This is a genomic window from Cytobacillus sp. QJM3NY_8 (assembly GCF_056173585.1).
The window spans coordinates 290,344-332,500 of record NZ_CM149681.1; the positions used below are offsets into that span (position 1 = coordinate 290,344).

At 41.7% G+C, this 42,157-nt stretch carries 33 protein-coding genes, 2 rRNA genes, 1 pseudogene and 2 riboswitches (2 of these 38 running past the window's edge); of the genes and pseudogenes, 33 read left to right on the forward strand and 3 right to left on the reverse strand.

Features of this window, described 5'->3' with window-relative positions:
• On the forward strand, positions 1-624 hold the 3' end of the coding sequence (locus tag AC0VZ9_RS01615; protein WP_475396979.1) for a pyridoxal phosphate-dependent decarboxylase family protein. Its footprint begins 1,026 nt before the window's first position; only the last 624 of its 1,650 coding nucleotides appear in the window; its start codon lies beyond the left edge, outside the window; it ends in the stop codon at positions 622-624.
• Positions 625-715: 91 nt separating this feature from the next.
• Here AC0VZ9_RS01615 and AC0VZ9_RS01620 read toward each other — a convergent pair whose 3' ends face one another.
• Positions 716-1,012, reverse strand: a complete 297-nt coding sequence (locus AC0VZ9_RS01620) for a YwqI/YxiC family protein (RefSeq protein WP_019382372.1) — start codon at positions 1,010-1,012, stop codon at positions 716-718.
• A gap of 16 nt (positions 1,013-1,028) precedes the next feature.
• Positions 1,029-1,385, reverse strand: coding sequence for a YwqH-like family protein (locus AC0VZ9_RS01625; protein WP_192908038.1), 357 nt, complete (start codon positions 1,383-1,385; stop codon positions 1,029-1,031).
• Between the two features lie 210 nt (positions 1,386-1,595).
• On the opposite strand from AC0VZ9_RS01625, the gene AC0VZ9_RS01630 reads away from it, so the two are divergent.
• From AC0VZ9_RS01630 to AC0VZ9_RS01650, 5 genes and pseudogenes are all read left to right on the forward strand, one after another.
• Entirely contained in the window at positions 1,596-1,973 is a 378-nt protein-coding gene (locus AC0VZ9_RS01630; protein WP_475396980.1) for a T7SS effector LXG polymorphic toxin, read from the forward strand.
• Positions 1,924-3,377, forward strand: a pseudogene (locus AC0VZ9_RS01635) (T7SS effector LXG polymorphic toxin). The gene AC0VZ9_RS01630 and the pseudogene AC0VZ9_RS01635 overlap by 50 nt, the downstream one beginning before the upstream one ends.
• 12 nt (positions 3,378-3,389) lie before the next feature.
• Positions 3,390-3,764 (forward strand): immunity 22 family protein, encoded by a 375-nt coding sequence (locus tag AC0VZ9_RS01640; protein WP_009336205.1) that lies wholly within the window; start codon positions 3,390-3,392, stop codon positions 3,762-3,764.
• A gap of 356 nt (positions 3,765-4,120) precedes the next feature.
• Entirely contained in the window at positions 4,121-4,321 is a 201-nt protein-coding gene (locus AC0VZ9_RS01645; protein ID WP_009336204.1) for a hypothetical protein, read from the forward strand.
• A 372-nt stretch (positions 4,322-4,693) separates the two neighbouring features.
• Positions 4,694-5,884: a M14 family zinc carboxypeptidase gene (locus AC0VZ9_RS01650; protein ID WP_009336203.1), complete on the forward strand. Its 1,191-nt coding sequence runs from the start codon at positions 4,694-4,696 to the stop codon at positions 5,882-5,884.
• Positions 5,885-5,928: 44 nt separating this feature from the next.
• On the opposite strand, the gene AC0VZ9_RS01655 is transcribed toward AC0VZ9_RS01650, so the two are convergent.
• Positions 5,929-6,552, reverse strand: coding sequence for a DUF421 domain-containing protein (locus AC0VZ9_RS01655; protein ID WP_475396981.1), 624 nt, complete (start codon positions 6,550-6,552; stop codon positions 5,929-5,931).
• A 177-nt stretch (positions 6,553-6,729) separates the two neighbouring features.
• Here AC0VZ9_RS01655 and AC0VZ9_RS01660 point away from each other — a divergent pair, with 177 nt between their 5' ends.
• The 27 genes from AC0VZ9_RS01660 to AC0VZ9_RS01790 all read left to right on the forward strand — a co-directional run.
• The gene (locus tag AC0VZ9_RS01660; RefSeq protein WP_019382380.1) at positions 6,730-7,728 is read left to right on the forward strand and encodes an ABC transporter substrate-binding protein; all 999 of its coding nucleotides are present in this window, start codon (positions 6,730-6,732) and stop codon (positions 7,726-7,728) included.
• 490 nt (positions 7,729-8,218) lie between these two features.
• Positions 8,219-8,512: a WXG100 family type VII secretion target gene (locus AC0VZ9_RS01665; RefSeq protein WP_009336200.1), complete on the forward strand. Its 294-nt coding sequence runs from the start codon at positions 8,219-8,221 to the stop codon at positions 8,510-8,512.
• 177 nt (positions 8,513-8,689) lie between these two features.
• Positions 8,690-8,929 carry an ESX secretion system protein YukD gene (gene yukD / locus AC0VZ9_RS01670; protein ID WP_019382382.1) on the forward strand — a complete coding sequence of 80 codons (240 nt, stop codon included), beginning with the start codon at positions 8,690-8,692 and terminating at the stop codon, positions 8,927-8,929.
• Positions 8,930-8,943: 14 nt separating this feature from the next.
• Entirely contained in the window at positions 8,944-10,287 is a 1,344-nt protein-coding gene (gene essB, locus AC0VZ9_RS01675) for a type VII secretion protein EssB (protein WP_475396982.1), read from the forward strand.
• Between the two features lie 20 nt (positions 10,288-10,307).
• Positions 10,308-14,780, forward strand: coding sequence for a type VII secretion protein EssC (essC, locus tag AC0VZ9_RS01680; RefSeq protein WP_251265057.1), 4,473 nt, complete (start codon positions 10,308-10,310; stop codon positions 14,778-14,780).
• The gene (gene esaA / locus AC0VZ9_RS01685) at positions 14,777-17,608 is read left to right on the forward strand and encodes a type VII secretion protein EsaA (protein ID WP_475396983.1); all 2,832 of its coding nucleotides are present in this window, start codon (positions 14,777-14,779) and stop codon (positions 17,606-17,608) included. Before essC ends, esaA begins: the two co-directional genes overlap by 4 nt.
• On the forward strand, positions 17,598-18,077 hold the full coding sequence (gene essA / locus AC0VZ9_RS01690) for a type VII secretion protein EssA (RefSeq protein WP_217027747.1): 480 nt from the start codon (positions 17,598-17,600) through the stop codon (positions 18,075-18,077). Before esaA ends, essA begins: the two co-directional genes overlap by 11 nt.
• A 195-nt stretch (positions 18,078-18,272) precedes the next feature.
• On the forward strand, positions 18,273-18,575 hold the full coding sequence (locus AC0VZ9_RS01695; RefSeq protein ID WP_009336194.1) for a WXG100 family type VII secretion target: 303 nt from the start codon (positions 18,273-18,275) through the stop codon (positions 18,573-18,575).
• Between the two features lie 34 nt (positions 18,576-18,609).
• Positions 18,610-18,753: a hypothetical protein gene (locus tag AC0VZ9_RS01700; RefSeq protein WP_019382387.1), complete on the forward strand. Its 144-nt coding sequence runs from the start codon at positions 18,610-18,612 to the stop codon at positions 18,751-18,753.
• A 139-nt stretch (positions 18,754-18,892) separates the two neighbouring features.
• Positions 18,893-20,041, forward strand: coding sequence for a glycine zipper domain-containing protein (locus tag AC0VZ9_RS01705; protein ID WP_232292567.1), 1,149 nt, complete (start codon positions 18,893-18,895; stop codon positions 20,039-20,041).
• A 9-nt stretch (positions 20,042-20,050) separates the two neighbouring features.
• Positions 20,051-20,863, forward strand: coding sequence for a hypothetical protein (locus AC0VZ9_RS01710; protein ID WP_009336192.1), 813 nt, complete (start codon positions 20,051-20,053; stop codon positions 20,861-20,863).
• On the forward strand, positions 20,856-21,407 hold the full coding sequence (locus AC0VZ9_RS01715; protein ID WP_026041748.1) for a DUF5381 family protein: 552 nt from the start codon (positions 20,856-20,858) through the stop codon (positions 21,405-21,407). The genes AC0VZ9_RS01710 and AC0VZ9_RS01715 overlap by 8 nt, the downstream gene beginning before the upstream one ends.
• A 114-nt stretch (positions 21,408-21,521) precedes the next feature.
• A complete protein-coding gene (locus tag AC0VZ9_RS01720; RefSeq protein WP_009336190.1) occupies positions 21,522-22,070 on the forward strand; it encodes a DUF5381 family protein in 549 nt (182 codons plus the stop codon).
• A 70-nt stretch (positions 22,071-22,140) separates the two neighbouring features.
• A complete protein-coding gene (locus AC0VZ9_RS01725) occupies positions 22,141-22,692 on the forward strand; it encodes a DUF5381 family protein (RefSeq protein ID WP_026041749.1) in 552 nt (183 codons plus the stop codon).
• A gap of 246 nt (positions 22,693-22,938) precedes the next feature.
• The gene (locus tag AC0VZ9_RS01730; RefSeq protein ID WP_019382391.1) at positions 22,939-23,301 is read left to right on the forward strand and encodes a DUF5381 family protein; all 363 of its coding nucleotides are present in this window, start codon (positions 22,939-22,941) and stop codon (positions 23,299-23,301) included.
• Positions 23,302-23,490: 189 nt separating this feature from the next.
• A complete protein-coding gene (locus tag AC0VZ9_RS01735; RefSeq protein ID WP_026041750.1) occupies positions 23,491-24,042 on the forward strand; it encodes a DUF5381 family protein in 552 nt (183 codons plus the stop codon).
• Between the two features lie 175 nt (positions 24,043-24,217).
• Complete coding sequence (locus tag AC0VZ9_RS01740; RefSeq protein WP_019382393.1) at positions 24,218-25,909, forward strand: transglutaminase domain-containing protein; 1,692 nt, start codon at positions 24,218-24,220, stop codon at positions 25,907-25,909.
• A 168-nt stretch (positions 25,910-26,077) separates the two neighbouring features.
• Complete coding sequence (locus tag AC0VZ9_RS01745; protein ID WP_019382395.1) at positions 26,078-27,535, forward strand: esterase/lipase family protein; 1,458 nt, start codon at positions 26,078-26,080, stop codon at positions 27,533-27,535.
• A gap of 181 nt (positions 27,536-27,716) precedes the next feature.
• Complete coding sequence (locus AC0VZ9_RS01750; RefSeq protein ID WP_071158498.1) at positions 27,717-28,673, forward strand: AAA family ATPase; 957 nt, start codon at positions 27,717-27,719, stop codon at positions 28,671-28,673.
• Between the two features lies 1 nt (position 28,674).
• Entirely contained in the window at positions 28,675-29,889 is a 1,215-nt protein-coding gene (locus AC0VZ9_RS01755) for a DUF58 domain-containing protein (RefSeq protein ID WP_071158500.1), read from the forward strand.
• Positions 29,889-32,093 carry a transglutaminase TgpA family protein gene (locus AC0VZ9_RS01760; RefSeq protein ID WP_192908049.1) on the forward strand — a complete coding sequence of 735 codons (2,205 nt, stop codon included), beginning with the start codon at positions 29,889-29,891 and terminating at the stop codon, positions 32,091-32,093. The genes AC0VZ9_RS01755 and AC0VZ9_RS01760 overlap by 1 nt, the downstream gene beginning before the upstream one ends.
• A gap of 71 nt (positions 32,094-32,164) precedes the next feature.
• A riboswitch (purine riboswitch) is annotated at positions 32,165-32,266 on the forward strand.
• Positions 32,267-32,487: 221 nt separating this feature from the next.
• Positions 32,488-34,008, forward strand: coding sequence for a glutamine-hydrolyzing GMP synthase (gene guaA / locus AC0VZ9_RS01765; protein WP_175502204.1), 1,521 nt, complete (start codon positions 32,488-32,490; stop codon positions 34,006-34,008).
• Positions 34,009-34,093: 85 nt separating this feature from the next.
• Positions 34,094-34,195, forward strand: a riboswitch (purine riboswitch).
• Between the two features lie 127 nt (positions 34,196-34,322).
• Positions 34,323-35,651, forward strand: a complete 1,329-nt coding sequence (locus tag AC0VZ9_RS01770) for an NCS2 family permease (RefSeq protein WP_009336181.1) — start codon at positions 34,323-34,325, stop codon at positions 35,649-35,651.
• A 119-nt stretch (positions 35,652-35,770) separates the two neighbouring features.
• Entirely contained in the window at positions 35,771-36,613 is an 843-nt protein-coding gene (gene glcT, locus AC0VZ9_RS01775) for a glucose PTS transporter transcription antiterminator GlcT (RefSeq protein WP_019382399.1), read from the forward strand.
• Between the two features lie 218 nt (positions 36,614-36,831).
• The gene (ptsG, locus tag AC0VZ9_RS01780; RefSeq protein WP_475396984.1) at positions 36,832-38,889 is read left to right on the forward strand and encodes a glucose-specific PTS transporter subunit IIBC; all 2,058 of its coding nucleotides are present in this window, start codon (positions 36,832-36,834) and stop codon (positions 38,887-38,889) included.
• A gap of 322 nt (positions 38,890-39,211) precedes the next feature.
• Positions 39,212-40,761 (forward strand): 16S ribosomal RNA (locus AC0VZ9_RS01785).
• 307 nt (positions 40,762-41,068) lie between these two features.
• A 23S ribosomal RNA gene (locus tag AC0VZ9_RS01790) occupies positions 41,069-42,157 on the forward strand; it runs 1,847 nt beyond the window's last position.
• Together the 16S and 23S rRNA genes form the textbook arrangement of a ribosomal RNA operon.

Genomic DNA, 42,157 nt, shown 5'->3' on the forward strand with positions numbered 1-42,157 from the left:
AGTTTATTTTTAATTAAAAACAGAGAATATCTTAAGTATGTAGACTTAGATGCAGCGGAAACGCCTTATGTTGGGAATCGTGGGTATGGCAGCTATCATACAGGCTTCACACTGGAATGCTCGCGGATGGGAAGTGCTTTGGCGATTTATGCATCGTTATTAGCATTTGGAATGGAAGGCTATCAAGAGCTTTTGGCCAATTATATCCGTGTCAATATTGCATTTAGAGAGATGTTAACAAGAGAAGTTTCGAATGTGGCAGTAACGAATGAAATTTCTCCTATTACAACATTCCGCTTTTACCCTGAAAAGACTGAATGGGATAATGAATTGAACGGACATTTACCTGTGGAAGAAATAATGGAAATTAATCAATTTAATGACGAGTTTGCAGAGGTAATTGGTGCTGAACGAGATACTGTCTTTTTTGGAAATACGAAAAAGCAGAGACTTGTGGAAGCGGCAGACTCAAACAAGCAGCTGCCGGTGTACGCACATAAATTCTTCTCGATCTCTCCCTACTCTACGATAGAAGAGGTCGACCGTTATGTCGGATTCTTAAAAGAACACTTGGAGATTTTCCTGAAAATGAGAAATCACAAGTATAGTATTATAGGTTCCTAATGAAGTAAATCCAGCAATTGGCTTGAAAATATTAATGGAGGCTTCCCATAAACTGATTGTGGGAAGCTTCTTCTTTGTTTAATAGTAATGGCTACGGAATTCTTCTGCCAGTTTCTCCATGTATTCCCCTGGATAGCAGCCGATCCGATTCATCTAAGAATTGCACGGATTGTCGCGTTGTTTCTTCGTTTTGCAGCAATACAGATTTATACGCCTCTGTCACCTGCTGAAGCTGCCTATTTAAAGCATTCAATTTATTGATGAAATCAAGGACATTATTCTCCCCAATAGTGGATGGAAGGGATGGCTGGAGTCCGTTAGCGGAGGTTTGAAGGTTGGTGAGTGCCTGTTCTATATCACTTATCCTTAGCTTAATCTCGGTATCCATTCTCAGTACCTCCTTATTATTTCTTCGACCTCTCCGCTGCAAGCTGCGCTTCCAGGGAAGCAATCGTTTGTTTGATAGAATCGATTTCTTGCTGGATCTGCTGGAACTTCCGGTTTATGGCTGAAAACACCTCATGAAACTGATTTGATTCAATGTCAGTGTAACTCGCAAGCATTTGTTCAAACCGGATGTCCTCAAATTCACCTGCCAGCTTTCCCTGCCAGGTGAAAGGAGAAAGATCCGGTCTTGTGACGGTATGCCGATAGTGGGTAAACTCCTGCTGTTTTCCTTGAAGCTCTCCCTTACAGGCCAGCAGTCGCTGAAGCTCGTTTTGTTTCTTCGCCAATAAACTGTAGTAATATCCTAAAGACATGAAAAATCACCTCTATATACTGCAATTTTCATATTATACATCCATAAAAGAGAATCCATTTTACTATATCACAGGGAAATAATGTAATAATGATACGATTTTCTCATTTTGATTATTGTGTCGATGGGTAATTATTACTGTATTATACAAAAGTGTAAAAATAATCCTATTCGTGATAAAATTACTCTTTTTTGGTGTAAAGTATAAATTATGGAAAATGCTAGTGAGGGGCTCTTAGAAGTACCTCTATTGCGGTTGTCGAATGGCAGGAGGCGATTTATACTGAAGGTATTAGATGAACGGGAGTTGCACAGCGGATTGAAGGAGCTTCATTCCAGTCTGTACTCCTTAGAAGAGCAGATAACAAACATTGCACGTGATGTAGAAGGAATCACTTCGCTTGAGGACTCCTTTCGGGGAGAGGGAGCAGCCGCTATTCAGGCTTTTTTTCGTGAATGTCATTCTCCTTTTCTCTTATTTTTTGAAGGATTTCTTGCAGACTATCAAAATACTTTAAAAAGAATAGCTTTCACTTCAGATGCTCGAGCCTGCAAGCAATGGATTCATCCGACAGAGCTTTTTGGATGAAGAAGCGGCACAGGGCCTGGTAAAAACAGAATCTATCACCACTAGCCTAACAGAACCAATGCGGTAATGCAGAAAGTTTCTGATATTGTCAGCCTCCCTCACCTGCAGGATGAGGAGTTTTCGGCACATGTAAGGAGAGCGGAACTTCACCGGCGAAATACGGTTGATGATCTTATTACCTTTGATGGCCAGCAAACACTGGCACTTGATCGAATTGAGCAGGATCTTCATTTGATGCAGACATACATCGATGAAATTTCCAGCCTCTTTCAGAGTGGAAGTCTTAGTATTTCAGGCTATTCCGTTAAGCAGCTTCACACCAGCCCAATCTATGGAGAGCTATTAGAAGGGATCAGGCATAAAGCAGGAAATTCCATGCGCTCACCGGAATTCCTTAAAGAACTGGGCATAACTGCCCTGAGTCAGATGCTGCCGCCTGGTGCTTATTCCATTTGGGCTATCTGGCAGAGTAACTACGAAAACAAGACCCTCCAATATCAGTTAAGAGCCTTGAAATCTTTGGCAAAGCTAAACGATAAAGAAATCAGCCCAGAGGAATTCACCTCTTTGAGCGGCAGAGAGATCCTGACTGTAGAAGTCATAGATGAGCATGGCATCGGCAGCCAGAATCAGGGCGGCAAGTTCCATCTGTATGATGACGGCCGGATTGTCCGGGAATACTATGCTGAAAAAGGAAAAGCTTACGAGTTCGTTGACTCCATTCCAGAAGACCGAGTGGGAGGAGCTCGGGAACTGGACTCCATAGCTGACGGAACCCCGCTTGAAATACTCGAATACCTGTCGCTGGCGGCTGTTGTCCGAAAACAAGGAACCAAGGTTATACGGAAAAGCATCAATAAGGCCGACTTTGATGCCCTTGTCAGGATATTGAAAGAGGAAAAGGGCCATGTGGTTTTGCCGGGGAAGAAGGATGGAAAGAGAATTGATAATGCTGAAAATATAAAGGACAGAACCAAATTAACTGTCGATGATATACCTACTGCAAAGAGTGGGAACTTCAATAGATTCTTCAATTCCCTAACAAGTAGTGAACTAAATGAACTTTGGAAAGATAAAAAGATTAGAAAGAAAATTGAACGTCAGCTTAGAGAGCCTGGAGGTTTACACGAGTGGCACTTAGTTTCAAGAGCTCCGCAATTTAAGCATTGGAACATTAGTGCTGAAGAGATTAAAGATTTACGAACAGCTATATCTGATGTTAAGTTTGTCAATCCAAACGGTGTTCATGGAGGGTTAGGTTCAACTAAAGCACATAATGAATTATTGGCAATAATAGATACATCTAACGATTATAATACATTTGTTAGACGACTTAATAATTGGGCTAATTATAGACTTGAGGGTGGGGTTTCGTCTTTACCGGATGATCTGAGATTAAAATAGGAGGATACTATAATGGAAAAACAAGGATGGGTTTCTATTTGGTTAGGTAATATTAAAGAAGAAGACTCTATAGAAAAGTATGTAGATTTAACCTATGATGAGGAAGGTGAGTCTGTCCCATCCAAATTTTTTATCGATTTTAATATTGATATGGATGAAACAGATGAGGATACTATAGAGAAAGTAGTTTATAAGAATAGCAGTAGTGATATTTCGACATTATTAGATGGGTGTTCGTATGAAGAAATTATTATCCCAAAAATCAAGAAAAGTATAGACCTTAAAAATTCATATAATGCCGTAATCCTGATATATAATTTTGAGTATAACAATGAAATTACTTCAACTGATGCTTTTGACTTTATTGCCGCTACAAATTATGAGTAAAACAAAGCTTAATAAGTATTAAGAATGAAGAATAGACGAAGTTGATGGATAAGACACAGATATTACTATTCTTTAAGTAATGCTTTATTATACGGAAAAAGAATATATTCAGTAAGGCATTGTAGGCAATCCAATAAAGAAGCATTATTAATAAATCACCAGGTGAAGTAGTTGGGATTTCTAAAAATATAATATATTTTTTTGAACCTTGAATCGGCTATGCCTTTCAAGGTTTTTCGTTTAATATGTCCCAAACATTCCCCCTCCATATGTAATGAATTTGCCCAAGCCAAACCCATTTTCACGCATATAAAAATAGTGTAAGCCATATATAGAGGAAATGGAGGTATGAACGGATGTACCCTTACAGAGGCCCCTATCAGCCGCAGGATCAGCGGTTTTTTGGATTCTTTGGTCTGCCCTTTTTAGGCGGGTTAGCAGGAGGTTTATTGGGCACTGCTTTATTCTACCCGCGTCCATATTATTGGTATCCTCCACCGCCGCCGCTTTATTACCCGCGACCTTGCTGTGGACCAGGATTTGGATACCCTTATTAATAAATATCAGGGGAAGCTCATAAAGGGGCTTTCCCTTTTTGAATTCGGCAATGATTTACCTGCTGAATTCAGGAGGAATAATAGGTTTATTATGAAAATGAGGATGGCCGGCGGCATGCCGTGGCTGAGATGCTTGATAAGGCAGAAAATGAATCAGATTAATAACACAAGTTTGTGTAACGGCTAATGAATTTTCCTAAGAATATATTTGAGTGACTCTTCATATATGATGAAAGTCATAACTAATAAGGAAAATGTAGGATATTTATTATTCAGAATATTAATTCTTTTAGCAGATTTACATCCTCCTATTAAAAAGGCATGATAGAAATAATTCGGATATCGAATTAATAGATCAGAGGAGGCTTAAAAATGAAGAAGAAATCATTATGGAAAGTACTTAGTTCAGCAGCACTGGCAGCAGCGATTCTCGTACCCCAAGTCGGCTTTGCTGAGGGCGCAAAGCCTGTGACAGAAGAAAATGTATCAATTAATGGTTTTGTTGATTATGAAGAATTAAAGAGAAAGTTAACTCAAATTGAAAAATCATCGAACGGCCTGGTTCAGGTTGAATCTGCGGGAAAAACGAATCAGGGGAGAGATATCTTTACAGCACGTGTAGGCCATGGAGATAAAGTGGTACTAGTGCAGAGCGAAATTCATGGCAATGAAAAGACCGGCACTGTCGCGTTGCTGAATATTCTTCAATATTTGGGGTCAAGTCAATCAGCAGATGCGAAAAGGATTAGAGAAGAATTAACGATTGTCGCAATCCCGATGATGAATGCCGATGGTTCCGAATTGGACAGGCGCGGCAATGTAATGACCTGGGAAGAGGTTCAGGAACAGTTTCCTCAATTACATAATGCACAGCCCACCTGGAATTATTACACACGCAGCCTTCAGGGGGACGACTATTCTGCAGCACCAGGATTCGATGTAAACCGTGACTTTAACCCGGATTTAAATTATGTTCCGAAGGCGGAGGACTTCCCTGGCAATTCAAGCACTCCAGGCTGGTATATTACGCCTGAATCGCAAACAGTCCGGGATGTTTATAAGAGTCTTCAAGAGGAATTTGGTCATGTTGAAGTCTTTTTAGATCTTCATCACCAGAATTTCTATAAGATTGAAGGAACAGATGAAGATGTAACAATGTCCATTTCAGCAGACTTTGTTCCGGATCCAAGTTCTGCGGAGGGTGCAAAATATAGCCAATATGCGGAGAATTACCGCTTTGATTTTTCACGCCAGTTAAACGTCGCCCTTTATGATGCACTTCAGGAAAAAGGAAATTCAGTGTTTACCAATATTTCTTTATATGACCAGGAGTTAGACTTGCCTGGAACTGCCTTGGGCTCCTTTGCCTTGAACGGCAGCGGGGTTGTCCTATTTGAGGTAAAAGGGCAGACACATAACTATGGACAAAAGATGAAAGGTCAGCTGGTTAAGACAGTAGAAACAGGTGTCATGGGGATTATCAATGGTGTGGCAGATGGCAGTGTGTATGATTTGAATCCGGATGAATATAATGAAATCCCTAACAGGGTGCCAATTCGTTAACATAGTCAAAAGAAGCTGAGTCCCAATGGGAATCAGCTTCATTCTTACTGCAGTCGATCTGGTACACTATCAGTCGTTTCTTCTGCGACTTCTGTAAAAATATCCTCTTCGTTTTCAGGAACCATATGGACAGAGAAGCCCTTGGCTAAGGCGGGTTCCAGTAAATGAATCAGCTGCTGGACATCAGCCTGCAGCTGAAGGAATTCCTTTTTCGTTACAGGCTGGGCGTCTTCTTTTAATTCATAGCCCACTTGTCCGTTCGCCTCCAGGGTTGCCCATCTTACATCGCTGATAACTGCAACATTATGCTGACGCAGCTTCATTTCAAGCTGGTCCACAGTAAACCGGAGTTTTCTCAGATTCTGTTCATTTAATTTTCCATCTTCTATGATAATTTTGGATTGCCCAGTGATAAACTTCTCAAATTTGTCTGATTTCATTTGTGCATATTCCATGACAACTAGGGTGAGTACAAGGATGAGTCCTACTGCAAGAGTAGTCCAAATGCTTTCCCCTGAAACCGGTTCAATTAATAGTGAACCGATGCCAATCATGATTACTACCTGAGCTAATGTCATCTGTGAAATAGACTTTCTGCCAGCGATTCTTAATAACAGGGTGCCCCCGATGACGACAAGGATTGAGTTCCAAATCCAATCGAATTCCAATCTCATCCCTCCCTATATTTTATTATAGTCTTTCGCAAATAGAGCCTTCTAAAACTGTTAATGTCAATTTATCTAACAAAAAGTGGGATTAGCTATTGTTACCTACTTATTAAACGTGTTAATATCAAAATATTATAAAAATTTTAAAAACTGAATGACTGTCGGGGGGATATTTGGATGAAGAAAATGTTAGCCATCCTAGCAAGCAGCGCATTATTAATGCTGGCTGCCTGTGGATCAGGAAATGAGGAAACCAGCGGGGAATCGTCAGAAAAGAAAACCGTAAAAATCGGGATCACGCAAATTGTGGAGCACCCATCATTGGATTCTGCGAGAGAGGGATTTATTGCCGCATTGAAAGATGCTGGTTATGAAGAAGGAAAAAATCTTAAAATCGACTTCCAAAACGCCCAGGGGGATATGAACAATAATATGTCCATTGCCCAGAACCTGGTAGCGGACAAGAATGATTTGATTCTTGCTATCGCGACTGCCAGTGCACAATCAGTTGTGCAATCCACAAAGGATATTCCAATCCTTTTTACAGCCATCACTGATCCTGTTGGTGCTGAGCTTGTGGAAAGCATGGAAAAGCCAGGAGGGAATGCAACGGGTACATCTGATACACATCCGGATGCCATCAAAAAAACGATTGACTCCATTAATACATTTGTACCGGAAGCCAAGAAGGTCGGCATCATCTACAATGATGGGGAGCCAAACTCAGTAGTAAATGTTAAGCATGCGAAAGAAGCCATCGAGGCAGCAGGACTTGAAGCGGTTGAAACGACTATTTCAACAAGCTCCGAGGTAAAGCAGGCTGCAGAATCCTTAGTAGGCCGTGCTGACGTGTTCTACATCCCTAAGGACAATACAGTTGTATCTGCCCTTGAATCTGTGCTGAACGTAGCCAATGAGAAAGACATTCCAGCATTTGTTGGAGAAAGCGATTCGGTTAAACGGGGCGGATTTGCTTCCTATGGTTTTGAGTATCATGATCTTGGATACTCTACCGGCCAAATGGCCGTTGATATCCTTGAAGGCAAAAAGCCTGGTGAGATTCCTGTTGGCTACCCTGAAAGTCTTGAGCTGGTGATTAACAAAAAAGCAGCTGAGGAGCAGGGAGTCGCTTTAACGGATGAAATGCTGAAGGATGCTAAGGTGGTTGAGGAATAAATAGGTTGTTAAAAGATACAGCGATTCAGCTGTATCTTTTTTTTGCTTTAAGAACACGGAAATTTTTTCTTGAAAATGATTCAAAAGAACTACAAAAGCCGGAAGGGTGATTTTAGGAAAAAAAAGGGCTCAACAAAGTTTAATTAAAATATAAATAATAAGGTAATTCTGCCTATAAAATACAATTGGGGGTTTATAGATTAATAGGAATAAAACCACAGACATAATTCGACAAGGCCACTCAAGCGATTTGACGAGTTTTGACTGCCATGATAGTAATAAAAAGGTAGAAAATTTGAATTTTAAAATGAGTGAATAACAAAAAATTAGAAAAAACCTATGAAAAAAATACCAATTTTGGTTTAAGTATCTCGAAATTGGGTATTGGTGGGTATAAATAACTGTTTTGTTATTTTTTGCAAGTAAGTAATTGACCTTTTAATTGTGTATTTTTACAATAATAGTAACCTATTGAAAAGGAGAGATTTGAATGTCAGGAGTTATTCGCGTTACACCAGCAGAATTAGTAGGCATGTCTAACCGTTATAATGGAGAAAGCAGCCAGGTTGGGGATCAGATTGTCCGTTTGGATAATATGATTCGTGAACTGGAAGGTGCATGGGAAGGGGAAGCAAGCAGAGCGTTTGCTGAACAATACCAATCTTTAAGACCTTCATTTGTTCAAATGCAGCAATTATTAGAGGATATCTCTGTTCAGCTTAATAATACTGCAAGAGCTCTTGAGGATGCTGATAACCAGATTGCTGGCCAAATCCGCGGCTAATTTCATCTGAATCAATAAAGTGGAGAAGGAGCGCTACATTCATCAGATGAAAAGCGCTCTTTTTTTGTACTAAATTAGCAAATTTTCACTTTGGTAATTTGTCTAGCTCCAGCGCCTACCCCCTCGAGGTGTCGAGGGTGATCGAGGCGCTTGCGCTTTTCTAGTGGGGTGTTGAATATGTACATAGAATTAACAATTGATCTGAAAAATTATGAAGTTGAACCTTTTGATCTCCGTCTATCTAACTATCACTCTGTTAAAAAAGTAGTTGATATTGTTTGGCAAGCTAAGTCGATTCCTCAGCCGCCCCGGGAAGGCTATTGGGTCAGAATTCCTAACAAGCAAATGATTCTGTCAGGAAACGATAAGCTGGCAGAAAAGGGGATTACCACTGGGGACCGTTTCGAAATTTTATAAAGGAGCATTAAAAAATGTCAGAAAAGAGTCAAACCTACCTTGAAGAGCAGCTTGAAGCGGTTGTCGAAACAGATCATCAATCCCTTACCATTCTTTTTCAAAGAGAGAAAATAAAAGCTGATGCTGCTGCGGAATTGGAATTGCTCAAAGCTATGGATTCAGCTATAAAAAGGGATGTCCATTTAACAGAGGATGAACTGCGCCTCGTCCTGCAAATTCCCTCAAATTATTTAACCTTTTCCAAATTAAAAAAGAAAGACCAAAGAAGCAGATGGATCTTTTCTTCACAGCTCCTCAAGCTTGTGAAAAGTCATCCATATACCAGACTGCATCTCATTGTTTGTCCGGAAAATTTAGTGGCAGATGAAAGCCTGTCGCCGCATTTGCTTCACTATGGTGTGAAAGAAAGCCTTCCGCCTTATGAAGCCAATCATGAAAAACTCTGGATGGAATTGAAAGCGACCGTTGCAGCTGCTGTAGATGGAAAGCATTCCTTCCGGGATTACCTTAGACTCCATGAAACCATTGAACTGTCGCCTGCAGCGGCTAGTGTGATCAAAGCCAAGGATGAAAATGAATTGTCAGAAGTCATCCGGACTAATATTGAAATGCTTGAAAAGAAAGATAAGGAATATGTTAAGGTTCCGCAGAAAAAATGGAAAGCCACAAGGTATTCTGCTTGGGGTCTGCTGATTGCTTTATTGCCTTTCCTTGCTTTCAGTCTATATTCCCTTTTCTTTACACAGCCTAAACAGGCAGCATTTATTAATAGCCAGGAACACTTCTTGAAAAGCCAATATAGTGAAGTCGTTTCTGAATTATCCAATTATGATATTGATCAGATGCCGCGAGTCGTGCAATACGAACTTGCGCAGTCTTACATAATAAATGAAGCATTGACGGAAGACCAGAAAGAGAATGTCCAAAATACCATCACCCTGCAGACAGATCCTCTTTACTATCATTACTGGATTCATATTGGGAGGGGAGATGCTAAGGGAGCTCTCGATATCTCACGGGATCTTGAGGATAGAGAATTAATTCTATTTGCATTGATTAAATACCGGGAAGTTATCAAAGCAGATGATAGTCTTGAATCTGATGAAAAACAGCAGAAAATTGACGAAATTCAAGCTGAGATTGATGAGTATATAGAGGAACAGAAAGCTCAGGAGGAAGAGGAGAAGCGTCTTCAGGAAGAGCAAAGTAACAGCAGTGATAATGAGCAGGCTGTAAAACAAGAGCCTGAACAGAAGGCCGCAGAAGAGCAAAAGCCTGCAGATTCAAAGGCAGCTGAAACATCTGCTGAAAAGCCAGCCGAAAAGCAGGAAGAGGCAGCAAAGACAAAACCAAATTAAGATAGACAGGAGGTGGAGAGATGGAACAGTTATGGTTGTTTTACAGCGATTACTGCCAGCAGCTGTCTATGCCATTTGAAAATAGCAGCACGATCACCATAGGCCCAGAGCTTGAACAGCTGGTGACAATAAGGGATTTCCCTTTCACAAAAGGGGCTGTGTCAATAGAAAGGCACGACAGCTCCTATGAAGTGAGGCAAAATGAGTCAGTTCTCGGAAAGCTAAATGACGGGGAACCCTTCCAGCTGAATGATGAAGGGAAGACCCTGACGATAATCGTAACCTCTGAAAATATGAATAGCCAGACCTACTATTCTGGCTATCAAAAGCAAATAGAATTTTCCTCGGAAAACCCAGAAGCATCGATTTATAAAAAGAACGGCATTTTAATGGATGCAAGCCATTCCTTCGAACTGATTAAAACAAATAACGGCTGGATGGCAGAACCACAGTCAGGACAGCTCTATGTAAACGGAAAAAGAGCCGTAGAGAGAATTTTTCTTGAAATCGGGGATGTGCTGTTCTTCCCATTTATGTCTATTCGAATACAAGAAGAGGATCTATTCCAGATCGACAGCATTGAAAGCTATGAATCTAAGCTTCCGATTACCATCAGGCCGCAATCAGAGATGGCAAAGAAATATCCGCTCTATCGCCGAACGCCCAGAATGATCTATGAGATGCCGGATGAGAAAGTTTCTCTATCCTTCCCGTCACAGGAGCCTGATGATTCCAATCGGGGGTTATGGATGATCATTATGCCGCCGCTGATTATGCTAATCGTGATGGGCATCGTGGCTCTGATTCAGCCAAGAGGAATTTTTATTATCATTTCAATGGTCATGTTCATGACCACGTTAGTCACATCTACCGTTCAGTACTTTAAGGATAAAAGCAATCAAAAGAAGCGGAAAGAGCGCAGACATCGAGTGTATACTGCCTATCTGGAAGAGAAGAGGAAAGAGCTGCAGGCACTGTCTGACCAGCAGAGGCATGTTCTGGAATTCCACTTTCCCTCTTTTGAGAAAATGAAATACTTCACAAGCCATATATCCGACCGGATTTGGGAAAGACCCCTTGCGAGTTTTGATTTTCTGCAGTTCAGGCTTGGAACCGGTAATGTGCCAGCGAGTTATGAAGTTAAGGTCAGCTCTGGGGATATGGCTAACCGTGAAATTGATGACCTGCTTGAACAGTCACAGCAGATGGAAAAAGTTTATAAGGAAGTTAGAAATGTGCCAGTCGTGGCTGACCTTGCTAAGGGGCCAATCGGACTGATCGGAAAAGAGTCGGTTGTTAAGAATGAGATACACCAGATCATTGGACAGCTGGCGTTTTTCCACAGCTATCATGATGTACGGTTTGTATTTATTTTTAATGAAAAGGAATATAAGAAATGGGAATGGCTGAAATGGCTTCCGCATTTCCAGATGCCGCATGCACATGCAAAAGGGCTGATATATAACGAACAAACGAGGGATCAGCTGTTATCTTCCATTTATGAAATCCTGCGGGAAAGGGATTTGGATGAAAATAAGGAAAAGCAGGTGTATTCTCCGCATCTGGTGTTTATCATTACTAACCAGCAGCTGATTGCAGATCATGTGATTCTGGAGTATTTGGAGGGCGACCACTCCAACATGGGGATCTCCGTTATTACTGCAGCTGATTCAAAGGAAAGCCTGCATGATAATATTCAAACACTTGTCAGATATGTCAATCAGGAAGAAGGAGACATTCTGATTCAGGACAAAAAGGCCGTGAGCATCCCATTTAGGCTCGATGCTCATCAGAAGAAGGGAAATGAGGAATTTTCCCGTCTGTTAAGAACGCTTGATCATCAGGTTGGAATGACCAATTCCATTCCAAATAGCGTTTCGTTCCTGGAAATGATGAAAGTAAAGGAAGTGGGAAAACTTCCAATCAAGCAGAATTGGCTTACAAAAGAGTCTTCCAGATCATTGGCGGTACCAATTGGCTTAAAAGGAAAGGAAGATCTGTCGCTTTTGAATCTTCATGAAAAGGCGCATGGCCCGCACGGACTGCTGGCTGGGACAACGGGATCGGGTAAGAGTGAATTCCTGCAGACCTATATTCTTTCACTTGCAGTTCACTTCCATCCCCATGAGGTCGCTTTCCTGCTGATTGACTACAAAGGCGGGGGAATGGCTCAGCCGTTTAAGAACATGCCGCATCTTCTTGGAACCATTACGAATATTGAAGGAAGCAAAAACTTCAGTTCAAGAGCGCTAGCCTCAATCAAAAGTGAATTGAAAAGACGGCAGAGGCTTTTTGATCAATACCAGGTGAATCACATCAATGATTACACAGACCTTTATAAAAACAAGATGGCAAAGGAACCGCTGCCGCATTTGTTTTTAATTTCCGATGAGTTTGCAGAGCTTAAGAGTGAAGAGCCAGAATTCATCAGGGAGCTTGTCAGTGCTGCACGAATTGGGCGAAGCCTGGGGGTGCATTTAATTCTGGCAACCCAAAAGCCAGGCGGTGTCATTGATGAACAGATCTGGAGCAATGCCCGTTTCCGGGTAGCTTTAAAGGTTCAGGACACAGATGACAGTCGGGAGATCATCAAAAACGGAGATGCAGCAGCTATTACCGTAACCGGACGCGGCTACCTGCAAGTCGGCAATAATGAAGTCTATGAGCTCTTCCAATCTGCATGGAGCGGGGCGCCTTATTTGGATGACTCCTCAGAGACAGAGGATGAAATTGCAATCGTAACCGACTTGGGCCTTGTGCCATTATCGGATGTTAATTCACGCCAAGGAAAGAAAAAAGGCGGAAAAACAGAAATTGAAGCAGTGGTGGAGGAAATTGAAGCAGCACAGTCTTCGATGGGCATTAAAAAGCTTAGAAGTCCGTGGCTTCCGCCTCTTGAAGGGCGTTTAAGCAGGAAGCTCCACCGCGCTGAAGAGAATCATGAGATTCATTTAGGGATGGTGGATGAGCCTGAGAAGCAGAGCCAGTATCCATTGAGCTATCAAATCATAGAGGATGGTAATGTGGGGGTATTTGGCTCCTCAGGTTATGGAAAATCCCATACGATTATGACAATGCTTCTTAGCATTGCCGAAAAGCGAACTCCGGAAGAAGCCCATTATTATATTTTTGATTTTGGAAATGGCTCACTTCTTCCGCTAAGACAGCTGCCGCATACGGCCGACTTCTTCCTGATGGATGAAGAACGTAAAATTGAAAAGTTCATGAATCTGATCAAGGATGAAATTGCCCGCAGAAAGCTATTGTTTCAGCAGCAGGAAGTCAGCGGAATTAAGATGTACAATTCGATGAGCAGCGAGAAATTGCCGCTCGTATATATCACATTTGATAACTTTGATTTAGTAAAAGAAGAAATGCAGGAGCTTGAAACACAAATCAATCAGATTGCCAGGGACGGACAGTCACTCGGCATTTATATGATTTTTGCTGCGACGCGGATCAATTCGATCAGACAGTCGCTTATGAACAACCTTAAAACGAAGGTTGTCCATTATTTGATGGACAGCAGCGAGGCATACTCCGTACTGGGAAGGGTTCCGTTCGCACCTGAGCCTATACCGGGAAGAGCCATTATTAAAATGGAAGAGGCATATTTCTCACAGGTATTCTTGCCGGCAGATGGCAAGGATGATTTTGAGATTATAGAAGCCATCCGGGAAGACATCCAGGAACTGAAAGAGAAATACAAGGACTGCAGGCAGCCTGAAGAGGTGCCGATGCTTCCAGCAGAGCTTAATACGATTAACTTTACCCGCTACACTAATGGAGCTGTTCAGCCGGGACTTGTGCCTGTTGGCCTTGATGAGGAATCTGTAAAACCTGTATATGCGAACTTCAATAAAACGAAACACTGCATCATCCTGGGGCAGGCCCAAAAAGGAAAGACAAATGTTCTTAAGCTCATGATCAATCACATGCTTGTTCAGGATGCAGAGTCCGTCGGTATTTTCGATTCCTTTGACAGAGGATTATCATCCTATGCCAGCGAGGAAAAGTCGGTTTATATCGAGACAAAGGAACAGATCAGCGATTGGGCAGCACAGGTGGAAGAACAATTATCCCTCAGGGAAAAAGAATATCTAAACGCAATCCAGCATGGCAAGACCGATATAGAGTTTTCGCCAATCGTACTGGCTGTGGATGGATACTCCCGTTTTGCGCAGACATTAGATAACAGTCTGCAGGAAAGAATGGCAAGGCTGATGAAAAACGGCAGCCATCTGGGCTTTAGTGTCATCGTTACGGGCAGCAATAATGAACTGACAAAAGGATACGATTCCTTAACAGCAGAAATCAAACAGATCCGCCAGGCGATCGTTCTGATGAAGAAATCGGAGCAGACGCTGTTTACCCTTCCATACGACCGGAAAGAGGCAGAGATCCAGCCGGGATATGGTTATTACGTTATAAACGGAAAGGAATTAAAAATTCAAATTCCTTTATGTGCCACTGAAAGGAAGGTCTTAGCATGACAGCCAAAACAAAATACATCGTGAAAATGGTTTTGGTGATGCTTCTGATTATCGCCGCGCCAGCCATCTTTTTTGGCTCCATTGGCGATAATCCTCTGCTAGTCAGGGAGAATGCCACAAGAACCATAGCTGTTGTTAATGAAGATACAGGCGCTGACAAGGAAGAGAAGTCACTTGATTTTGGAGAGGAAATTACATCGATTCTGCAGGACGGTTCACAGTATGAATGGACCGTCATTGGCAGGAGTGCTGCAGAGAATGGATTGAAAAATACCAAGTATGACGCAGTCGTTTATATTCCATCCAACTTTTCAAAGAACATCATGTCCTATGAAAGCAAGCAGCCTGAAAAAGCAAATTTTGAATATACGGTGCAGAACCAGCTGAACTCACTGAACCGGGAAAAGGTTCTGCGTGAAATCCAGACTGCCACCAACCGTGTCAATGGAAAGATTTCAACATTGTATTGGACCTATGTATCCCAGGACCTTGAAAATGTGAAATCCCAGTTCGATACCATTTTACAAAAAGAAATAGACTTCCAGAGTGCAATGCTCGCTTTCTATAAGCCTAGTTCAAAGAACCTGGCAGAGGAAATTGAACAGCAGCGCAATATGCTGGAGAGCATTCAATCGACAGTGAAGACTACTGCCGAAAGCACTACTGAGGGTGAAAACAACCTCAGCCAATTTGAAGAGAACCTTGGCTCGTTTGTAAAGTTTGTAGATCAGTATAAAGAATACCAGGATAATCAGCAAAATATCCTTCAAAAAATGCAGGATGAAAATGTAGTCAATATTCAAGCTGTTGCGGGAAAACAGCAGCCAACTTATTCTGAGGCACTTAGTGTATTGAATAAGGGGAATCAGGAATTGGCTGGCGGGATTGATAGTGTGGAAAAGCAGCTTGAGGAGAATAGTGAAGTGTTTGGTGATTTATCGGCTATCCGTAACGATCAGGTAGGTCGACAAATGAATGCTTTAAAAACATATTTTCAAGAACAAGAAGCAGCTTCATTCAATAAAGCAGCTGAAAATATCGGGTTATTGAAAGGGGAGCTATCCAATGGACAACAACCGGGAAATCCAGGTGCAGGATCAGGAACAGCATCTAACAAAAATCCTGGGGGAGCCAAAGCTAATTCTATAACAGCGGCCAGTTTAGAAGCCCCATCTTTACCTGGTATGGAAGAGGAAAGAAATGAAATTTTAAGCGTTGAAAAAGAGATTACAAATTTGAAAACATCTTTAGAGACGATAGAAGGTACCAAGCCGGAACAAGTTGTTTCTGCTTTGACTGTGTTACCTGCTTTATCCCAGCGCCTAATAGCAGTAGAGCAAAAACTGGCAGCGAAGGATTCTGGAGAAAACCCGCTGCAAAAAATAGTTGAGGAACTTCAGAAAGTAAATGCCAAATTAATTGAAGACCTTACCAACCTGGATGCAGCTTATAAAAGTTTAGAGGAAGAAAAGAATAGCCTCTTAGATCAGCTTGGGGCTTCAATGAGTTTCTCTTCTATGATCAATCTTATAGAGGAGAAAGAACAGCAAATCATAGAACTCGGTTTTAACTTAGCTGCTTTTAATAATGAAATTACGAATACTAAACCTGTAAAAATGATGGAGTATTATGCCTCACTTATTCAGTATGAAGATTTAATAAAAAATTCGTACAGTCAAAATCCTGAAAAGGTGGAAGAGCTTGTACAGAAATTAAATTCTATAGTAGCTGTGAATGAGGAAGAACAAAAGGTGTGGGATAACCTGAACACAGCAATACCATCATCTCAGCAAAAGCTGACAGACCTCGAAGGTCAGTTTACTGCATTCTTCACAGATTACAATAAAAAAATTAAAGAACAGCAAGCAGCAATCGAGACAGATTTAAACGCTCTCCAAGAGAATGCCAATTCAGTAAGAGAGCAAATTCAAACATCATCAACGAATACACCAGTTCCTGTAGATAGCATCGACGGTACTTCTGTGATGGTCAAACAGGAAGGAATCAGCCAAAGAATGCTGATGATTAATGATCTTGTTGGGTCCATCGGGGAGAACCAAAGCAATATCGTGTCCTATACAAGCGAGCTTGAGCAAAAGGTGCAAAGTGTCCAGCAGGATGCAGATACACTGAATTCCAAGTGGGGCTCGAATGTAGAGACGACTCAGATGTTCCGGGATGATATTTACAACCTTCTTGGTAATACCTATGTGAATGGCCAAAAGAATGGCCCGGTATACGAACAATTATCCAATCCGCTTCAAATCAGCGGAGAAACAGCTGCAAAGAAAGAAGAAAGCAAGCTGCCGCCGGTTGTTGTGTTGGCCATTGTTCTGCTCAGCAGCTTAATGATCGGATACTTCAGCCATTATTTCAAAAATGCGCCGATGCTTGTCCATGCTTCCATGTTTGTACTGCTGAATCTTATTGTTGGTCTGATTATCAGCATATTTGGCCTTAATATTTACTCAATGGAACAGGATCGGGCTATTGAGTGGACGATATTCACCATATTGCTGCTGACTGCGGCCTCAGCCATTGTGCTGGCAGGATTCAAGATCGGCAATCTGGCAGGATGGATTTTGAGCGTTGGTCTCATTGCCTTCTTCATTAGTCCGTTCCTGGCTCTTACAGCACCGAATATTAACTATGAAGATCCAATGTCCAAGGTATATATGTCCATCCAGTATGATTCGCAATCACTGTTTGTTCCGGCTATTCTCATACTGCTTGGCATCATAGCCTTCCTTGCCATCATTCCATTTGCAGTCCGGTCGATAAAAGACCTGCGTACAAAAAGGGATGAGGATCAGGCTTATGAAGCTTAAAAGATTTATTAAAATCATTCTGTTGATCCCGGCGATTTGGCTGATAGCTGGCCAATCAGCCGGGGCGACCCCTGATTTTGATAACTTAACTCCGAATACCTATGAAAAAAAGGAATTCAAAGAGAATACCGATTACTTGCATGAAAAATCGCTTTATGAAAATAAAAAAGAGATCCCCGAAGAACAAAAGGATCTTACTTTTACAAAAAAGAACCTGGATCCTTTGAAGGAAGTGAAGGATCAGCTTTTTGATGGCGGTGAAACCACTAATAATACCATCACCGCAAAAGCAGACCAGCTTCAGCTTTTTTCCGATTCTAAACAGGAAAGCTTTTTGAAGGCGGAGGATCAAACTCCAACTGAACAAGATAACAAATTAATCTATCTTTATATTATTCTGCTTATCATTGCCATAGGTGTGATTATGGGATTCCTCATACCGAGGATGGCAAAGCAGGCCGACAATTGAATAATTCCCGTACATGTCTCCGGTTTGGAGACATGTACATAAATACTGCAACCAAATTCTTCAGCAAACTCTCCTCAAATAATTGGCCTCTAAAAAATAGAATAAAGAATTAGGGATGAAAAAGTCTGGCCAAATAGCCAGCTGACGAGACTTTTAAATTATTGGATAGAATAACTTTTAAAATGAGGTGTCAAAATGAACTCATCACATGTAAGAGCCCTGGCAAGGGTATTTCAGACAGCTTCAGATGATATCAAAACAGAGGAATTCAAACTAAAGCAAAGTGTCCAAAACCATGCAGATGAATGGAAAGGCAAAGCCCGGGACAAATTTGATTCCGCATTGGAAGAAGCAGGTGTCCTCTTCCAAAGGCACTCTGATAACCTTTATAACATCAGCCGAGAACTGGAAAGCGCTGCGAATGAAGTTGACAGAGTCAGAGAAGAAATTGAAAGACAAAGAGAATTAGAGAGATTGGCAAGGCTTAAGGAAAAATAATAATTGAAGAATGTAAAGATTGGATGGGTTTTTTATGTCTAATAATGAAGAGAAGAAAAAAGGTTCTTATGACAAGAATAAAAGATATGATGGCGAAGCGGTGCCGGGATGTGCAGACCTTTTTATATTGCCAATTCAAGTATTAATAGTTGGGTATCAAATAATTAATTTAATTTAGTTAGAAGAACTAATCCGAAAAGAAACGAGGTATTGAAATGGGAAATGAAATATCTGTCAATCCAGATCGCCTGGAAGACCTGGCAAATGACTTGGTTACTCGTTTGTCCAGAGTTGAAGACGAATACAGAAACCTCCATATGGAGCTTGCAGATTTGATTAACAGCGCTCCGGCGGAATATAGGCATTGCTTCTATCATGTAGGGGATCCTTGGGGTACTGGTAATCAGCTGGTTGGGCAGCTCAGTGAAATGGAGATTGACCTGAGAATGGTCGCGAATAAATTTGCTGACGCAGATAATCTGGTCGGTAAGTTGTATAAGCTATATGAGCAATATGGTGCCGTAACAGCCCTCGGAGCATTGATGACAAAACAGCTTGCTTTTTACGGGTTGGGCTTTACTCAATTTATAAAGGATGCTGATGGTGTATTTACCTATAAACATATGGCGGCCCTTCAGAAGGTAACAGATAAAATTGATGAATCTAAAAAGTTGGGAACGATGGCAAGAGCGTTCCTGGGTCCATTATATTTGAGAAGTAAGTATAAAGATGTACCACTTGCGGATTTAATTCATAGAAAAATTGCTAAATATCTACCGGATGATGTGGCGAAGTTTGCGGGTAGCTCCAGAGCCTTTTTTGATGAAATTAAATATAAAACTTTTAATCCAACTACGTTTAAATCTTTTGTTAGTACTGGTGCCAAATTCGCTAAAACAAATGCATTAAGTACAGTTGTTTTAACCGGTGCAATGGAAGTCGGAGGAATGGGGCTTAAAATTTCAGAGAACTATGCTAAGTACGGAAATAACCCGGATGTTTTGAAGCGTGAAAATGCTAAAGCGATTGGTAATGCTGTAAATAATACAGTAGCTATCTCAGGAGGAGCAATTACAGGTGCAGTAATAGGAGGAGCTTTAGGTAGTTTAGTTGGACCGGTTGGAACAGTTGTGGGTGCAGCTGCAGGTTCATTCGTTGGTGGAATTATTGGAGAGAAAGCTGCTAAATTAACTGCTGGAATTGCTGAAAAGGGTGCTATCCTTATTAAGGAACCTTTACACCATGGAGTCGAGTTTTTTAAAGGTGGGTTTGAGAAAGCTGGAAAAGCTGTTGAAGCAGCAAATAAGGGTATTGATATTGTCAATAAACAAATTAAAGAAACAATGTCTGATCCGGTAGGGAAAATTAAAGATATTGGAAAAGGGCTGTCAAAGGCTAAGGAGACAGCTGGATCTTTATTAGATGGAGCAAAAGGGTTTTTAGATAAAAAATTATCGTTTTTTTAAGGAGGCAATATGAGTACCATTCAATTAAGTATTGAGGAACTAATTTTTGCATTTTATAGTGAAGGATTATATGAAGAAGGAATATCTATGAAAGAAACGTATTTTCCTTCACTTCAAGATTCCGAATTGAAGTTAATGCTGGAATTTGCGGCTCGCTCTTTGCTGGCAAAAGATATGGCCGTAGAGGTTAATAATCAATATAGATTAAAAGAGAACTACAAGTCTTATATTAATATTCTGAGTAATGCGGAGAAGACGGTTAAAGCTTCTAGATTTGATTTAAAGTTCGGAGGGGAAGAAAACATATCTTTTCATTTTGGAAATGGGGAAGTTTATCTTCATAAGTTATTGCATGACCATCAAGTACATTATATTACCAAATCCACACCAGAAAATATAATAACAAGTATTAAAGGTTTCTTCAATATTAGCAAGCTGCCTTTACAGGATGAAGTGCTTTTTAGTTTGAAGAATGAAGAATTTGAAGAATTCCTAGGTGATATGAGTGAATCGGATTCGTTGTCTGAATCTACTGCTCAAAAGTGGGAAAATAGGGTTAATGGTTCATTCTCATTTGAGTTTTTAAAAGATATTTCCAATAGAAAAGGAAGAATGGATAGCTTACTTAGTCTTAAATATGACTCTGCAAAAAATCCCGATTTAATTGACCTAATTTTTATTGTTCCTGGGAAATTGGACTTCTGGATGATTACAAGAGACGATAACTTAGATTTAAATATTCAAAGGGCAGACGAGACATCTATTAGAAACCTATTATTTAACAATTCTGTCCAAGGAGGAATTCCTCTTGTCCATGATTGAGAAAAAAGGAGAAGCTGTATTAATAAAAAGTTCTAAGTTCATGTATGTATGGATGTTTTTAGCTACAGTAGGATTTTTACTTGCTTGTATCTTCTTAATTACACATGGACTGAAATTTAATTCTAAATATTCTTTCCTCTATCTTGGCGGAGGAATCGTATTAACTCCCTTCTATCTTTATTTGACTATTTGGAGTCTGCCTGGATTAATGCCAGGAAAGGTTTTGTTTAAAATACTCCCGGGAGAAAAAGGAACAGTTAATGCTAAAAAAGGTACGGTATCTATAAGTAATATTCGTAATATCAATTTAGTTAGAAATCCTATAAATTTAATCAATGACATTGTTATTGAAACATTCAATGATAAAAAGATAAAAATTAGAACATATAATCTTCTTGGTGACTTAGATTATGAAATGATTGTAGATCAATACATTTATCCATATATGACTGAAAATGCAAAAAAGGTCTGGGATCGAAAGGTAGATCTTGAACGTCTTCGTAAAGTGGCAAGATACGAGAGAAAAGAACCTAAAATTGAATAAGATAAATTGAATCTGTCTAACAAGTCCTCTCATAAGAGAGGGCTTTCTCAAGGGGAGAGAAAAAAGTGACTCCTTTTATTTGTCTCAAATCTAAAGGGGGATTATTATATATCGATGGTTCAAGACAAAGATCATATAACAATAAAGAGTTCAAACATCATGTATGTTTTGGTGTCTCTTGCTACTGTAGGTTTTTTAATAGCCTGTATCTTTCTAATTGTTCACGGATTGAAGTTTGACTCTAAATATTCTTTATTCTATCTTGGCGGAGGGATAATTTTCACTCCTTTTTATCTCTATATCACACTTTGGAATTTACCAGGCTTAATCCCGGGTAAAATCTTGCTGTCCATTACACCCGGAGAAAATGGTGTGATTAAATCAAAAAAAGGTATTGTTCCAATTAAGGACATACGAAACATTGATCTTGTAAGGAATCCATTGAATTTAATTAATGATATTGTTATTGAAACATTCAATGATCAAAAAATTAAAATTCGCACGTATAACCTGATTGGTGATTTTCGCTATCAGATAATAGTTGACCAATATATATATCCTTATATGACTGAAAATGCAAAAAAAGTTTGGGATCGAAAAATAAATCTGGAGAATCTTCGGCAGCAAGCTAATTATGAGAGGCAAGGACCAAAGGCTGAATAATGGTTTTATGTGTGGAATCTCTCTTCTTTAGTATCTTTGCTTGGTTCAAAGGGGTGAATATTGTTTGTCAATGATTCAGAAAAAAGGCGAAACGGTAATCATAAAAGGTTCTAAGTTCATGTATGTATGGATGTTTTTGGCTACAGTTGGATTTTTGCTTGCGTGTATCTTCTTAATCATTCATGGATTGAAATTCAATTCAAAGTACTCTGTTCTATATCTTGGAGGAGGACTTGTCTTTACTCCCGTCATGCTATATCTCAATCTGTGGAGTTTGCCTGGCTTTATTCCTGGAAAAGTGCTATTTTCAATTGTTCCTGGAGAAAATGGCACTGTTAAAGCTAACAGGAGAGAAGTTCCAATAAAAAATATTCGTAATATTGATTTAGTCAGAAACCCACTAAATCTTATAAACGATATTGTAATTGAAACCTATGATGATAAAAAGGTAAAGATTCGAACTTATAACCTTCTAGATGATTGCGATTTTCAGATTATTGTTGATCAATTCATTTTCCCATATTTGACTGAAAATTCCAGAAAGGTATGGGATCGGAAAATAGATCTTGATAAGTTAAGGAAAGAGGATAATTATGTAAGGCGGGATCATAAGATAGAATAGATGTGTTATAAGTTTGAAGTTTCTTTACTTTAGACTTGCTGGATCAAAGGAGCGTGTCTATGATTCAGGAAAAGGGCGGCCCGGTAATTTTAGAAGTTCTAAAGTCATGTATGTTTGGAGGTTTTTGGCTACAATAGGATTTTTAGCATCATGTATTTTTTTAATAATACATGGGCTGAAATTTAATTCTAAATATCTTTGTTTTATCTTGGCGGAGGAATTATATTTATCCCTTTCTATCTTTATTTGACTTTATGGACCCTGCCCGGATTAATGCCAGGGAAGGTTTTGTTTGTAATAATCCCGGGAGAACAGGGGACAATTCATTCGAAAAAAGATACGATACCCATAAGTAGTATTCGAGATATTAATTTAGTAAGAAACCCTTTAAATTTAATCAATGACATTGTTATTGAAACATTCCATGATAAAAAGATAAAAATTAGAACATATAATCTTCTTGGGGACTTAGATTATGAGATGATTGTAGATCAATACAGTTATCCATATATGACTGAAAATACAAAAAAGGTTTGGGATCGAAAGGTAGATCTTGAACATCTTCGTAAAGAGGCAAGGTACGAGAGAAAAGAACCTAAAATTGATTAAGCTAAATTCAATCGTTCTCACAAGTTCTCTCATATGTGAGGTATTTATCAAGGGGGGAGTAAAAATTGACTCCTTTTATTTTTCGGCAACAAGCTCATTATGAAAGCCTAGAACCAAATGCTTAATAAGGCATGTAGGTAAGGTATATGGTTCTCTCTGTCTGATTCAAAGGAGGAGTATTAATTGTCAATGGTTCAGAAAAAAGGGGATGCAGTTATTATAAAAGGCTCGAAATTTTATTATGTATTAATGTTTCTAGCAACGGCAGGATTTTTAATAGCATGCATTTTTCTAATTATACATGGATTAAAATTTAACTCTAAATACTCCTTTTTCTATCTTGGCGGAGGAATAATATTGACTCCTTTTTATTTGTATATCACTCTCTGGAGTCTGCCTGGTTTTATTCCAGGAAAGGTATTGCTAAAAATTGTTCCCAGAGAGAACGGTACAGTTATTGCCCCAAAATGCCTTGTTTTAATAAAGAACATCCGAAATATTGATTTGATAAGAAATCCATTAAACCTTATAAACGATATTGTTATTGAAACCTTCGATAATCAAAAAATAAAGATTCGCACCTATAATCTCTTGGATGATGGTGATTTTCAGGTAATTGTTGATCAATACATTTTTCCTTATATGACTGACAATGCCAGAAAAGTATGGGATCGGAAAATCGATCTGGATAAGTTAAGGGAAGAAGATAACTATGTTAGGCAGGAACATAGGATTGAGTAAAATTAATAGAAATATTTTAATATCTATCGATATTGAATTTTTTTAAAACGTACTACAGAGAAGCTCTTTAAAGGTCTAACCCTATAAAGAGCTTTTGTTTTGAGTTTGGTAATTTCTGAAACCGAATGGCATAACGCACGTAATAAAGTTAAGAAAGATTAAAAAGGAGGACACCATGCCAAAGAAAAGCCCCATCACCCTATTGATGATAGTATTAACCAGCTTCTTCTTCCTTTCAGCCTGCAGCTCAGAAAGCGGTTCAGAGGCCAAAGCAGAGAAAAAGGAAGAAGACAAATATGAAAAACTGGTTAAAGAGAAAAACAAGGAACTTGAGCTCGAACCTCTGGAGCTGACTTCTTACAGCGAGGAAGTAGGAGCAGCTTTGAAGAATCCGGAACATAAGGAGTTTGCTGCTAATGGCAGGGTGGCTGTGCAGGGAGAGATCGAGAAGTATTCGGACCTAAAATCAGACTATGCCTGGATCAAGGTTCGTTCCACAGAGGATGGACCGGCAGGGAACGATCTTGAATACTACACACCCATCAAAGAAGGGAAGTTCAAGCAGAATATCCGTTTATTTAATGGGGAAGGCGAGTACAAGATAACCGTTCAGCTTCCGAGTACGGATAGTGAGAATTACTATTATGATCTTGCCTCGTTCACTGTCCACAATGTGAATCCAAATGCGGAACGGGATGTGACGTATACTCCGTTTGGCCACGAGGCAGATCTGACTTTGGATATTGAATCAAGCTATATAAATGGCAATGAAGTATTCCATTTAAAAGGGGAAGCGGGAAGCCTATCAGACAGCGATACGATCATGCTTAAGCTGAATAAGGAATCGGATATGTGGAAGCATGTCATTCCGCTTAAGGACGGAAAGTTTTCCTATGATGTGCCATTATTCTATGGAAAAGGGCTTCACGAGCTTGAGGTGCTTGTCCCTGACAAGGAAAGGGAAAATTACTATCAGACGGCTACAACTATCTTAATAGACAACGAATCTGATAGGACGATGAGCCCTATCGAATATTCTAAAACGTATGAGGAGCGGGGAGTGGCACTTGAATACCCGCAATATGGCGGTGAGGAATCTGACGGTGTCTTTTCTGTAAAAGGAAAAATTGATCCGCAGGCAGAATTTGGCCCTGAAACCGATCATATTTACATTACCACTAAAAAGGGTGAGGACGAAGCACTGGATGTTATCCCAGTAGAAGACTTCACATTTGATGATTCGTTTTATTTAAGGTTCGGCCCGGGCACATATGAAGTCACACTAAGTGTTCCTGAAATTAAAGAAGAAAACAGTGATTATTTTCGGTATTATGGATTTGCCAAGTTTGAGGTAGAGTCAACAGGCGAGGATAAGCGGGACCTTCTGCCTTCAAGAGGCGTTCAGTCAGATGCACCGCAAATTACTGAACTGGCGAAAGAATTGACAGAAGGCATAAGCGGTGAAAGGGAAAAAGCGAAGGCTGTATATGATTTTGTCGCGAAAAACGTTTCATATGATGTGAATAAGCTTGAAACAGATGACTTCAGCTGGGATGATAGTGCACTCAAGACACTGGATTCCAAAACGGGCGTATGCCAGGATTATTCGTATCTTGCCATTGCCCTGCTCCGGGCAAGCAATATGGAAGCCCGTTTTGTCGAAGGGACTGCTTTCGGCGGATTTTGGCCGCAGAAGCATGCATGGGTGGAAGTGAAAGTGGATGGAAGCTGGCTTACTATGGATCCTACATGGGGAGCGGGATATATTAAAGATGATAAATTCGTGGCAGCTTTCAATGAAAAATACTTTGACCCGAATAAAGAAGAGTTTGAAAAAACACATAACCGCACAGGTGTATCCTATTAATTACTATAAAGTCACGGGGCTTGTTCCTGTGGCTTTTTTCAATAATTTGGCCTCTTTTTTCCAAATGTGTGGAAATTATATCGAAAGACCCTTCAATAAATATTCTGAAAATTATAAAATCAAATTGACTGGGCTTCCGTCCGGATCTCCTTTAAGGAGGGGAAAAGCTTGATAAAACAAATGGCAGGAGTGATCTTTTGTATGATGCTGATTTTCCCTGGTATGGTGAAGGCTGGCGGTTTTGGCGGTGATGACAGTGGAACTCCGGGTTATTGGTATGCCGGAGAAGCACCTTCAAGCATTGATCCTTCCAAATCACCTCTTGTGTTTGTGCACGGCTATAATAATTCATCAGCTGTCTGGCATGAAGGGAATGATATGTATGAAGTGGCTTTGGCAAATGGGTATGAAACAGCATTCATTGACCTTCATCATGACCGTGATATGTGGACGAATGGTACGATTCTGGCTGAAAAGCTTCAAGAAATGTACCATCATTTCGGTGGAAAAAAGCTAGTGGTCATTGGCTACAGCAAAGGCGGGGTTGATATTCAGACAGCTCTTGTTCATTACAATGCCCATCCATATGTCTCAAATGTCATCTCCCTATCTTCCCCTCATTTTGGAACCCAACTCGCAGATCTCGCCCACAGCAGCGCGGCCTGGTGGCTTGCTGCCCTCCTTGGCAACAATAATGAAGCAACTGAATCCCTGCAGACAGGCAATATGCAATACTTCCGTAGCCTTACAGATTCCCATCAGAATGCTGCAAAAAATCGATATTATACACTTGGCGGCACTAAATGGGGTTCATTTGGCAGTGCAACCTATTGGGGAGGCTTATATCTGAGCCAGTATGGAAAAAGCGATGGCGTCATTACGGCGGTTAATTCCCGCTTGCCAGGAGCATCCGTTGTTCAGGAGGGCAGCTGGAATCATACAACCATCCGGGAAGGATCCCATACATTTCCGGTGTTCAGGCCCTATACCACTATCACTCAGCCTGCTGCGGTTTTCTCACCAGCAAGCTCTGGATCCGCTGCCAGACAGCCTGGCACTCATTCCATTGTAAAAGGCGGGAAAGCTGTCAGTGCAATAAGCGAACAGTTTTCCGTGGAGGAAAATGTAGAATCCATGACCGTTTCTTTTTTAAGTGAAAAGAATTTGTCTGCTTTAAAATTGACCAGTCCGGACGGAAAGGAATATAAAACGAAAAAAGCGTATCAGGAAGAATCCGAGTTTTTCAAAGGAGCATGGGTTCATCAGTTTGAAATAGATTATCCTAAAGTGGGAAACTGGGCGTTAAAGGCTCCGGCAAATGCTGCGTATCTGTACACTGTTGCGCTGGACAGCCCGTTAAATGATAAAATTCTGGGCAAGTCTGCGAAAAGCCATAAAACCTTTAATACAAAATGGGTCCTCTTCGGGTTTGATTCCTCAGGGAAAAAACTGCAGCAAAAAGCCAATGGAGAAAAGACTGGCCTCATGACCGAAAGCGATTTTACACATGAAGGTGTATACAATGTGACAACAGAAGTGAAAGGCCAGACTGAAAATGGAAAGCCGTTTGAAAGAACCATCATTGAATCTTTCTATGTAGATCAAAGTGGAAAACGATATAAGTAATGTATGTTTGGCTGCTGTGAAGCAGTCTTTTTTTATTGAAAACCCAGGGATAAGGGAGAATCATCATAAGAAAAACACAGGAGTTTCTAACGCGACAGCGAATATATAATAGGTTAGAATTAAATTTAGGATAATGTAAATTAATGGAATGCGAGATATAGATAAAGGGGAGAGATTTCACATGGATAGAAATCATATGCACCCTGCAATTGAGAGGGTATTAGGAAATATCGAAAAAGTCATGATCGGCAAACGGGATGTCGCAGAATTGAGCTTAGTGGCACTTTTAGCGGAAGGCCATGTTTTGCTCGAGGATGTGCCGGGTGTCGGGAAAACAATGATGGTGCGTGCACTGGCTAAATCAGTCGGAGCCGCATTTAAACGCATCCAGTTCACGCCTGATTTGCTGCCTTCGGATGTGACAGGCGTATCCATCTATAATCCGAAGGAAATGGAATTTCAGTTCAGGCCTGGCCCCATTATGGGCAATATTATATTAGCAGACGAAATCAACAGAACCTCCCCCAAGACGCAATCTGCTCTTCTTGAAGGGATGGAAGAAAGCAGCGTAACCATTGACGGGGTGACACATCGCCTTGAGAAACCCTTCTTCGTTATGGCAACGCAAAATCCGATTGAGTATGAAGGAACTTATCCGCTTCCGGAAGCCCAGTTGGACCGATTCCTGTTAAAAATGAAAATGGGTTATCCTGATATCGCTGATGAGATGGAGGTCCTGAATCGGGCGCAGCGGATTCCGCCGATAGAAGATCTGGAATCTGTTATAGATTTAGCTGAATTGCGCTCACTCCAGCAAGAAATTAAAGAAGTGCATGTCGATCAGACGCTTAAACGCTATATTGTGGAAATTGCCAATCAGACCAGAAGCCATAGCAGTGTGTATTTAGGGGCAAGCCCCCGCGGCTCGATTGCTTTAATGAAAGCAGCCCAGGCTTACGCATTCATGTATGGCCGGGATTATGTTCTTCCGGATGATATTCAGTATTTAGCGCCTGCTGTTTTTGTCCACCGGATTATCTTAAGGTCTGAGGCAAAATTTGAGGGCATTACCGCTGAAGAAGTAGTAGAACGGGTCATTGCCAGGGTTTCGGTTCCTGTTCAAAGGTTAGCCAAGTAAAATGAAACAGCTATTAAAAGCAATGAAAGATGTCTGGAAGCTGATTGTGTTATTTTTGCTTATTCTGTTCGCCTTTTCATATGCGATGTTTCAGGGCGGCTTTGTAAGCTGGTTTTTATTTTACAGCTTTCTTCCTTTTGCTCTTTACGCACTTGGCTTATCGTTTTATTCTTTAAACGACTTTAAGGTGGAGCGGATCCTGCCAAAAACAGAATTCAATGCAGGCGAGCAGGCAGTTATCACCCTGAAGATAACCAGAAGAACAGCTTTTCCACTATTGTATCTGATCATTGAGGATGAGATGAGTGAACAGCTTCAGCATGCCAGGAAATCAAACGAGGCAAAGCGTTTTTTATTTCCTGGGTTCCAGAAGGAAATGTCCCTTCAATACAGGATTAATAGCCTTCCGAGGGGGGAGCATTTTTTTGCCTCCATCCGTGTGAAAACAGGTGATCTGCTCGGTTTAATAGAAAAAGAAAGGCAAGCACCTGCTGAGAGCCGGATGATCGTCTATCCGGCATATGAGGAAATCATTTATAAGCCTATGGCACATCATTATGATCAGGGAATGACTGCTTCAAAAGAGCGGGTGCAAAGGGATACTTCCATGGCCATCGGCATCAGGGAGTATCAGCCGGGAGACAGATTCTCCTGGATTAACTGGAAAGCTACTGCTAAGCGGAATGATATTATGACCAAAGAATTTGAACAAAGGCAATCCCATGACGTCTATATCCTCATGGATTGTGCACCGGATAGCCGGTTTGAAGCGATCGTTTCGTTTACAGCCTCCATTGCGAGGGCGATTCTCCGCAAAGGAGCACAGACTGGGTTTTTGACCTCAGCAGAAACGCGGACAGCTTTTCCAATCAGAGGCGGGGAAGCGCACCAGCTTCAGCTGTTTTATCATTTGGCAAAAATAAAGGATGATTCTCAAGCGGCAGTGGACCGGGTTCTTGAAGCAGAGCACTTTCTTTTACAGCAGAACAGTCAGCTGATGGTTATTACAGCGAAATTAACAAAAGCGCTTATAGAGAAAGCCAGTTTTTTCACGTCCAAGAAAGGGATTGTCACTATATTTCTAATGAAAAATGAGGATGAAGCTCCTTCCAGAGATGAACTGCTGCTCAAAACCTCTGCCAATGCCAGGGGAATCCGGGTAGTTTTGGTTCATAACGGACACTTTGCAGATGTGTTTTCGGGGGTGAGCAAGTGATGAGTTCTCTTAAGGTACAGAAAGATCTTACCTCTTTTCTCCTTTATGTTCTGGGATTTTTCTTATTATGGGAATGGCTTCGTCCGGTTGAGGAGCTGACGGACACATCCAATGTCATTGTTTTTCTCATGTTCCTTATACTATCGCTTCTATTGGCTTTTTTCGGTGTCAGCCCTGTATTAAGCGGGTTTATAAAGGTGCTTTATATTCTCTATGAACTGCATTATTTGTACTTTGAGGGATCGTTTTTCCAATTTTCATGGTTATCATTATTTGCATCGGACATGGTGCACAATTTTGCTTTAATAGCTGATAGAGACTGGCCGGGCATGACAAATTTATTCAGAAGCCTCCTCTTTTTCATTCTGCTGTGGCTGATGACTTATTTGATTCAGTATTGGCTGATCAATCGCAGGCGGATTTTCATTTTCTTTTTCATGACACTCATTTATATAACTGTATTGGATACCTTTACGCCTTACGAGGCAGATGCGGCGATTGTCAGGACAGTTATTGCGGGCTTTGCGGTTATGGGCATCTTAACCTTCAACCGTCTTCTGGATCAGGAAGGGCTGAAAAAAGAAGCCTCCCTGTCGCGCAAATGGATGATTCCGCTGACTGCTCTGATCGCTCTGAGTACTGGCTTGGGGTTTGCAGCACCTAAGGCAGAACCGATTTGGCCCGATCCTGTTCCATTTATTAAGTCGTATGGACAAAATAGCGGCAGTGATGGCCCGGGTATTCAGAAAATCGGCTATGGGGAAGATGATTCCCGTCTTGGCGGTCCTTTTATAGGAGATAACGCTGTGGTCTTCAGGGCGGAAGTAGAGTCCCGCCATTACTGGAAGGTTGAAACAAAAGATACTTATACAGGCAAAGGATGGGTTACATCCCAGGCAGAGGGAGAATATCAACCGTTTGGAATGGGAGAAGAAATCCCGGTTACATCGTTCATCGATAACGATGCAATTGAAACCACTGAAGAAGTAAGCTCCGTTTATACTTTTATGAATTACCCTCATGTGGTGTATCCGTTAGGGTTAAATAATATTGAAGCTGCACCGTTCATTACCTATGAGCTTGAAACGGCCACTGAAAAGATCCGGACATTGGAGGGCGGACGGCCATTTGCATTGGAAGAATATAAGTTAGGCTTCGAGGTGCCTGAATACAGTGTGACTGCAATGAAGGCAGCCTGGGCAAATGCGGAATCACTGCCTGAGGAATTTGTGGCGAGATATACACAGCTGCCTGAAGACTTGCCTGAAAGAGTCAGGGAACTTGCTCTGGAAATTACTCAAGAGAAACCGGACTGGTTTGAAAAAGCAAGGGAGCTTGAGAGGTATTTCCGAAGGGCAGAATATACCTACAGCCAGACAGACGTAGCTGTTCCAGATGAAAATGAGGATTATGTGGATCAGTTTTTATTTGATACCAAACAGGGATATTGCGACAATTTCTCCTCCTCCATGGTGGTAATGGCCAGATCCATTGGATTGCCGGCAAGATGGGTGAAGGGTTATACAGAAGGAGAATTCAAGCAGTCATTAGGGTCTGGTCTTCGCTTGTTTGAGATAACAAATAACAATGCCCATTCATGGGTGGAAATCTATTTCCCTGAAATGGGCTGGGTTCCATTTGAACCAACTCAGGGGTTCAATAATAACGTACAATTTAACTTTGACAACGCTGGCCAAAATACGAGCCAGCCAGAAGAAGTTAAGCCAAGCGAGACTGAGACTCCTGTTAAGCCAGACATGCCTGAAGAAGCAGCGGCGGAAAAATCGCCGTTTTCAATAAAAGAGCTTTGGGACAATCTGGGAACTTTCTTAAAAGATAATTGGAAAGTAATCGCAGCAGCGATATTGGCAGCTGGTGTGCTTGTTTTCGTGCTTTTCCAGAAGAGGGGCAAATGGATGCCGCATTATTTTATCTGGAGATTTAAAAAGACAAAGGATGATGAGCATTTTCCTAAGGCTTATCTGATTCTCTTAAAAGAATTGGACCGGTACGGGTTAAAACGGAAAAACGGCCAAACCTTAAGGGAGTATGCCAAATATATAGACAGCTTTTTCTCAACAAAGGAAATGAGCAGGCTGACAGCCCGTTATGAAGAACTTGTTTACAGGGGTGTTCTAAAAGAAGGAAGCTGGAATGACACGAAGGAATTGTGGGAAAATTTAATTAAAAAGACAATAGCTTGACCGGGATTTGGGGCTGTTGTTACAATAGGCAAATAAGACAGCGGCATAATGTTCGGTTTTTGCCGCGTATTACAATTAAATCATGCAACCTTCATATATCCTCGATAATATGGTTCGAAAGTCTCTACCGGATCGCCGTAAATGATCTGACTATGAAGGCAGAAGAAGCTTTTTGCTATACGTGAAAACCGGAATTCTGCCTTCACTTTTTTTTGTGGAGAAAGAGTTCCGGTTTTTTTATTGGCCAGCTTCTGGCTGGCGGTTATATATGAGATTGCAAAGAAATTATATTTTTACTAGATATTTTACCTGCAGGAGAGAAGACTAAAAGAAATATTACAAATTTAATGAGGTGAACAGTGTGACGGGGAAAACAGAACTTCAAAATCAAGAAATGATCGTAGTGCTGGACTTTGGAAGCCAGTACAATCAGTTAATCACTCGCAGAATCCGTGAACTGGGTGTATACAGTGAGCTTCATCCGCATACGATTACAGCTGCGGAAATCAAAGAAATGAATCCAAAAGGAATTATTTTCTCTGGCGGGCCTAACAGTGTCTACGGCGAAAATGCCTTCCGCTGTGATGAAGAAATTTTTGAACTGGGCTTGCCGATTTTCGGAATCTGCTATGGCATGCAGCTGATGACGATGCATTTTGATGGTAAAGTAGAGCCTGCCAAGCACCGTGAATACGGTAAGGCAATCATGAAGATTGAAAATGAATCCAAATTGTTTACAGATCTGCCTAGAGAACAGACAGTCTGGATGAGCCATGGCGATCTTGTCGTAGAGGCTCCAGCTGGTTTTACAGTGGATGGTATAAATCCATCATGCCCGATTGCGGCTATGAGCAATGAAGAACGCGGTTTATATGCTGTTCAATTCCACCCTGAGGTACGCCATTCAGTTCACGGAAACGATATGCTGAAAAACTTTGTGTTCGGCGTTTGCGGCTGTACAGGCGATTGGTCAATGGAAAACTTCATTGAAATCGAAATGGAAAAGATACGCCAGGAAGTTGGAGATAAAAAGGTTCTTTGCGCATTAAGCGGCGGTGTTGATTCATCTGTTGTTGCCGTCCTTATTCATAAAGCAATCGGTGATCAGCTAACTTGTATTTTCGTGGATCACGGCCTGCTGAGAAAAGATGAAGCAGAAGGCGTCATGAAGACATTTGCTGATGGATTTAATATGAATGTAATTAAAGTGGATGCCCAGGAACGCTTTATGAATAAGCTTAAAGGTGTTAGCGATCCTGAACAAAAGCGAAAAATTATCGGCAACGAATTCATCTATGTATTCGATGATGAAGCTGCTAAGCTTCAAGGCATTGATTTCCTTGCACAGGGGACTCTCTACACAGATATTATTGAAAGCGGAACAGCTACTGCGCAAACCATTAAATCTCACCATAATGTAGGCGGACTTCCTGAAGATATGCAATTCAAGCTGATCGAGCCGCTTAACACTCTGTTTAAAGATGAGGTGCGTGCGCTGGGAACAGAGCTTGGCATTCCGGATGAAATCGTTTGGAGACAGCCATTCCCTGGTCCGGGATTAGGTATCCGCGTTCTCGGGGAAATCTCAGAAGATAAGCTTGAAATTGTGCGCGAGTCTGATGCTATACTGCGTGAGGAAATCCAAAAGGCAGGGCTTGATCGCGACATTTGGCAATACTTCACGGTTCTGCCTGATATCCGCAGTGTCGGTGTAATGGGAGATGCCCGGACTTATGATTATACTATCGGAATCCGTGCGGTTACTTCAATAGACGGCATGACTTCTGACTGGGCACGTATCCCATGGGATGTACTGGAGATTATTTCAACTAGAATCGTTAATGAAGTTTCGCATGTCAACAGAGTGGTTTACGATATTACGAGCAAGCCGCCCGCAACAATCGAGTGGGAATAAAATACGAACAATAAGAAAAAGCGGACATGAAAATGTTCGCTTTTTCTATTGACTAGGACTTTTTGAGGTGCTATGATAAAGAAGAATTAAATATGTCGTTTTACGTCGTATAATATTGGGGATATGGCCCAAAAGTTTCTACCGAGCTGCCGTAAATAGCTTGACTACGAGGTAAGTGCAAATAGGGATGTTTTTGCTATTATTTTTCTTTGTTTTCCCCTATTGCAAGCACGAGCCCAGTTGTCAATGCTCCGGTAGTCAAACCGGAGTTTTTTTATTTTAAAAAATAAAGACAGCCAATAGGGGGAAGAGAAATGAAGAAGTACTTCCAGTTTGAAGAACTTGGTACTAACTATCGCCGTGAATTTATCGGCGGACTTACAACTTTTTTAGCAATGGCTTATATCTTAGTCGTTAATCCGATTACATTATCGTTAATGGATATACCTGATTTGCCGGATTCCATGAGAATGGACTATGGGGCAGTATTTGTGGCAACAGCAGTGGCTGCCGCAATTGGATCCCTATTGATGGGGGTGCTGGCCAGATATCCGATTGCACTTGCCCCGGGAATGGGATTAAATGCATTTTTTGCTTATACTGTTGTTTTAACAATGGGAATTCCTTGGCAGCATGCATTAGGCGGGGTTCTTATCTCAGGGATTATCTTTATCTTTTTATCCCTTTCTGGTTTGCGTGAAAAAATTATTAACTCGATCCCTGCTGAATTAAAGTATGCGGTCAGTGCCGGAATCGGATTGTTTATTACATTTGTCGGTGCTCAAAGCGCAGGGCTGATTGTCAATAATGATGCAGTTCTTGTAGGATTAGGCGATTTTACTGATGGGAATGTGCTTCTGGCTATTTTCGGGATTATCATCACAGTAATTCTGATGACAAAAGGTGTAAATGGCGGAATTTTTATAGGGATGGTACTCACGACGATTGTTGGGATGATTGCCGGCCTGATTGACGTTCCAGGAAAGGTTGTTGATTCCGTGCCAAGTGTAGCTCCAACGTTTGGAGCGGCATTCGGGGCATACAGTGACCCTTCATTCTTCTCAACAAGCATGCTGGTGGTTGTTCTGACATTCCTATTCGTTGACTTCTTTGATACAGCAGGAACGTTAGTGGGTGTTGCCAACCAGGCGGGCTTAATGAAAGAAAATAAATTGCCCCGCGCAGGTAAAGCGCTTCTGGCGGACTCCACAGCAACTGTCGTTGGTGCGATATTCGGAACATCCACGACAACTTCTTTCATTGAGTCTTCATCAGGGGTTGCGGCAGGTGCGAGAACGGGATTTGCATCGATTGTCACAGCAGGGTTCTTCCTGTTATCATTATTTTTCTTCCCGTTATTAGAAGTCATCACTTCTGCGGTGACAGCTCCGGCACTGATCATTGTCGGTGTATTGATGGTTGCATCATTAGGCAACATTGATTGGACTAAGTTTGAAATTGCAGTTCCGGCATTCCTTACGATTATTGCAATGCCATTGACTTACAGTATCGCAACAGGAATTGCAATCGGATTTATTTTCTATCCAATCACCATGATTGTAAAAGGAAGAATCAAAGAGATTCACCCAATCATGTACGGGCTGTTCGTCATATTTGTTTTGTATTTCATTTTCCTGAAGTAATAATTATGAATTAGGCCCGCTTTAATGCGGGTCTGTTTTATTTTATTCTCAATCCGTTGACTTCCCGGACAGGCTTTAATACCATGAGAGTACATTTGTTTATGGGCGGGGAGAAGAGAATGGGTGAGTATAAGGTAAAAAAAGTGCTTAATAATAACGTCCTTATTGGCAGCCACGAGTCATTTGGGGAAGTTGTCCTTATCGGTAAGGGGATTGGCTTCAGCCGGAGGCCGGGCCAGCCAATCGACTCTAATTTGGTTGAAAAGCTCTTTGTGCTTAAAAATGAAAAAGAGCAGGAGAATTATATTAAACTGATGCCTTTTGTGGATAATGAATTGCTTGAAGCAATTATCTCCTCAATTCAATTGATTAAACAAAGGGCAAATTCCATGCTTAATGAACATATCCATGTTGCGTTAACTGATCACTTGATGTTTGCAATAACGCGTCTGAAAAAAGGGATGGAAATGAAAAATCCTTTTCTTATCGAAACTAAGACTCTCTACCCATTTGAATACGAAATTGCCCACGAAGTTGTGAACCTTATAGGACAGCGAACCGGTATTTATTTGCCTGAAGGGGAGATTGGGTTCATTGCCCTCCATGTTCATAGTGCTGTAATGAACCGCGATTTATCCGAAGTCAATCAGCATTCACAACTGGTAACCCATCTTGTGAATATGATTGAAGAACAGCTTGACATTAAGATTGATAAAGACAGCATCGATTATATGAGGCTTGTCCGCCATATCCGATTCACCATTGAACGGGTTAACAAAGGCGAGGTGGTTGAAGAGCCGGAAAAAATAACTTCCCTCTTGAAAGAAGAATATCCGGTGTGCTACAATCTCTCTTGGAAGCTCATTAAAGTAATGCAGCAAACATTAAAAAAACCAGTCTTTAATGCAGAAGCTGTTTATCTGACAATGCATCTGCAGAGGCTTCAAAAGAAAATAAATTAATTACAATACTATCTTGCGAAACAGGCAAGTCTTTACGTGTTACTGATTCGATCAGGCATGAGTGAAGAAAGGTAATTGAATTTAGGTAAATAGGGTATGATACCCTTGTATACACCTGAATTCTATCCTTTTTTCCTCATGCCTTTTTTATTTTTTTTTAATGCTTGCCGCTTTAAATGAAAACGCTTAATGAGTAAAAAACTATAGGGGGTTAACATATGTTTAAAAAAGTATTTGGCGTCCTGCAAAAAGTAGGAAAAGCCTTAATGCTTCCAGTAGCATTACTGCCGGCAGCGGGGATACTGCTCGCTATCGGTGCTGCTCTGCAAAATCCGGCGCTGCTTGAGCTGGCTCCATTCCTGGATAACAGCGGAGTTGAAATCGTTGCTCAAGTTATGCAAAAAGCAGGAGATATCGTTTTTGCCAACCTGCCTGTTCTATTTGCAGTTGGTGTAGCAGTTGGTTTGGCCGGCGGTGAAGGTGTAGCTGCGCTTGCTGCCATTATCGGCTATCTAATTATGAATGTGACAATGGGGACGGCTGCAGGAATTACTGCTGAGGATGTAAATGGGCTTAATTATGCAAACATATTAGGAATCCCAACTCTGCAGACAGGTGTATTCGGCGGTATCATTGTTGGTATTATCGCCGCTGCATTATATAACAAGTTTTTTGAAATCGAACTTCCATCCTATTTAGGTTTCTTTGCCGGAAAGCGTTTCGTTCCGATTATTACGGCAGCAACGTCTGTAGTCCTTGGTTTGCTGATGCTTGTTATCTGGCCGCCAATCCAGGAAGGGCTGAATGCTTTCTCTCAAAACATGGTTCATGCGAACTTGACTCTATCAGCGTTTATTTTTGGATTAATTGAACGCTCATTGATTCCTTTTGGTCTTCATCATATTTTCTACTCTCCATTCTGGTATGAATTCGGACAGTATGTAACGAATGCAGGGGAAACGGTTCGCGGTGACCAGCGCATTTTCATGGCACAAATCAGTGACAATGTACAAAACCTTACTGCAGGTACATTCATGACTGGTAAATTCCCGTTCATGATGTTCGGTCTTCCTGCCGCTGCATTAGCAATTTATCATGAAGCACGTCCGGAAAAGAAAGTGGTAGTCGGAGGCCTTATGGCATCTGCGGCGTTAACTTCTTTCTTAACAGGTATTACAGAGCCGCTGGAGTTCTCATTCTTATTCGTAGCTCCTATCCTATTTGCGGTTCACGCGGTGTTTGCAGGTCTGTCATTCATGACCATGCATCTCTTAGATGTAAAAATCGGCATGACTTTCTCAGGCGGTTTGATTGACTATATTCTATTCGGTTTAATCAACCCTCAGACAAATGCCTGGATTGTCATTCCTGTTGGATTAGTATTTGCTGTGATCTATTACTTTGGCTTCCGATTTGCCATCCGCAAATTTAATTTAATGACTCCGGGCCGTGAAGAAGTAGAAGATGAAGAAACAGCTTCTGCAGGTAAAGGCGGAGATCTTCCATATGAAGTTCTTGATGCTATGGGCGGACAAGAAAACATCGCTCATCTTGATGCATGTATTACTCGTCTGCGTGTATCGGTAAACGATATTAAAAATGTAGATAAAGAACGCTTAAAAAAACTTGGTGCATCTGGAGTACTGGAAGTAGGAAACAACATCCAGGCTATCTTTGGCCCGAGATCTGAAACAATCAAAGGACAAATGAAAGATATCATGAGCGGCAAAAGACCGCGCACGGTTGAAAAAGCTCCGGAAGGCGGAGTTGAACAGCAAATTGAAGAAGTAAATCCTGAAGCTCTTCAGACTGAGCACAAGGAAGATCTTTTCATTTCACCGATCAAAGGAGAAATCAAACCAATCACAGAAGTACCTGACGCTGTATTCTCAGGTAAAATGATGGGTGATGGTTTTGCGATTGTACCTGCAGAAGGAACTGTTGTATCACCGGTAGACGGGAAGATCGTTAACATGTTCCCGACAAAGCATGCAATCGGCATTCTTTCAGATTCAGGCCGCGAAATACTTATCCATGTAGGTATTGATACAGTAAATCTGAAAGGTCAGGGATTTGAAGCGTTAGTTGCTGAAAATGACCGTGTAGAAGCAGGGCAGCCGCTGTTGAAAGTGGATCTTGATTATATCGAGAAAAATGCAACTTCTATCATCACGCCAATTGTATTTACAAACCTTCAGCAGGGTGAAGTGATCAAGATTAATAAGCCAGGCGCTGTTGATCTAAAAGAAAAAGAAATCATTGTCATCTCCAAATAGTAATATATAATATAGAAGAAACCAGCTGCGTTTTAACCAGCTGGTTTTTTTGATTTAAATGCAAAATAAAATCTTTTTAGTTTTTACGAATAATTTATTGACCTTATAAGCAACAGGTGTTATTATAGAAAAACAGTCGCTTGAGACGTTAACAAGATTTGATAGTTTTAAAAAAAGTTGTTGACGAAGTGATTGAGAAATGATATATTAATAAAGTCGCTTCTGAGCGGCGGATTGATCTTTGAAAACTGAACGAACAAAAACATCAACGTTAATTCTTTAGTCTTTTTTAAAAAGACAACTTATGAGCTTAATCAACTCTTATATGGAGAGTTTGATCCTGGCTCAGGACGAACGCTGGCGGCGTGCCTAATACATGCAAGTCGAGCGGACAGATGGGAGCTTGCTCCCTGAAGTCAGCGGCGGACGGGTGAGTAACACGTGGGCAACCTGCCTGTAAGACTGGGATAACTCCGGGAAACCGGGGCTAATACCGGATAATTCTTTCCCTCACATGAGGGAAAGCTGAAAGATGGTTTCGGCTATCACTTACAGATGGGCCCGCGGCGCATTAGCTAGTTGGTGAGGTAACGGCTCACCAAGGCAACGATGCGTAGCCGACCTGAGAGGGTGATCGGCCACACTGGGACTGAGACACGGCCCAGACTCCTACGGGAGGCAGCAGTAGGGAATCTTCCGCAATGGACGAAAGTCTGACGGAGCAACGCCGCGTGAGTGATGAAGGTTTTCGGATCGTAAAACTCTGTTGTTAGGGAAGAACAAGTACCGGAGTAACTGCCGGTACCTTGACGGTACCTAACCAGAAAGCCACGGCTAACTACGTGCCAGCAGCCGCGGTAATACGTAGGTGGCAAGCGTTGTCCGGAATTATTGGGCGTAAAGCGCGCGCAGGCGGTTCCTTAAGTCTGATGTGAAAGCCCCCGGCTCAACCGGGGAGGGTCATTGGAAACTGGGGAACTTGAGTGCAGAAGAGAAGAGTGGAATTCCACGTGTAGCGGTGAAATGCGTAGAGATGTGGAGGAACACCAGTGGCGAAGGCGACTCTTTGGTCTGTAACTGACGCTGAGGCGCGAAAGCGTGGGGAGCAAACAGGATTAGATACCCTGGTAGTCCACGCCGTAAACGATGAGTGCTAAGTGTTAGAGGGTTTCCGCCCTTTAGTGCTGCAGCAAACGCATTAAGCACTCCGCCTGGGGAGTACGGCCGCAAGGCTGAAACTCAAAGGAATTGACGGGGGCCCGCACAAGCGGTGGAGCATGTGGTTTAATTCGAAGCAACGCGAAGAACCTTACCAGGTCTTGACATCTCCTGACAACCCTAGAGATAGGGCGTTCCCCTTCGGGGGACAGGATGACAGGTGGTGCATGGTTGTCGTCAGCTCGTGTCGTGAGATGTTGGGTTAAGTCCCGCAACGAGCGCAACCCTTGATCTTAGTTGCCAGCATTCAGTTGGGCACTCTAAGGTGACTGCCGGTGACAAACCGGAGGAAGGTGGGGATGACGTCAAATCATCATGCCCCTTATGACCTGGGCTACACACGTGCTACAATGGATGGTACAAAGGGCTGCGAGACCGCGAGGTTAAGCGAATCCCATAAAACCATTCTCAGTTCGGATTGCAGGCTGCAACTCGCCTGCATGAAGCCGGAATCGCTAGTAATCGCGGATCAGCATGCCGCGGTGAATACGTTCCCGGGCCTTGTACACACCGCCCGTCACACCACGAGAGTTTGTAACACCCGAAGTCGGTGGGGTAACCTTTTGGAGCCAGCCGCCTAAGGTGGGACAGATGATTGGGGTGAAGTCGTAACAAGGTAGCCGTATCGGAAGGTGCGGCTGGATCACCTCCTTTCTAAGGATATTTACATGAAACGTGACGTGTTTTGTTCGTTCAGTTTTGAGAGTTCAATCTCTCAATGAAAGATTCGTTCTTTGAAAACTAGATAATGTTAATGAAGAAGCAATAACCGAGTAATCGCCATCTTAGTTTTTTTCTCTTATTTTTGTTTTAAAACGAAGTAAGAGCACAAACCATGAGGACGATGAGCGGCAAGGAGATCAAGGAAGCGACCGAGTGAGCACCGGAGCGTACTTCAGTACGTGAGGAGCGGAGCGAGAGAGCTGACGCAGAGATCCGCAGTCGATCAGCGGCCGAAGTAGGTTAAGTTAGAAAGGGCGCACGGTGAATGCCTTGGCACTAGGAGCCGATGAAGGACGGTACTAACACCGATATGCTTCGGGGAGCTGTAAGTAAGCTTTGATCCGGAGATTTCCGAATGGGGAAACCCCCTATCCGTAATGGGATAGGATCTTTACCTGAATACATAGGGTATAGAAGGCAGACCCGGGGAACTGAAACATCTAAGTACCCGGAGGAAGAGAAAGCAAACGCGATTCCCTGAGTAGCGGCGAGCGAAACGGGATTAGCCCAAACCAAGAGGCTTGCCTCTTGGGGTTGTAGGACACTCTACACGGAGTTACAAAGGAACGAGGTAAATGAACAGGTCTGGAAAGGCCGGCCAGAGAAGGTAAAAGCCCTGTAGTTGAAACTTCGTTCCCTCCAGAGTGGATCCTGAGTACGGCGGGACACGAGAAATCCCGTCGGAAGCAGGGAGGACCATCTCCCAAGGCTAAATACTCCCTAGTGACCGATAGTGAACCAGTACCGTGAGGGAAAGGTGAAAAGCACCCCGGAAGGGGAGTGAAAGAGATCCTGAAACCGTGTGCCTACAAGTAGTTAGAGCCCGTTAATGGGTGATAGCGTGCCTTTTGTAGAATGAACCGGCGAGTTACGATTACATGCGAGGTTAAGTTGATGAGACGGAGCCGCAGCGAAAGCGAGTCTGAATAGGGCGAATGAGTATGTGGTCGTAGACCCGAAACCAGGTGATCTACCCATGTCCAGGGTGAAGTCCAGGTAACACTGGATGGAGGCCCGAACCCACGCACGTTGAAAAGTGCGGGGATGAGGTGTGGGTAGCGGAGAAATTCCAATCGAACTTGGAGATAGCTGGTTCTCTCCGAAATAGCTTTAGGGCTAGCCTCATGTAGTAAGAGTCTTGGAGGTAGAGCACTGTTTGGACTAGGGGCCCCCATCGGGTTACCGAATTCAGACAAACTCCGAATGCCAAAGACTTATCCATGGGAGTCAGACTGCGAGTGATAAGATCCGTAGTCAAGAGGGAAACAGCCCAGACCACCAGCTAAGGTCCCAAAGTATACGTTAAGTGGAAAAGGATGTGGAGTTG

Bases quoted from the DNA above. Each gene is read 5' to 3' on its own strand.
- AC0VZ9_RS01620 (WP_019382372.1), bottom strand. From the start codon at position 1,012: ATGGATACCGAGATTAAGCTAAGGATAAGTGATATAGAACAGGCACTC.
- AC0VZ9_RS01625 (WP_192908038.1), bottom strand. From the start codon at position 1,385: ATGTCTTTAGGATATTACTACAGTTTATTGGCGAAGAAACAAAACGAG.
- AC0VZ9_RS01630 (WP_475396980.1), top strand. From the start codon at position 1,596: ATGGAAAATGCTAGTGAGGGGCTCTTAGAAGTACCTCTATTGCGGTTG.
- AC0VZ9_RS01640 (WP_009336205.1), top strand. From the start codon at position 3,390: ATGGAAAAACAAGGATGGGTTTCTATTTGGTTAGGTAATATTAAAGAA.
- AC0VZ9_RS01645 (WP_009336204.1), top strand. From the start codon at position 4,121: ATGTACCCTTACAGAGGCCCCTATCAGCCGCAGGATCAGCGGTTTTTT.
- AC0VZ9_RS01650 (WP_009336203.1), top strand. From the start codon at position 4,694: ATGAAGAAGAAATCATTATGGAAAGTACTTAGTTCAGCAGCACTGGCA.
- AC0VZ9_RS01660 (WP_019382380.1), top strand. From the start codon at position 6,730: ATGAAGAAAATGTTAGCCATCCTAGCAAGCAGCGCATTATTAATGCTG.
- AC0VZ9_RS01665 (WP_009336200.1), top strand. From the start codon at position 8,219: ATGTCAGGAGTTATTCGCGTTACACCAGCAGAATTAGTAGGCATGTCT.
- yukD (WP_019382382.1), top strand. From the start codon at position 8,690: ATGTACATAGAATTAACAATTGATCTGAAAAATTATGAAGTTGAACCT.
- essB (WP_475396982.1), top strand. From the start codon at position 8,944: ATGTCAGAAAAGAGTCAAACCTACCTTGAAGAGCAGCTTGAAGCGGTT.
- essC (WP_251265057.1), top strand. From the start codon at position 10,308: ATGGAACAGTTATGGTTGTTTTACAGCGATTACTGCCAGCAGCTGTCT.
- esaA (WP_475396983.1), top strand. From the start codon at position 14,777: ATGACAGCCAAAACAAAATACATCGTGAAAATGGTTTTGGTGATGCTT.
- essA (WP_217027747.1), top strand. From the start codon at position 17,598: ATGAAGCTTAAAAGATTTATTAAAATCATTCTGTTGATCCCGGCGATT.
- AC0VZ9_RS01695 (WP_009336194.1), top strand. From the start codon at position 18,273: ATGAACTCATCACATGTAAGAGCCCTGGCAAGGGTATTTCAGACAGCT.
- AC0VZ9_RS01700 (WP_019382387.1), top strand. From the start codon at position 18,610: ATGTCTAATAATGAAGAGAAGAAAAAAGGTTCTTATGACAAGAATAAA.
- AC0VZ9_RS01705 (WP_232292567.1), top strand. From the start codon at position 18,893: ATGGAGCTTGCAGATTTGATTAACAGCGCTCCGGCGGAATATAGGCAT.
- AC0VZ9_RS01710 (WP_009336192.1), top strand. From the start codon at position 20,051: ATGAGTACCATTCAATTAAGTATTGAGGAACTAATTTTTGCATTTTAT.
- AC0VZ9_RS01715 (WP_026041748.1), top strand. From the start codon at position 20,856: ATGATTGAGAAAAAAGGAGAAGCTGTATTAATAAAAAGTTCTAAGTTC.
- AC0VZ9_RS01720 (WP_009336190.1), top strand. From the start codon at position 21,522: ATGGTTCAAGACAAAGATCATATAACAATAAAGAGTTCAAACATCATG.
- AC0VZ9_RS01725 (WP_026041749.1), top strand. From the start codon at position 22,141: ATGATTCAGAAAAAAGGCGAAACGGTAATCATAAAAGGTTCTAAGTTC.
- AC0VZ9_RS01735 (WP_026041750.1), top strand. From the start codon at position 23,491: ATGGTTCAGAAAAAAGGGGATGCAGTTATTATAAAAGGCTCGAAATTT.
- AC0VZ9_RS01740 (WP_019382393.1), top strand. From the start codon at position 24,218: ATGCCAAAGAAAAGCCCCATCACCCTATTGATGATAGTATTAACCAGC.
- AC0VZ9_RS01750 (WP_071158498.1), top strand. From the start codon at position 27,717: ATGGATAGAAATCATATGCACCCTGCAATTGAGAGGGTATTAGGAAAT.
- AC0VZ9_RS01755 (WP_071158500.1), top strand. From the start codon at position 28,675: ATGAAACAGCTATTAAAAGCAATGAAAGATGTCTGGAAGCTGATTGTG.
- AC0VZ9_RS01760 (WP_192908049.1), top strand. From the start codon at position 29,889: ATGAGTTCTCTTAAGGTACAGAAAGATCTTACCTCTTTTCTCCTTTAT.
- guaA (WP_175502204.1), top strand. From the start codon at position 32,488: ATGATCGTAGTGCTGGACTTTGGAAGCCAGTACAATCAGTTAATCACT.
- AC0VZ9_RS01770 (WP_009336181.1), top strand. From the start codon at position 34,323: ATGAAGAAGTACTTCCAGTTTGAAGAACTTGGTACTAACTATCGCCGT.
- glcT (WP_019382399.1), top strand. From the start codon at position 35,771: ATGGGTGAGTATAAGGTAAAAAAAGTGCTTAATAATAACGTCCTTATT.
- ptsG (WP_475396984.1), top strand. From the start codon at position 36,832: ATGTTTAAAAAAGTATTTGGCGTCCTGCAAAAAGTAGGAAAAGCCTTA.